This is a genomic window from Bradyrhizobium sp. S3.3.6 (assembly GCF_040546905.1).
GTDB lineage: Bacteria > Pseudomonadota > Alphaproteobacteria > Rhizobiales > Xanthobacteraceae > Bradyrhizobium > Bradyrhizobium cytisi.
The window spans coordinates 1-56,178 of the sequence record NZ_JBEPOT010000011.1; the positions used below are offsets into that span (position 1 = coordinate 1).

Genomic DNA, 56,178 nt, shown 5'->3' on the forward strand with positions numbered 1-56,178 from the left:
TCGCGTGCGCGTCCCCGTCGTCGGTCGGGGCGGGCCCCGCCGTCTCTGCCCACCCCCCCCCCCCCCCCCCCCCCCCGCCACGTTGGCACCCAGCGAAGCACCGCTGTAGCGCACCTGGGTGCGAAACAGCTCCGGCATGAATGCCGCCTTGGGTCCAAACAGCAGCGCATGCGTCAGCGTCATCGTGACCACGAGCGCGAGCGTGATCAGCACCGGCTCTTTGGTGTCGAGGAACCAGAACAGCGGAAACGCCAGCGCCACCGAGAACACGCCGCCGGCCAGATACAATGCCTTGCGGCCGAAGATATCGGACAGCCAGCCGGCGAGCGGCAGCGTCGCGAATTCAACGATCGCGGCATAGACCACCGCATTCAGGATCACCTGACGCGGCAGGCCGAGCTTGGTCGTGGCATAGACCACGGTGAAGACAGTGAGCAGATAAGCGAGCCCGACCTCCGACACTGTGATGCCGACCGCCAGCAGAAAGCTGCGCCAGTCGCGGCGAAGCACGTCCCACACCGGCTGCGCCAGCACCTCCTTGCGCTCGACCACCTCCTTGAAGTGCGGCGTCTCCGCGAGCTTGAGCCGCACGATGAAGCCGACCCCGACCAGCAAAATGCTGATCAGGAACGGCACGCGCCAGCCCCAGCTCAAGAAGTCCGCCTCGGGCAGTTGCGTCATCAGCCCGAAGATGCCGGTGGACGCGGCAACGCCAACGGGAAAACCGATCTGCACCAGGCTGCCATAGAAGCCGCGCCGGTTGCCGGCATGCTCGGCCACCATGACGACCGCGCCGCTCCACTCGCCGCCGAGACCGATGCCCTGGATGAAGCGGAGGATCACCAGGAAGATCGGCGCCCAGACGCCGATCTGGCTGTAGGTCGGCAGGCAGCCGATCAGGAACGTGCCGAGCCCCATCGCGATCATGGTCGCGACCAGCATTGTCTTGCGTCCGAGCCGGTCGCCATAGTGCCCGATGATGGCGCCGCCGATCGGCCGCGCCACGAAGCCGACCGCGTAGGTCGAGAACGCCGCGAGCGTGCCGACAAAGGGATCGAAGCTTGGGAAGAACAGCTTGTTGAGCACGAGGGCTGCGGCGGTGCCGTAGATCAGGAAGTCGTACCACTCGATTGCAGTGCCAAGCGCGCTTGCCCACACCACATGCGCCGTCGTCGACCTCTCCGCCGCGCCGGAGATCCCAGTTGCTGCCGTCATTGCCATCCGCCCCAAAAGATTCCGGATGCATCATGGCCAATCGCGGTGAGGCTTGCAACTTGGAGAAGCGTTGCCTTTGACCGATGTCGCAGCGCCAGGTTTTGCACGTCACTGCTTCAACGGCCGTCATTGCGAGGAGCTCGCGACAAAATTGCGCAGCAATTTTGCGCTGATGCGACGAAGCAATCCAGACTGTCTCCGCGGAAAGATTCTGGATTGCTTCGCTGCGCTCGCAATGACGGCTGTTGAGGCAGTTGCGCAGACGTCTCCGCAATCTCTCCCCGGCGACGTGGAACCCATCGACGGGCCAAGTTCGCCATTGACAAATTCGTTCGCCAATATCTAATTTATCGCCCTGGCCGCGCCAAGCGGCCCATAAAAGAGAGGGAACGACGATGAGAGGGCTTTTGGCCTGCGCCATGCTCGCGGCCATGACTTCGGCTGCGATGACTTCGGCGGCCACCGCGCAAGTCTCCGACGATGTGGTGCGGATCGGCGTGCTGACGGATCTGTCGAGCTGGGGCCGCGACAACAGCGGCCCGGGCTCGGTCGAGGCGGCCAAGATGGCGGTGGAGGAGTTCGGGCCGACCGTGCTCGGCAAGCCGATCGAGATCATCAGCGCCGACCACCAGATGAAGACCGACGTCGGCGTCAATATCGTGCGCGGCTGGTTCGACAACGGCAAGGTCGATGCCGTCGTCGACATTCCGAATTCCGGCATCGCGATCGCCGTGCACAACATGGTGCGCGAGCGCAACAAGATCGCCCTGCTCTCCGGTCCCGGCGCGAGCTCGCTCACCGACGAGCTGTGCAGCCCGAACACGGTGCACTTCACCTACGACACCTACGCGCTGTCGAAGGTGACGGCCTCCGCCGTGATCAAGGAAGGCGGCAAATCCTGGTACTTCATCACCGCGGACTATGCGTTCGGCCAGCAGCTCGAGAAGGACGCCACCCGCTTCATCAACGAGATGGGCGGCAAGGTGCTGGGCGGCGTCAAGCATCCGACCAACACGGCAGACTTCTCCTCCTTCGCGCTGCAGGCGCAGAGCTCGAAAGCCGACGTCGTCGCCTTCGCCAATGCCGGCCAGGACACCGATAACGCCATCAAGCAGTCCGGCGAGTTCGGCCTGGTCCAGGGCGGCCAGAAGCTGGTCGGCCTGTTGATGTTCGACACCGACGTGCACGCGATCGGGCTGAAGTCCGCGCAGGGCACCTACATGACGACGGCCTCCTACTGGAACATGGACGAGCAGACCCGCGCCTGGTCGAAAAAATTCTTCGCGCGCACCAATGTGATGCCGACCATGATCCACACCGGTGTCTACGGCTCGGTGCTGCACTACCTGAAAGGCATCAAGGCCGCCGGCAGCGACGATCCGGCCAAGGTGATGGCCAAGATGCGCGAGCTGCCGATCGAGGACACCTTCGTCCATGGCGGCAAGTTGCGCGAGGACGGCCGCGTCATCCGCGACATGTATCTGGCCAGGGTGAAGACGCCCGAGCAGTCCAGGGAGCCCTGGGATTATCTGGAGATCGTCAAGACCGTGAAGGGCGAGGACGCCTATCGCCCGGTCTCCGAATCCAAATGTCCGCTGCTGAAGAAGTGAGGTGAGACATGACCGGCAACGAGCGCAACGCCATTGAGATTTACGAGTGCGATGTGCTCGTGGCCGGATCGGGCTGCTCCGGCATGTCGGCGGCGATCACCGCGCGCTACCGCGGCCTCGACGTGCTGATCGTCGAAAAGGAGCCGCGCTTCGGCGGCACCACCGCCCGTTCCGGCGGCTGGCTATGGATCCCCGGCACCTCGCTGGCGAAGGCCTACGGCATAGAAGAGACGCCGGAGCAGGCCCGCACCTATCTGCGGCACGAGGCCGGCAACAATTTTGACGCCGCGCGTGTTGATGCATTTCTGAGCGCGGGCCCTGAAGCCGTCGACTTCTTCACCACCAGGACCGCGCTGCGCTTCGACATGCCGCTGGTGTTTCCGGACTACCATGCCGAAGCACCCGGCGGCACGCAGGGCGGCCGCTCCATGGTGACGCGCCCGTTCGACGGCCGCGAGCTCGGCGAGCAGATCAAGACGCTCGGCATGCCGCTGCCCGAGCTCACGGTGTTCGGCATGATGCTCGGAAGCGGCAAGGAGATCATCCATTTCATGCGCGCGACGAAGTCGCTGACTTCGGCGGTCTATGTCGCAAAACGCCTGTCGCGGCATTTGATGGACATGCTGCGCTACGGCCGCGGCATGACGCTGACCAACGGCAATGCCCTCGCCGGCCGCCTGGCAAGATCCGCGCAGGACCTCAAAATTCCGATGTGGCTGTCCTCGCCGGTGCGTGAGCTGACGGTCGAGAACGGCACCGTCACCGGTGCGATCGTTTCGCGCGAGGGACGCGAGATGCGCGTTCGCGCGCGACAAGGCGTCGTGCTCGCCTGCGGCGGCTTCCCGCACGACGTCGAACGGCGCAAGAAGATGTTTCCGCATGCGCCGACCGGCCATGAGCATTATTCGCCCGGCCCCACCGGCAATACCGGCGACGGCCTGCGTCTCGCCGAAAGCGCCGGCGGACATGTCGAGGACCGGCTGCCGAACGCGGCGGCCTGGGTGCCGGTCTCGCTCACCACGCGCAAGGACGGCTCGAAGGGTGTGATGCCGCACTTCATCGACCGCGCCAAGCCCGGCGTGATCGCGGTGATGCGCGACGGCAAGCGGTTTGCCAATGAAGGCAATTCCTACCACGACTTCGTCCAGGCCATGGCGAAGGCAGCAAAACCCGGCGAGGAGATCGCGGCGTTCCTCGTCTGCGATCATAAGACGCTGCGGAAGTACGGCCTCGGCTGTGTGCCACCCTTCCCGATGCCGCTCGGCCATCACCTCAACATCGGCTATCTCATGCGCGGCGATACACTCGAAGCGCTCGCGGCGAAGGCGGGCATCGACGCCAAGGCGTTCACCGAGACGGTCAGGCAGTTCAATGCGACCGCGCCGCAAGGCCACGATGCCGCCTTCGGCAAGGGCTCAAAAGCCTATAACCGCTACCAGGGCGACGCCATGCACGGCCCCAATCCCTGCATCGCGCCGATCGCGAACGGCCCGTTCTACGCCATCAAGATGGTGATCGGCGATCTCGGCACCTATGCCGGCATCGTCACCGACGAGAACGCGCGCGCGCTCGACGCCGAGGGTCGGGTGATTCCCGGGCTCTATGCCGCCGGCAACGACATGGCGAGCATCATGGGCGGCAATTATCCCGGCGCCGGCATCACGCTTGGGCCGGCGCTGACCTTCGGCTACATTGCCGGCCGTCATCTCGCCGACAGCGCCGCCAAGCGCGACGCGGCGTAACCAAAGCGCATCGGAGGCGCATGAAGAGAGAAAGCCGCGGCATCCAGTCGATCGAGGTCGGCGGAGAATTGCTCCGTGCGCTCGCGAGATGCGGCGAGCCGATGATGCTGCGCGATCTCGCGCGCGAGGCCGGCATGACGCCGGCCAAGGCGCATCCTTATCTGGCCAGCTTTTCGCGCATTGGCTTGATCGAGCAGGATGAAACCACCGGCCGCTACGAGATCGGCGCGCTCGCGCTCGAGCTCGGCCTGATCAGCCTGCGACGTCTGTCCGGTGTGCGCATCGCCCAGCCGAGAATCGCGGCGCTCGCGAGCCAGATCGGGCACGCGGTCTCGCTCGCGGTCTGGGGCACACACGGCCCGACCGTGGTTCAGCTGGAGGAGCCCGGCCAGCCCGTGCACATCGTGATGCGCGCTGGCTCGGTGATGGCGCTGCTGGAAACCGCCACGGGCCGGGCCTTCGCGGCCTACCTCCCGGAGAAGACGATCAACGCTGCGCTCGAAAGCGGGCTCGATCGCCAGGGCGTCGGCTACAATCCGAAGCGGCCCGTGAAAGGCGCCAAGCTCGCCGAGATGCTGACTGAAGTCCGCAAGCACGGGCTTGCCCGCGCCCTCGGCGATCCCCTCCCCGGCGTGAACGCGTTCTCCGCGCCTGTGTTCGACCATGCCGGCCATGTCGCGCTGGTGATCACCGCAATGGGGCCGGAAGGCACCTTCGATGCCCGCTGGGACAGCCCGATCGCCCATGCCCTGCGCGACTGCGCCGGCCACATCTCGAAGCGGCTCGGCTACGGCATGACGATCGCGGCGGAGTAAGGCCTCGCGTTGTCCACGCTGCTGCACACGACCACCGCTGTCATGCTCCGCGAAAGCGGGGCATCCAGTACGCCGCGGCGTTTCGGTTTGACCACAGGCGTCACGGAATACTGGATCGCCCGGTCAAGCCGGACGATGACACCGAGTATGAGGAGCGCACGTGCCACGGCATCGTCATTGCGAGCGCAGCGAGGCAATCCAGACTGCCTCAGCGGATCACTTCTCTTTCACCGGCACCGTGTAGTTCAGGACCAGTCGCCCGCCATCCGGATAGATCGTCTGCCCCGTGATGTAGGACGCATCGTCGCTGGCGAGGAACGCAACGACCGAGGCGACCTCGCTCGGCTCGCCGCCGCGGCCGGCCGGCGTGCGTGACATCACGGTCTTGCGCGCATCCTCTGATGTGTAGATGGAGGACGCCACCATGTCGGTCAGGATCGTACCGGGACCGACCGCGACGACGCGAATGTTATGCGGGGCGAGCGCGACGGCGGCGACCGAGGTCAGCTGCTTCATGCCGCCCTTGGACATCGCGTAGGTCGCAAGCGCCGGAATCGCCAGCAGCGCGTTCACCGAGGACATGTTGATGATGACCCCGCCGCCGCCTTGCGCGATCATCTGCTTCGCCGCGGCCTGCACGCCGAAGAACGCGCCCTTCAAATTGATGCCGATGATTTCGTCGAATTCTTCTTCGGTGATCTCCAGGATGTCCCGGCTGCGGGCGACGCCGGCATTGTTGACCATGATGTCGAGCCGGCCGAAATCTTTCACGGCGGTCGCGACGAGCTGATCGACGTCGGCGCGCCTGGCGACGTTGCCGACCACACTGCGCAAGGCGTCCGGCCGCCCGAGTTCGGCGGCCGTTGCAGCCAGACCGTCGGCATCGACATCCGAGATGACGACCTTGACGCCGTCATCGAGGAACCGCTTTGCGCAGGCCTTGCCGATGCCACGTGCCGCGCCGGTGATGGCGGCGACCTTGCCGGATAGTTTCATGGGTCTCACTCCAGAATAGCTGCTTACACAGCGAGCTATCCCGGAGAGGACTCCCGTTCAAGCCGCCGCGAAACCGAGATGAGCACGGAACCGGTTCTTGATAAAGACGGCATCGCGCGAGGGCAGCGAGCGCGGCGGATTTTCGGCCAAAACTTTGATGACGAAAAGCCGCGGGCCCTCGGCCGGCTCGGTGATTTGGGCCGCGAGGCGTTGCACCTCTTCGATCGTCCGCACGGTTCCGGTCGCTGTAAAGCCGCAGGCCGTGGCGATCGCGGTGAGATCGACGCCGCGCCCGGTGTGGCTCGCCTGCATTCCGGTCTCGCCGAAATGCTGGTTGTCGATCACGACGATGTCGAGATTGTGCGGGCGCGCGACCCCGATGGTGGCGATGCCGCCGAGGCCCATCAGCTGTTCGCCGTCGCCGGTCAAGGCGAGAACCCGCTTGCCCGGCTGCGCCAGCGCCAATCCAAGCGCGATGAGCGCGGCGCCGCCCATGGCGCCCCAGAGATAGAAATTGCCGTCGTGGTCGCCGACGGAATGCAGGTCATAGGTGGGCGAGCCAAGGCCGGACACAACCAGCGTGTCCTTGCGGCTGTTGAGAAGAGCCGCGACGGCGGCACGGCGATCGAGCTGAGAGCGAACGGACATCGACATCACCACTTCTTCTTGCCGATCAGGCGCTGCCCGATCAGAACCGCGATCTGCTGGTCGGCCTCGTAGGCCAGCGAAGCGGCCGACTCGACCGTCTCGACGAGATCCTCTGCCGTTTCCGCGCGCATCACCCTCAGCCCAATCGCCTCCAGCGAGGGCTGCGTCGCCCGGCTCATCGGCACCTGCCACGGATTGAACTCGGCCCATTCGCCGCGCATCGTCACCAGCATCAGCAGCGGAAAGCGGCCGATCGCGGACAGCGACAGCATGTTGATGCAATTGCCGACGCCGCTCGACTGCATCAGCAGCACGCTGCGCTGGCCGCCAAGCCAGGCGCCCGCGGCAATGGCGATGCCCTCCTCTTCCGTGGTCAGCACGTTGGTGGTGACGTCCGTGTCGGCCGAGAACAGGCGGATCAGCTGGCTGTGGCCGGCATCGGGGACGTAGGACATCTGCCTGACGTCGGCGGCTTTCAGGACGCGATAGAGCTCGGACGGCCAGTCGTCGCTGCTGTGCGAGTCGGGATTCGGTTGAGGGCTGTGCACCGCGTGTCTCCCTAGATTTCGAGCGGCATGCTAGCGATATTCGGGCGCGAAAGCTCTGACCGTCTGGCATGAGCAGGTATCGACGGATTGTATAGCTGGCGCTTCGTGTCCAACTTCTCCCACAAGGGGAGAAGGGAGGTCACCGTCACTGCGGCTCGAAAGCTAATTCGCCGCGGACCTTGCCGCGGCCGGCATGTAGATCTGCGCGTAGCCTTCCTTGATCGCCGACGTGATGCGATCCAATCGGCGGTCGATGTGCTTTTCCAGCACCGAGACGCAAGCCTCTTCGTCGCGCGCCTTCAACCCTTCGACGACCGCGCGGTGCTCGGCCTGGGTGTTGGAGCGGTTGATGCTGTCCATGTCGATCCAGCGCACGAAGCGGATGCGGGCGTTGACGTTGCGGAGCACGCGCAGCATCTCGGTATTGTTCGACATCGCCATCAGCCGCTCGTGAAAGGTCTCGTCGAGCTCGACGAGCTCCACCGAGGAGCGCTCCCCGGGATCGGGGCCGGTGGCCTCGAGAAATTTCAGCAGCGCGTCGATGTCCTCATCCCTGGCGCGCTTGATGGCGAGGCGGACCGAAGCAACCTCGATCGACTTGCGCAGCTCGTAGAGATCGAAGATCTCGTGGGCGTCGAGCTCGCGGCAGAAGAAGCCCTTGCCCGGCGTGAAGCGCAGGAAGCCCTCGGTGTTGAGACGGTTGAGCGCTTCGCGCAGCGGCGTGCGGCTGACCCCGAGGCGCTTGGCCAGCTCGCCTTCGTTGAGCCGTTCGCCCGGCTTGAACTCATAGCTCACGGCCATTGCCTTGAGCTGCTCATAGACGCGGTCGACGATGCTGTCGGAAGTGAGTTCCAGGTGCTTGTTCATGGGCAGCTTCTCGACCTTTAACCAAACCGACGTGGCCGCAGTCCAGCATGAAACCACGTAATCATGGAATAGATATCATAAACCGGCAACCCGACCTCGGCCTGCAACGCGGCAGCATAAGGCGGCATGTTGGTGCATTCGAGCACGATGGCGCCGACATCAGGATTTTTGGCGACCAGCTGCTGGCCGGCCTCGACCACATCACGCTCGGCTTGCGCCACGTCCATATCGTCCTTCTCGGCCTTGATCAGGACGCGGAAAAACTCCTTGCCGTGCTCGGTGCCGACCAGTGGCGTATCGAGCGGCACGCCGGCGCCTTCGAGATGGGCCGGCGTCAGGGTCGAGCCCGACACCGTGACGAGACCGACGCGCTTGCCGGGGGGCAAGGTCGCCTGCACCCACGGCACCTGCATCAGCGCCGAGGTCGCGACGGGAACGCCGACGGCGGCCGCGATCTCCTTCTGGAACAGCGAGAGAAAGCCGCAATTGGTGGTGATGGCCTCGGCTCCGAGCCGCACCAGATCCTTGGCCGCATCGATGAAGTCAGGCAACAGGCCGGCCGCGCCGTTCAGCACGACCTTTTCCGGCGAAGCGCCGCTCACCACGCGATAGAGCACGGGAAACGGCCAGGTCGTGCCGTTGCCCATGTCGCCGGCAATGCGGGGAAAGCGCGCCTCCAGCATCAGGATGCCGAGCGGCGCGCCGTAGATGGCCTTGCCGCCACGGGCAATACGAGAAGGCGAGCTGGCTGCAGTGGTCATGATGCGACCTCAGAGGAAGCGGGTGGGCGCGAACGGCGCGAGCGGAATTTCCGGCTGCTTGCCGCTCAGGAGCTGCGCGACGAGGCGGCCGGTGCGGGCCGAGCCGACCAGACCGATATGGCCGTGGCCGAAGGCATAGACGATGTCGCGCGACGCGCGCGAATAGCCGATGCAGGGAATGCCGTCCGGCATGCTCGGCCGATGCCCGAACCACGTCTTGATGCGCGAGGCCGGAATATCGTTCGGCAGCTTTGGGAACATGCCGAGGAGGTGGTTGCGCAAAATCTCGGCGCGCTTCCAGTTCGGCGCGGCCTCTAAGCCGGCGATCTCGACCGTGCCGGCGGCGCGCAGGCCCTTGTCGGTCCAGTTCACCACCATTTTTGCGTCCGACGCCATCATCGAGCTGCGCGGACCCGATTCCGGATTCTCGATCATGACGTGATAGCCGCGCTCGGTCTCGAGCGGCAGGGGATCGCCGACCGATGCCGTCAGTCGTTTTGAATGCGCGCCGGCCGCGACCACTGCGGCATCGCAGGGAATCTCGCCGGTCTCGGTGAGGACGGCGACGAGCTTGTTGCCGGAGAGCTTGAGGCCCGTCGCCTTCGCGCGGACGAGCTTGGCGCCGCTCGCCAGTGCATGCTGGGCGAGGGCTGCAACGTAGGCACCGGGATCGCGGCAGCGGCCGGCCTCCTCCACCACCACGCCAAAGGTGTAGCGCGGATGCAGATCCGGTTCGCGCTGACGCATCTCGTCGGCGTTCAGCTCCAGCCATTTGACGCCGACCTTCTTGCGCAGGCGCCAACCGAGATCGTTGTCAAAGTTACCGCGCGACGGGAACACGTGCATCACGCCGTTGCGCTCGACCAATTCAGGAACGCCCGCCTCTTCCGCGAGCTTCCTGTGCAGGAGCGGTGCGTCCTTCAGGAGGTCGCGCAGCGCAAAGGCGGTCTTCTCGACGCGCGCCTCGGTCCAGCCCGACAGCAGGTACTTGATCAGCCACGGCAGCGCCTTCGGCAGATATGACCAGCGAATCGCGAGCGGGCCGAGCGGATCCAGGAGATAGCCAGGCACCTTTTTCCAGACGCCGGGCTCCGCCGGCGGGATCACCGAATGCGAGGAGAGCCAGCCGGCATTGCCATAGCTCGCCGCCTGTTCGCCACCGGGCTCGCCCGGATCGATCAGCGTGACGCGATGGCCGTCGCGCAGCGCCTCAATGGCGCTGATCACACCGACCGCGCCGGCTCCGATGATGGTGACGTGGCGGGCTTGCGGCATCGCTTACGCCTTCACCGCCGGCGTAAAATCCTTGCCGACCGACATCGCGCGCGGATCGATGATGCAGTGGAGGATCGACGGCTTGCCCGAGGCAAGCGCCCGCTCGAACGCCGGCGCGAACTCCTCGGTGCGCTCGACCCGCTCGCCATGGCCGCCGAACGCCTTCGCGTACATCGCGAAGTCGGGGTTCTTGAGCTGGGTGCCGACGATGCGACCGGGATAGTCGCGCTCCTGGTGCATGCGGATGGTGCCGTATTGCGAATTGTCGACGACGATGACGATCAACGGCGCGTCGTACTGCACGGCGGTCGCGAACTCCTGGCCGTTCATCAGGAAGCAGCCGTCGCCGGCAAAGGCGACGACGACGCGGTCCGGAAACTGCCGTTTGGCGAGAACCGCCGCCGGCACGCCATAGCCCATCGAGCCCGAGGTCGGCGCGAGTTGCGACGCAAAGCTGTGGAAGCGGTGATGACGATGGATCCAGCCGGCATAATTGCCGGCGCCGTTGCAGACGATCGCGTCCTTCGGCAAGCGGTCGCGCAGCCAGGTCATGACCTGACCGTACTGGAACGTGCCCGGCAGCTCGCGCGCCTTGTCGGTCCAGGCGAGGTAATCGGCATGGGCCTTGGCGGCCTCGCCCTTCCAGGCAACTGAGCCTGCGGGCTTCAGCGTCTCGACGGCGGCAGCGAACGCGGCCGGCGTCGCCTGGATCGCAAGCTCCGGCTGATAGATGCGGCCGAGCTCCTCGGAGCCCGGATGCACGTGGATCAGCTTCTGCTGCGGCGTCGGAATGTCGAGCAGCGTGTAGGACGAGGACGGCATCTCCGACATGCGGCCGCCGATGAGCAGAACAACATCGGCGTTGTCGATGCGCGCCTTCAGGCCCGGGCTCGGTCCGATGCCGAGATCGCCGGCATAGTGAGAATGATCGGCGTCGATCAGCGACGCCCGGCGGAACGAGGTCGCGACCGGCAGGTCGAACCGTTCGGCAAAGCGCGCGATGCTTTTGGTGGCTTCATCGGTCCAGCGCGAGCCGCCGAGGATGACCAGCGGCGCCTTGGCGCTCGCAAGCATCGCACCGACCTGCTCGATGTCGGCGGGCGCGGGCCAGCTCACCGCCGGCTCGATGCGCATGGCATCGGCAACAGCGGCGGTCTCGGTCAGCATGTTCTCCGGCAGCGCGATCACCACCGGACCCGGACGGCCCTGCATGGCGACACGAAAGGCGCGCGCGACCAGCTCGGGAATGCGGTCGGGACGATCGATCTCGACCGCCCATTTCGCCATGGAGCCGAACACCGCCTTGTAATCGAGCTCCTGAAACGCCTCGCGCTCGCGCATGCCGGTGTCGACCTGGCCGACGAACAGGATCATCGGCGTCGAATCCTGCATCGCGATGTGGACGCCGTGGCTGGCGTTGGTCGCACCGGGGCCGCGGGTGACGAAGCAGACACCGGGCCGGCCGGTGAGCTTGCCATAGGCTTCCGCCATCATCGCGGCACCACCTTCGGCGCGGCAGATCACGACGTCGATCGGGCTGTCATGCAGCGCGTCGAGTGCCGCGAGGTAGCTCTCGCCCGGCACGCAGGTGACGCGATCGACGCCTTGGGCGACGAGCTGATCGATCAGGATCTGGCCCCCGGTGCGGGTGTTGCGAATGGTCATGACAGCTCCTCACGCAAGTTTTGTTCGAGGTGGCGTAGGACACGCGGACGGAGCGCGCAAGTTCGAAAGGCTGCTCGGACCCTGCGCAGGCATCATGCCCGTCCCTGATGTTTGCACTACCCGCCACTCGCGATGATGCGGCGGCAATGATCGAGCGCTGCGCCGATGAGATTGTCGCTCGCCTCGGGCGTGCGGAACGCCGAGTGCGCCGACAGCGTCACGTTCGGCAGTTTTGTCAGCGCATGACCCGATGGCAGCGGCTCGACGGTGAAAACGTCGAGGCCGGCATGCGCAATGTGGCCTGAGCGCAGCGCCTCTAACATCGCGTCCTCGTCGACCACGGCGCCGCGCGCGGTGTTGATCAGAATGCTGCCGGGACGCATCTGCGCGATGCGCTCGCGTGACAGAAAACCCTTGGTCTCGTCGTTGAGCAGGAGATGCAGCGAGATGACATGGCTCTCGGCGAGCAGCTTCTCCAGCGGCACGAACGCGACGCCCGGATGCGTCTTCGGCGTCCTGTTCCAGGCCATCACCTTCATGCCGCAGCCCGCCGCCATGCGCGCGGCTTCCGCGGCGATGCCGCCGAAGCCGATCAGGCCGAGCGTCTTGCCGGTGAGCTGCACCGCGTCGCGACGCAGCCAGTTGCCCTCGCGCATGCCGCGATCCATCTCGCCAAAACTCTTGGCGGACGCCCACATCAACGCGATCGCGCATTCGGCCACAGCAGTATCGCCATACCCCTTGATGGTGTGCACGGAGATGCCGTGCTGGCCAAGCTCTTCCGGGTTCATGTAGCTGCGCGCGCCGGTGCCGAGGAAGACGACATGCTTCAGCGCCTTGCACGTCGCGGCAATCGGCGTCGGCACCGCGGTGTGGTCGACGATCATGATCTCGGCATCGCCAAGCAGGCCGGGCAGATCGTCGGGCTTGATCGAAGGATTGCGGTTGATGGCAACCGGCAGCTTCTGCGAGGCCAGCAGCTTGTCGGTCACCGCCGCCAGGGTCTCGTTCGCATCAACGAAAACAGCACGCACTGACGTTCTCCCCTCAATCCCGACACCCGCGGACCGGCCCTCATCCAGCGCGGCACCACGAAGTTTTCTCTTGTTTTGCCAACGGATTAGACTCAGGTCTGCCTCATCGATCAAAACGCCGGCAGGGCTGCAATACCATATTGCATTATGCTCTGAATACAGAAATAGTCGACGGGCCGGAGTTGATGATCCCCATTCCCCAGGAGCACTGCCCATGAACCGCAGGGACGCACTCACCACCGTCGCGCTGGCGGGCGCCGCAATGGCCGCGACCGCTTCGGCCAAGGCGGACACGGCACCGACCTCCACGCTCGACCGCATCAAGAAGAGCGGCGTGCTGCGCATCGCGGTCATCGCCGGCCAGGATCCCTATTTCCACAAGGACCTCGCGACCAATCAGTGGTCGGGCGCCTGCATTGACATGGCGACCGACATCGCTGGCAAGTTAGGGGCCAAGGTCGAGATGCTGGAATCGACCTGGGGCAACCAGATCCTCGACCTGCAGGCCGACAAGGTCGACCTCGCCTTCGCCGTGAACCCGACGCCGGAGCGTTCGCTCGTCATCGACTTCTCGACCCCGATCCTGGTGCACTCCTTCACCGTCATCACCAAGAAGGGGTTTGCCAAGCCGCAGACCTGGGCCGATCTCAACAAGCCCGAGGTCAAGATCGCCGTCGACATCGGCTCGACGCACGAGACCATCGCGCGCCGCTACTGCCCGAAGGCGAACATTCTCGGCTTCAAGACGCGCGACGAGGCGATCCTCGCGGTATCGACCGGCCGCGCCGACTGCAACGTCTCGCTGGCGGTGCTATCGATCTTCACGCTGAAGAAGAATCCGACGCTTGGCGAGCTCGCGATCCCGCGGCCGATCCTGACGCTGCCGACCAATCTCGGCATCCGCGCCGAAGCCGATCGCCGCTACAAGGATTTCCTCAGCGCCTGGGCCGACTACAACCGTTCGCTTGGCCAGACCCGCGAATGGCTGCTGAAGGCCTATGAAACCGTCGGCCTCAGCGCTGACGACATTCCGGGCGAAGTGCAGTTCTGATCGATCATGATGCAAGGGACGTCTTCAGCCGCGCAGTGAACGCCTGAAGGGGTCTTGAGCCGGTTTCACGAGACACATTAACGGGGATGCCCTGAGCAAACCGGGACGCTGATATGCGCCCTGCCTTACGTGGCGCTTCCGGAGTTGACGCGGACCGATGCTGGTTTAAGTACAATAGATAAAGACTGCAGGGGTGGCGACGTTTGCCGGGCTGGTTCCCCTCGACGCCACCATTGCAGGACACATGACGACCTCGCCCCACGCGACCTCGCCAAGCACGACGTCGAACTCGGCTTCCGCACCCCCTCATCTCGCCATCGTCCTGTTCTCGCTCGCGATGGGCGGCTTTGCGATCGGGACCACCGAATTCGCATCGATGAGCCTGCTGCCGTTTTTCGCGGCTGACCTTCATATCGACGAGCCGACCGCCGGACACGCGATCAGCGCCTACGCGCTCGGCGTGGTGCTAGGTGCGCCGCTGATTGCCGTACTCGGCGCGCGGTTCGCCCGGCGCACGCAATTGCTGGCGCTGATGGCCGTGTTCGCGCTCGGCAACGCCCTCACCGCGCTTGCACCGGGCTTCGGCTGGATGGTCGCGGCCCGCTTTCTCTCAGGCCTGCCCCACGGCGCCTATTTCGGCGTCGCCGCGCTGGTTGCGGCCTCGCTCGTACCCCAACATCGCCGCTCGCGGGCGGTCGGCCAGGTGATGCTCGGCCTGACCGTCGCCACCATCATCGGCGTGCCCCTGGCCAACCTGATCGGCCAGGCAGTGGGCTGGCGCGCGAGCTTTGGCCTCGTGTCGGTGCTGGCGCTGCTCACGATGCTGCTCTGTGCACTGTTCGCGCCGCGCGACCGGGCTGGCCGGTCGAATCCGCTGCGCGAGCTCGGCGCGCTCAGAAGCGGCCGTGTCTGGATCACGCTGGCGATCAGCGCCATCGGCTTTGGCGGCATGTTCGCCGTCTACACCTATCTGGCGACGACCTTGATCGAGGTCACCAAGGTCAGCACCGAGGTCATTCCGTTCTTTCTCGCGATCTTCGGTATCGGCGCCACGCTCGGCAATCTGTTCGTGCCGCGCTTCGCCGACCGCGCGCTGATGCCCACCGCGGGCGTCATCCTGCTGTTCGCAGCCGTCGCGCTGCTGGCGTTTCCGCTCGCGGCCGGCAATCCCTGGCTGCTTGCGATCGACATTTTCGCGATCGGCGCCAGCGTCGCGCTCGGTGCGGTGCTGCAGACGCGACTGATGGACGTCGCGGGAGACGCACAGGCGCTCGCCGCCGCGCTCAACCATTCGGCGTTCAACACCGCCAATGCGCTCGGCCCATTCCTCGGCGGCCTCGCCATTCGCCAGGGGCTCGGCTGGACCTCCACCGGCCCCGTCGGCGCCGCGCTGGCGCTTCTCGGCTTTCTGATCTGGATCGTCGCGTATCGTGACAAGGGGCCCGCTCTCGTCGCGCATGGCAGTGGCGCTGCGCGCGACGATGCTCCCGTGAGGCCAGCACCGCCGCTGGCGCCGGATCTCCGCAGCCGCTCTGATGCTCCCAAGGACCCGGTGGCTTGACGGATCGCAACGCGCTCAGAACAGAGCCGCGTTGAAAGCCTGTCCGTAGATCATCGCCGCCACGAGCGAGACCAGCAGGCCCGCGCCCGAGAAGATCACCAGGATCTTCAGAGTCTCGACGTCAAGATTAGTTCCCGTCGCGCGGGATATTGCCTTTGCCAGTGCAGCCATCATCGCCAGCTCCGAAGCCGGCCCTGCGGTCGCGGGGCCTGAATTCATCTAGCGCAGATCGGCGCATCCGCCTGTGAAGCAGATTACAGGCGCGGCCCGGCTGTCAGCCCGCGCTAGTCGCGCGAGACTCGCGGCCCCGACGCTGGGTCAGGCGTCTCGAGTGGCTGTGGGAAGGTCAGCCATGTCGCCTAAAGATTCCCGACTTCGCGGCCGAGGTTCAGCTCAAAGTCGCCAGCGGTTCCAATGCCTCGCGCGCGCAGCTTAGCGATGCGCTCTGCCGCGCCTGGCCAGCCGAACGTCGTGAAGAAGGTGTCCTGCGTCGCCTGCAGCTGAGCGGGATCCGGCAGCCCGTGCTGGTTGATCGTCGCTTTGCAGGTGCTCAGCGCCTGTTTGTCGAACGACAGGATGCGCCGCACGAAATTCGCAACGAACTCATCAAGGTGGGCTTCGGGGATGGCGCGGTTGATCCAGCCGTATCGTTCGGCGGTCTCGGCATCGAAATCGTCGGCACCGAGGATGATCTCCATGGCGCGAGAGCGGCCCACCAGGATAGGCAGGCGTTGAAGCGCCCCGCCGCCTGGGATGAGGCCGCATCCGACCTCTGGTTGGCCAAAGATCGCCTTTTCCTTGCTGGCGAAGCGAATGTCGCAGGCCAGGGTACACTCGCTTCCACCGCCGCGCGCCCGGCCGCGGATCACTGCAATGCTGAGGACGTTACTATGAGCCAGCTTGGTGGCCGGTTCGATCCAGCGTGGCGCGCCGAACCGGCTGCGAGGCTCGGCCGTGCTGTAGTGAGCGATGAAGAAGTCGGGGTTGGCGCTCTCGAGGGTCACGACCTTCAGCGCATCGTCCGCGTCGATCTCCTCCACCAGGTCATAGAACTCGTCGTAGGTGCGATCGTCGATCGCGTTGATCGGCGGGTTGTTGAAAGTCACGCGCCAATACCCCGGCGTGGACTTGTCGATGCTGATCCTGGTGGGGGTGTCGCTCATGGTTGCCTCTGTTCCGTGGACTTGTTGAACGAGCCTGAGCCTTGCCTCAGGGAACGATGACGAGCTTCCCGCGCGTATGTCTGCCGGCTAGAATCTCGTAGGCGGCAGCGAGCTGATCGAGGCCATAGACCGCGCTCACGGAGGCGCGGATGGCGCCGGTGTCGATCAGGGCCGCGATCTCCGCCAGTTGAGCGCCGTCCGGCCGGGTGAGGGGGCCATGAAACTCCGCCTTGCGGGCGGCGGCGCGCTCGATGAACGGTCGAACGGCCGCCGAAGCTTGCTCGGCCACGGGAGGCGGGAAGCCGATTTCGCGATAGCTCTGGGCGTCGGCGGTGCGCACGAGGCCGACATAGCGGCCGCCTTCGCGCAGGGTGTCGATGCCACGCTCGGTCAGCGGACCGCACACACCGTCATAGACCACGTCGAACGGGCCGGCAGCCTCGAAGGATTCGGTTGTGTAGTCGATGGTGCGATCCGCTCCGAGCCCAGCCATGAACGTCTGGCTGTCCGGTCCGCCCGTCGCAACGACGTAGGCCCCCAGGTGCTTAGCGAGCTGGATGGCGAAGGCGCCGACGCCGCCTGCCCCTGCCTGGATCAAGATGCTTTCGCCGGCCTTGAGCCGCGCGCGCTCCACAAATGCCTGCCAGGTGGTCAAGGCGACGGTCGGTAGGCTCGCCGCCTCCTCGAAGGACAGGGTGCGCGGCTTGTGGGCCAGGAGATTGAGTGGAGCGGCTGCGCGCTCGGCATAGGCGCCGGGACGCCGGTTAGGCAGGCGGGCGTAAACCTCGTCACCTGCCTTGAACGCCCCGCCAGGGGGCGCGGAGACAACAACGCCCGCGACGTCGTAGCCCATCACCTGCGGAAACGTGAATGGAAAGGCGGCATGGAACAGACCCTGGCGCATGGCGACCTCGACGGGATTCGCACCGGCGGCCCGGACCTCGAGCAGCGCCTCGTCGGCGCCCGGGACGGGGTCGCCGACCTCCCCGTAGCTGACCACCGAATTGTCGCCATAGCCGGTGATATACGCTGCCCGCATTTCATTCTCCTCGCGCTAGGTCGTCCGACCAGTTAGTCTCATTATTGAACTTTTATGCGCATGAATGAATGTTGACAAGCCCCGTCACGGCGCCGGCGTGAACTAGAGGTTGTCGGCCCGAGCCTTCTGCTTGCCCGTGGCGCGCCGGCGCAAGCGAAAATCCGCAAGCTTGATCTCGCGCCCACGGGAGGAGCGGACCTTTATCGGCTCCAGTTCGCTGCCGTCGATGCCGTCAAGCATTCGAATAGGGGGCGGATCGGGCCGGAACAGCCATCGGTCGCCCCATTGGCGGAGTGCGATGATAGTCGCAAAGAGATCCTCGCCCATTTCGGTCAGAACGTACTCGTGCCGCCGCGCTTCCTCGGCGATCGGCCGGCGTTCGAGAATGCCGCAGACGACGAGTTTCTTCAGTCTCGCGGTCAGCAGGTTCCGCGAGATCTCCAGCTCCTTCTGGAAATCGTCGAATCGGGTCGTGCCCCCAAAGGCTTGGCGCAGGATCATCAAACTGCCCCAGTCGCCAATGACGTCAACGGAGCGGGCCATGGGGCACTCTTCCGAGGCCCAACTTTTCCGCTGCATGGACTGATCTCCTTCGCCGGTGTCGCCTGGGCAGGAATTAAAGCCCGATGCGATAACCGACAAGTTTGCCACAAACTCCTGCAGGCGTCTCTCCACAGGGAGGATGCCCGCGAAGATGTGGCGATCCGAATGCGAGGTCATCTGGTCAGGCCGGGGGTCCAGTTCAACGCCGATTGACAGTTTGAGTACGGCACCTAGTCCCGCGAGACCCGCGGCGTCGAGGGCGTGACGTTGGCGGGCGTGTGGAAATCGAGCCGCGCCCGGTTCTCCTCGCGCACACCGGTTTCGTCGCCGAACTCGACATAGCTCTGCGCGTCCTGCTTCCATTGCGGCCATGTCGTTGCCGGCGTCGCGGGATTGCCGGTTCGCGCGAAGGCGACAAGCGTGTCCATCATGCGTTCGGACAGCGCGCGGTCGAGCTCGGTCCAGTTGCGCGTGGTGCGGAATTTGTTGAAGGCGTCCTGCGTTCCGAACCAGTAAGGCACATCAGAGGTGTGATAGGCGCCGATCTTCTGCGGATTGTCGAAGAATTCGACGTTCGCCGCGAACGGATGCACCCGCGAGAACATGTACATGTAGAACGGCGCCTTTCCGGTCTTCGCCTGGGCTTCGGCCCAGTTGCGCGTGCCGATCTCGACCAGCCCCTCGCGCGCGGCGGTCAACCCCATGGCTTTCGCCTCCTCGTCGGTCTTCGCGGGATAGAGCGCAAGGAAACGATCGGCCTGGTCGCCATAGAGCTTTCGTGCCGCGGCGACATAGGCCTCCAACGTGCCGGCGGTGCGCAGATCGTTCGAACTCTCATCGCGCGTGAAGCCGGCGACGGTGGCGACATCGTTCTGCTTGCCCGCCGCAAAGATGTTCGGGACCGTGTCGGGCAGCACGTAGCCGTCGATATCGGGCGTGACGGAGATCGTGCCGGCGCAGCCGAGCTGGCAGTCCTTCTGAATTGCAAGAATCTTTTCGGCCTGGATCTGCCGCATCTCGGCGAGCGAGGACGCACCGAGCGCCGATTGCACCTCGAGGCCGATCTTCTCGGCGGCGGGGAGCGCCGGAAATTTGAAGCGGTTGTCGAACATGCTCAGGCTCATCGCGAAACCGCGATTGAACAGGCCCTTCGCGAGCGGGCTCGCGTCCAGCGCCGACACCGACATCGCGCCGGCCGACTGCCCGGTGATGGTGACGTTATCAGGGTCGCCGCCGAATTGCGCGATGTTGCGCTTGACCCATTGCAGCGCCGCAACCTGGTCCATCAGGCCGTAATTGCCGGAGGCGTGATTTTGCGATTCCGCGGTCAGCTCGGGATGGGCGAGATTGCCCAGAATGCCGACGCGGTAGTTGAAGCTGACGAAGATCGTGCCTTTCTTCGCGACGTTCTCGCCGTCATACATCGCCATGCCGCTGGAGCCGAGCGTGAAGCCGCCGCCATAGATCCAGACCACGACCGGCAGCTTCGCGCCCGGCTTGGCATCGGCGCTCGCCCAGATGTTCAGATAGAGGCAGTTCTCGCTGGTCGCCTCCTCGCCGAAATAATGATTGAGATTGTGCCGCCGCAGCACCTGGATGCATTCGGGCGCCAGCCGGTCGGCGTGATAAACGCCCTTCCATGCTTCGACCTTTTGCGGCGCGCGCCAACGGAGATCACCGAGCGGCGGCGCGGCAAAGGGAATGCCGAAATAGGCTCTCACGTTCGACGGCAGGACCTTGCCGGAGACGGCGCCGCTATCGATGCTGACGGGGTCTCCGGGAACAGGCGTCGCGACGATCTGCGCCGATGCGGACGAAGCCGCCTGCAGCACAAGGAGCACAGCGATCCGCATCGCGGGCCACGTAGCATTCCTGTTCAAGATGCTCATACGGCCTCCCTCATGTCGTTTTTGTCGTTGGTGCCATTGCTCAGCTCCGCCCAGAGGCGGGAGCGCGCGCTTTCGTTGAGAGGCACAATATGAAACGGCTGGCCGAAGATTGCGAGTGGCTCCTTGGCCGGCTCGAACCGCGGCCAGGCTTCCACAACATCGGGCGCGCCTGACGTCACGAAGCGCAGCAGGCTCATCTGAAACCGCGCCGCGACGTCGATATCGGCCGGGGTCATCGGGCCGCCCTTTCGCTGCAGGATCGGGCGATCGATGAAGGCAGGCAGATGCGCCCAGAGGCAGGCATTGTCGGCGCCGTGGGTCGGTCCTTGCGACAAGAACGGTTGCAGCGCCGGACGATGATCGAACCGGCTCAGCCACACTGCGCCCCCTGCGGCTGCGTGCTGCCGCGCGAGATCAGTCATCGGGCGATGCCAGAACGCATCCGACAGCAGCGCCTCGTACGGATCCTCATCGAGGCGCGCCGAGCCGCGATAACAGGCCAGCAGGCGCTCCCAGCCGGCATCGCCGAAAGCAACGCGGACATTGCGCTCGGTGCTGCGGATCATCGCGGCCGGCGGCGTGCTCTTCAAAAACATCACCATCTCGTCGCGGCAGGAGCCGAGCCAGAGCGGAATGTCGCGCAAGCCTCCCTCGGCGAAGACCTCACGCGGCTCGCGCGGGATCACGGTGCCGTCGAGCACCGGGCCGAACACGGTGCCTGAGGTGGTTTCGTCGGCGATCCTGCGGCCGACGCGTTCCACCGCGGCGAAGAGTTTTGGCAGCGGCACGGAGGCAATCGCGGCAGGATCGCTCGCAAGCTCGAGCTCTTCGATGACGCGGCGTGCGACCTGATCGGCATGGTCGGCGCTCATGATGTTGCGCCCCGGCGCACTCAGCGCGAGCGCGCGGGCAAACTTGCCCTTTGCCTGCGGTAGCGTTGCAAGCGCAATCACCATCGACGCGCCGGCCGACTGGCCCGACAGCGTCAGCCGGTTCGGATCGCCGCCGAAATTGGCGATATTGGCATGGACCCAGTCGAGTGCTGTGAGGGAATCCGAGATCGCGAGATTGTTGGCTTCGCCCAATCCGTGGCGATGCAGCTGCAGGAAGCCGAGCGGGCCGAGCCGATAGTTGATGGTGACGATGACGGCCGGGCCATGCGCAGCGAGGAATGCGCCGTCATAATCGGCGCCGCCGCCGGTGACGAAGGCGCCGCCATGGATGAAGAACAGCACCGGCAGCGGGCGATCGATCCCTGTCGGCGTCCAGATATTCAGGCTGAGACAGGACTCCTCCGCCTGATCGAGATGCCCGGGCTGCGGCGCGTAAGGGCCGTAATCCGTGCAGTTTCGCGGCTCCATCCACGCAAGCGGTGGCCTCGCTTTGGTGAAGCGCCGTGCAGTCGCGAACGGCACGCCCTTGAAGGCGCGGACGGCGCCCTGCTCGGCCCCGATGATCGGGCCGAGCGTGGTCGGAACTGTGTTGGTCAGCATACGATCGTGTCCCTGTTTTCGCTTACGCGCGCCGCTTGCCGAGATCGGCGATGTCGACCTTATGGGTTTCGCGCGCGGTCGATGCGGCCGCGGCCGAGGCGACGCAGCAACCGGCGACGAAGAGCGCAACCGGAATCCAGCCGTTCGGTCCTTCGCCGACGAGGCTCGCGCTCACCAGCGGCGTGAAGCCGGCGGCGAGGAAGCCGAGCTGGGTGCCGATCGCGGTGCCCGAATAGCGCACGCGCGCCTCGAACATCTCCGCATAAAACGACGGCCAGATCGCGTTGGGCGCGGAGTAGACGATGTACAGGCCAATCGCGGCGGCGAAGATCGCGGGCGTGCTGCCCGACGTCACCAGCATGAAATAGGGGAACAGCAGCACGGCGCAGCCAAGCACGCCGCCGATGAACACCGGCTTGCGGCCGATCTTGTCGGCGAGCAAGGCCCAGAGCGGCTGGGCGAACAGCGCCACGACGTTGCCGAGCACGCCGGCCCACAGCATGGTCGGACGCGCGACGCCGAACTTGCTGGTGGCATAGCCGAGCGCAAACACCGCGGTCATGGTGCTGACCGTCGCGATCAGCGCGCAGGCGATGACGCGCAGCACGTCCGGCCAGTAGTCACGCAGCAGCGCGACCACGGGAAAGCGCGCCACTTGCGCCTTGTCCTTGATGTCCTCGAACACGGGCGTTTCCGGCATGGTCCGCCGCACGAGGTAGGCGACAAGCAGCACCAGCGCGGAGAGCAGGAACGGAATGCGCCAGCCCCAGCTCAGCAGCTGCTCTTCCGGCATGCTGGCTATGGGAATGAACACCAGCGTCGCCAGGATCGCGCCGGCCTGGGTGCCGCTCAGGGTCCAGCTCGTGAAGAAGGCGCGGTTGGAATTGGCGGAATGCTCCAGCGTCAGCGAGTTCGCCCCGCTCTGCTCGCCGGCCGCCGACAGGCCCTGCAGCAGGCGCAGCAGCGTCAGGATGATGGGTGCGGCGCTGCCGATCGTCTTGGCATCCGGCAACAGGCCGATCGCCAACGTTGAGCAACCCATCACCACCAGCGTGAACAGCAGCACCGTCTTGCGGCCGATGCGGTCGCCGAAATGGCCGAGGATGACAGCGCCGACGGGACGCGCGATATAACCGATGCCGAACGACAGCAGCGCGAGCAGCGTCCCGGTCGCGGGATCGACATTGGCGAAGAACACTTTTGGAAAGATCAGCGCCGCCGCGGTGCCGTAGATGAAGAAGTCGTAGTATTCGAGCATGCTGCCGACGAAGCTGACGAGCGCGGCGCGCTTCGGCAGCTTGTTTTGCGTGGTTGCCGCGCCGGACGGCGCGTGCAGCGATGCGATTGAGGTCGAGCTCATCAAAATTCCTCCCCGTGTGCGATGGCGGTCGCGGCTCGCGTCATGCCCGTCCCGGCGGTGCGCGAGTTTTTGCTTTTGGTTGCCGCAATCTTGGTTTCCATCCATAATGTACGAACTAGTACGTTTGTGCAAGTTCCGCCACGAAAGACGTCGGATTGGGCGAAATTTGCCTTCACCTTCAAGGTGATCCATAGAAACGGTCGGGAGAAACAGTGATGCTCGAGCGCATGCCACCCCCATCGAAGCGCACCAACGACCCCGAGCGCACCAAGCGCGACATCCTCGAAGTGGCGATGGCCGAATTCGCCTCCGAGGGCTATTCCGGCGCCCGCGTCGACGCCATCGCGGCGCGAACCCGCACCTCGAAGCGGATGATCTATTATTATTTCGGCGGCAAGGAGCAGCTCTATCTCGCTGTGCTCGAGGAAGCCTATCGCAGCATCCGCGCGCTGGAGGACCAGCTCGACATCGCCAGCTGCGACGCGCGCGAGGGCTTGCGCCGGCTGATCGAGGCCACCTTCGACCACGACGAGCGCAATCCGAACTTCATCCGCCTCGTCTCAATCGAGAACATCCACCACGGCAAGCACCTGAAGCAGAATCAGCAACTGCGCCAGCTCAACGCCAGCGTGATCGCAACGCTGGACGGCATCCTCAAGCGCGGCCGTACCGAGGGCGCGTTCCGCGACGACGTCGACGCCATCGATTTGCATCTGGCCATCTCCTCCTACTGCTTCTTCCGCGTCGCCAACCGCCACACCTTTGGCGCGCTGTTCGACCGCGACCTCAGCGAGCCCAGGGTGCTGGCGAAGAGCAGGACCCAGATCGTGGAGATGATCCTGGCCTGGCTGGCGGCAGGGGCTTAGCGACCGCCCTCACCCGCTCCGCTTCTGCCGCGTGCTCGCCAATAGCAACAGCATGAACGACGCCGCCGTCATCAGCGTCGAGATCGCTGCGATGGTCGGATCGATCTCATCGCGGAGCGCGGTGAACATGCGCTTGGTCAGCGGCTGATACTGGCCGCCGGAGATGAACAGCGCGACGATGGTCTCGTCCATCGCCGAGATGAAAGCGAAGATGCCGCCAGCGACCACGCTGGACTTGATCTGCGGCAGCGTCACCGCAAAGAAGCTGCGCAGGCGGTTCATGCCGAGGCTGCGGGCCACCATCTCCTGCGCGGGGTCGAAGCTTTGCAAGCCTGCGAGCACCGAGATAACGACGTAAGGCAGGCCGAGCATCACATTCGCCAGCACGAGGCCCGGCAAGGTCGCCACCAGGCCGACCTTGGCATAGACGAAGAAGATGCCGACCGCGGTGATGATGATCGGCACCACCAGCGGCAGCAGCAGCGTCATGTGGATGACGCGCATGATGCGCAGCTTCGACTGGCTGATGGCATAGGCGGCGGCGACGCCACACGGCGTTGCGATCACCACCGTGAGCAGCGCAACCGTCAGCGTCACCCGCGTCGCCTGCATCCAGGCCGGATTGGCGAAATATTGCTGATACCAACGCAGCGAGAACGATGGCGGCGGGAAGGTCAGGAAGCGCGCGCTGGAGAACGAGATCGGTGCGATGATCAGGACCGGCAGGATCAGATAGACCAGCACCAGCGTGCTGATCACGTAGAGGGCGATCCGTGCGGGCGAGATGCGCGTCATTTCTGCCCCAGCACGCGATCGAGCGAAATGAACCGGCTGACGACGAAGAAAATCAGGAGCACGCTGAGCAGCAGCACCACGGCGACCGCGCTGGCCGCACCAAACTGGTTATAGAGCTCGACATTGCGGCTCACCAGCATCGACACCATCACCGTGCGGCCGCCGCCGAGCAATTCCGGCGTGATGTAGAAGCCGAGGCAGAGCACGAACACCATGGTGCAGCCGGCGAGCACGCCGGGCAGCGACAGCGGCAGGAACACGCGGACAAAACTCAGCGACGGGCTCGCACCGAGGCTGGCGCCGGCCTGCATCAGATCGCCGGGAATTTTTTGCATGGTGGCGTAGAGCGGCAGCACCATGAAGGGCAGCAGGATGTGCACGGTAGCGACCACCGTGCCGAACGTATTGTGCGCCAGCGCCAGCGGCTCGGAGATGACGTCGAGATAACGCAACAACTGGTTGATCACGCCGGTGCGCTGGAGCAGCGCAAGCCAGGCATAGGCGCGCACCAGCACGGACGTCCAGAACGGCAGCACCACCAGCGACAGGATCAGGATGCTCCATCCCTTCGGCACGGAATTGGCGAGATAGGCCACGGGATAGCCGAGCAGCAGCGCGATGATGGTGACTGCGAGGCTGATCTCGAAGGTCAGCGCGAAGCTCCGCCAGTAGATGTCTTCGGTGAAGACGCGGCGATAATTCTCCAGCGTGAAGCCGTCATGGTAGATCGACTGCCAGGCGAGCCAGCCGACCGGCAGCACGATCAGCAACAGAATCACCAGCAGCGCCGGCGACACCAGCGCCAGCATCAGGCCGTGCTCACGGCGCTGATGCTTTTGCGATGGATCTGGCACAGATGTCACCAAGGCTGCCTCACTTCTGCATGAAGGATGCCCAGCGCTTCTCGGCGGCTTCGCCGGCCGGCGAGGACCACCAGGCGTAGGACATCAGCGCCTGCTTGGCCGCATTGGCCGGCTCGCTCGGCAATTGCGCGGCGCGCTCCGGCTTGATCACGCTGGTCTCGAACGCCTTGGGATTGCCCGGGCCGTAATCGATGTTGAGCGGCAGATCGGCCTGGTGCACGGGATCGACCGCTTCATTGAGGAACTTCACGGCGGTGTCGAGGTTCGGCGCGCCCTTGAGGATGCAGAGCGAGGTGCTCTGCAGGATGCCCTGGTTGTAGGTGAAGGCGACCCTGGCGCCCTCCTTCGCGACCGCGCTGACGCGGCCGTTCCAGGCCATCTCCATGTCGACCTCGCCGTCATTGAGGAGCTGCGCCGACTGCGCGCCTGACGTCCACCACACCGTAATGTTCGGCTTGATCTCCTCGAGCTTCTTGAAGGCGCGATCGACGTCGAGCGGATAAAGCTTGTCAGGCGCGACACCGTCGGCCATCAGCGCCGCTTCCAGCGTGGCGATCGGATGGTTGCGCAGCGCGCGCCGGCCGGGGAATTTCTTGACGTCCCAGAAATCGGCCCAGCTGTTCGGCGCATCCTTCGGGAACGTCTTCTGGCTAAAGGCCAGCACGCTGGAATAGAACTCGTAGGACACCGAATAAGGGCTGCGATAGGCCTCAGGCATCGCCGCCGCGTTCGGGATTTTCGAGAAGTCGAGCTTCTCGATCAGCCCCTGCTCGCCGCCGCGCAGGCAATAGCCGGTGGGCGTGTCCACCACGTCCCAGATCGGCTTGCCGCTGCCGACCTGGGTCTTGATCGCGGGCCAGGCATCGGGAATGGAATCCTGGTTGATGGTGATGCCGAGCTTCTTGGCGGAGGGATCGAGGATCGCCACCGTCTGCGCCTGCTGATAGGCGCCGCCCTGCGAGACGAAGGTGATCTGCTCGGCGGCATCAGCCGCGGTAGTCAATCCCATCGCGCCCAGCAGCGCGCAGCCCAATCCCAAATTCCGTTTCGTGTTCATCCTCGCCTCCTCCATCGCCAAAAAAATCTCACCGACCGATCGCATCGAGAAACTGGTACCAGCCGGCGACCATGCGCACGGCGGGCTCGCGCAGCGGATAGAACGGAATGGCCTTCATGCGGCTGACGTCGAGCAGCCCGACATCGGGCGTCTCGCCGCGCACGAAGGCGGCGAGATAGCGGCCCATCAGGCTCGACATGGCGACGCCCGCACCGTTGTAGCCCATCGAGACTAGCGTGCGGTCGTCGATCCGGCCGATATGCGGTACCGAGTCCAGGGTCATGCCGACCAGGCCCGACCATTTGTAGGCAAGCGGGACGTCGGCCAGATCGGGGAAGATGCCGACCATCGCCTTGCGCAGCGCGTCAAAAGCAGCTTGCGAGTCCTGCTTGCCGAAGGCGCCGCGGCCGCCGAAGATCACGCGGTTGTCGACCATGCGGAACCAGCGCATCATGCGCTTGGTCTCGGTGTAGGTGCGCCCCGTCGGCATCAGCCGCCCCGCGAGATTGCGCGGCAGTTGTTCGGTCGCGATGATCGCGCTGCGGAACGGGATCAGCGTGCGCTGCATGCGCGCGGTCGCGCCGGTCACGTCGGAATAGCTGTTGGTGGCGATGATCGCCTGCCTGGCGCGCACCGCGCCCTGCGGCGTCTCGGCGACGATGCCGCCGTTCTCGCGCCGGAGTTTGATCACCGGCGATTGCTGGAAGATCGGAACGCCTTGGCGCGCCACGCCATCGGCGAGACCGCGCAGATAGTTCAGCGGATGGATGCCGCCCGAGCCGGGATTGAGCACGCCGCCGACAAAGATGTCGGAGCCGGTCTCGTCGTGCACTTGCCGCTTGTCGAGGATGCGGACCTCGGCCGAGCCCATCTCGCGCGTCATCCAGTTGGCTTCGTCGATCGCGGCCTTCAGCGTGGTCTCGTTATGCGCGGCCTTGACCTGACCGGTGCGGGTCAGGTTTGCGCTGGTGATACCGAATTCGGAGACCAGCTCCTCGACGATGTCAGTGGATTCATGCGCGATCTCATACATGCGCTTTGCCATGGCGCGGCCATGGCTGGCGTCGATCTCGCGGAACGAGAGCCGAAACTTTGCGGTGATCACGCCGCCATTGCGCCCGCTCGCGCCCCAACCGGGACGATTGGCTTCCAGCACAACCGGCGCGAGACCACTCTTGGCGACGTGGTGCGCGGCGGACAGGCCGGTATAGCCCGCACCGATGATCACCACATCCGCCTGTTGCTCCCCCGACAGGACCGGAAACGCGCGCGCCGGCTCCGCCGTGGCTTCCCACAGCGAATTGGCCGATGGCAGCGCGTTCCAGTCCCGTGTCATGCCGCCGGCCCGATCGCGGCATCCGCGAGCGCCTTCAGCGTCGGGAAATGAAAGTCCGGCTTGGTCAGCGTCTCCACGGCCGGCGTGCCGCCAAAACCGGCGATGCCCTGGCGGCGCTCGATCCAGCACACCTTGTAGCCGAGTTTCCGCGCGATCCCGATGTCGTGGTACTGACTCTGCGCGACATGCAGGATATCGGACTGCTTGTAGCCGAACGCGGACTGACGCCCCTTGTTGTAGGCGAAGAATTCCGGATTGGGTTTTGCAACGCCGGTCTCGTCGGCGCAGACGGTGTCGTCGAAGGGATTGCCGAGCGAGTGCGCGTAACAGGACAGCGCGACGCGGTCGGCATTGGTCATCGCGACCAGCCGGAATTTCGTGCGCAGGCGCTTCAGAGCCTCGACCGAGTCCGGGAAGGGCCCCCAGCGCAGCACCGAAAGCTGGAACATGTCGCAGGACGCGTCGTCAGACGACAGCCCGAGCTCCTTGGCGAGATAGCGATAGACGTGGAACATCACCTCGCTGGAGCGCTCGTAATGCTTGTCGCGGCCGCGCTTGTAGGATTCGAAGATCTTGTCGTCGCTGAGCTCGGCCGGCGTCTTGCCCGAGATCCTGCGCACCGCGGCGAGCACGCCGGTCTCGAAATCGATCAAGGTGCCGACGACGTCGAAGGTGAGGACCTTGAAATTGCTGAACGCGGCTTGGGTCGACATATCGGTTTCTTCTCTCGGTTGGACAAGGCTGAAGTTCAGTCCGCTCTGGGCACGACGATGGTGTCCTCGGGGTGAAGGGTGACGGTGAGGCTGCCGCCGAGCGGTGGGATGCGGCCGTAGGCCTGGTGGTAGCTCGGCTGGCGCAGGCTGAGCGCGATGCCGTCGGTGAGCGAAAGAAAAATGCGCAGGCTCTCGCCCTGGTAGACGATGTCGGTGACCGTCCCGGTCAGGCGGTTGCAGGCGGCGTCCTGCGCGCCGTCATCGATCAGGAGCTTTTCGCTGTGCACGGCGAGCATCAAGGCGTCGCCGTCGGGAATGGCGCGGGCGCTGCGCAAAAGCGCATTGCCGAGCGCGACGCTGGAGCCATCGACACGGCGGACCGGCAGCATGGTCGCCTCGCCGATAAAGCTGGCAACAAAGGAATCGGCGGGATGATCATGCAGCCGCGCAGGTTCGTCGATCTGGATCAAGCGGCCGTCCTTCATCACGGCGACGCGGTCGCTCATGGTCAGCGCCTCGCGCTGGTCGTGGGTAACATAGATGATGGTGGCGCCGATACGCCGGTGCAGCGCGCGCAGCTCGATCTGCATGGATTCGCGGAGCTGCTTGTCGAGCGCGGAGAGCGGCTCGTCCATCAGGATCAGACGCGGCTCGAAGATCATGGCGCGTGCGAGCGCGACGCGCTGGCGCTGGCCGCCGGAAAGCTGCGCAATGCCGCGCTCGTCGTAGCCGGCAAGGCCCACCATCGATAGCGCCGCGCGTACCTTGTCGGGCCAGCTCGCTTTCGGCAGGCGCCGCGCGCGCAGCGGAAAGGCGACGTTCTCGCCGACGCTCATATGCGGGAACAGCGCGTAGTTCTGGAACACGACGCCGATGTCGCGCTTGTGCGGCGGCATCCAGGTGACGTCGCGGCCGCCGAAGAGAACTGTGCCTGATGTCGGCAGGATGAAGCCGCCCAGAATTCCGAGCAGCGTGGTCTTGCCGGAGCCGGAGGGACCGAGCAGCGAGACGAACTCGCCGGCGCCGACATTGAGGGAAACGTCGTCGAGGGCGCGAACGGCACCGTACGCCTTGCTGGCGGACCTGATCTCGACGCTTTCCGCTCGTTTGTTCAACGATCGACCTCGCCTCGTTCCCTGCGATGGCGTGCCTCACTGCGCGCCATAAGCCTGCATTATAGACAGCGTTTTGGAGCATTCGCGGATGCAGCCGTGCGCCGCACCAAAGCTTGTTCCGAACACCCTGTCTTTAGGCTGCGGTGCCAATGACACCAGACTTGGCAAAACTCGGCAATTGCCAAATTCTCACCGCGCTCATAACATGACGTTATGCCCGAACTGCGCCGGATGCTGCCCTCCAGTAACGCCCTGTTCGTCTTCGACGCAGCGGCACGCAACGGCAGCTTCACGGCGGCCGCCGCCGAATTGAATGTCACGCAGCCCGCGGTGAGCCGCATGCTCGGCCAGCTCGAGGAGCATCTCGGCGTCCGCCTGTTCGACCGCAAGGCGGGCCGCGCGGTGCTCACCGAGGAAGGCGAGCTGTTGTATCGCCGCGTGCTCGAAGGCTTTCGCAGCATCGAGACGGGTCTCACCGAGATCGAGCGGCGCCGCAAGGGCACCGAGACGGTGACGCTGTCGGTCTCCTCCGCCTTCACCACGCATTGGCTGATGCCGCGCATCGACAAGCTGCAGCGGCAGTTTCCCCAGGCCGATCTGCGCTTCCAGCTGATCTCCGGCGCGCTGCGCGGGCCGGTCGAGAATGTCGATCTCGGCATGCGTTTCCGCGATCGCGAGGAGCCGTCGTCCGGCGGCACGCTGGTAATGAAGGAAGTGATGCTGCCGATGTGCAGCCCCGGCTATCTCGGCGAGACCGATCCCACTGAGGGCAACACCATCATCCGCCTCGCCGAGACGCCGGGCGACTGGGCCGCGGATTATTCGTCGCTGCTCACCGGCCGGCGTGGCGCCGCCAAGGGGCTGAGCTTCACCGATTATGCCGTCGTGATGCAGGCGGCCCTGCTCGGCCAGGGCATCGCGCTCGGCTGGCTGACGGTCGCCTCGCACTGGTTGCTGACCGGCGCGCTGGTACCGGCTTCCGACCGGCTCACCACCACGCGCCGCATCTGCGAATTCCTGCCGCCGCGCAACCGGCTGATGCGCCCCATCGCTGCGGAGATCCGCGACTGGATCCTCGCCCAGATGCAAAGCGAGATCGCCGCGATCGACAAGCTCTATCCCCAGCTCGGCGCGATGGCCGCCTGCTACTGAGTGGCCAGCGAACATTCGCGGGAGGTCGTCATGCCCGGGCTTGTCCCGGGCATCCACGTTCTTTGTGCCGCGGGGCAAAACGTGGATGGCTGGGACAAGGCCCGGCCATGACGCTGTGGAAGCTTCGGCGCCTCTCTCGCTCCACGTCATTGCGGGCGCAGCGAAGCAATCCAGAGTCTTTCCACGGAGGGATTCTGGATTGCTTCGCTGCGCTCGCAATGTCGGTTCTTCAACGATGCTCGATCGCGCGGATCGCGCCGCGGAGTTCGGCGAGGCCGCGGAGGCGGCCGATGGCAGTATAGCCGGGATTGGTGCGCTTGGTCGCGGCGAGATCATCGAGCATGCGGTGGCCGTGGTCAGGGCGGAATACGATTTGCTTGTCCGGTGACCGCCGCGCGTTCTCCTTCAACAGCGCCTTGAGCACCGCGACCATGTCGACGTCGCCGTCGAGATGATCGGACTCGTGGAACGTCAGACCATCGGCCTCGCGCTTGGTCGCGCGCAGATGGGCAAAGGCGATACGCGGGCCGAAGCGTTCCGCCATCGCAGGCAGATTGTTCTCGGCGCGCACGCCGAGCGAGCCGGTGCACAGGCAGATGCCGTTGGCCTTGGACGGCACGGCGTCGAACAGCGCTTGATAATCCTCTGCCGTGGACGCAACGCGCGGCAGGCCGAACAGCGGGCGCGGCGGATCATCCGGGTGCAGCGTCAGCGACACGCCAAGCTGCGCGGCGACCGGCGCTACACGCGCGAGGAATTCGGCGAGATGCTGCCGCAGGATCTTCGGCGTGATGTCACGATAGGTCTCCAGCCGGTCGCGGAATTGCGGGATCGTCATCGGCTCGGTGGTCGAGCCCGGCAACGCGCTGGCGATTGCCATGATGAGATAGTCGATGTCGGCCCGGCTCATCTTGTCGAACAGCGCTTTCGCGCGCGCCTGCTGCTCCGGTGAATATTCCTGCGCGGCCGCAGGGCGCTTGAGGATATGCAGCTCGAACGCCGCAAAGCGGTCCTGGTCGAAGCGCATGGCGCGGGCGCCGTTTGGCAGCTCCCATTCCAGATCGGTCCGGCACCAGTCGACGACGGGCATGAAATTGTAGCAGATGATCTTGATGCCGGACGCCGCCACCGCCTCCAGGCTCGCGATCCACGCCTCGATCGACTTCGTCGCCTTGGCCCCGAGGCGCTTGACGTCGTCGGGGATCGGAATCGATTCCACCACCGACCAGGTCAATCGCGAGCGGCCCGGCTGGCCGTTCTCGATGAAATTCTTGCGCTCCTCGACCGCCTTGCGTGTCCAGGCCTCGCCAATCGGCACCTGATGCAGCGCCGAGACGATATCGCTCGCCCCGGCCTGCCTGACATCGTCCAAGGACACGGGATCATCGGGCCCGTACCAGCGCCATCCCTCGAGCATCATGCGTTCTCTCCGATCAATTGGCGGTCAGCACGACCTTGACGCTCTGCGAGCGGTCGAGCGCCAATCGCAATGCGTCGGGCGCGGTCGAGAGCGGCCGCTCGGCGGTGACCAGCGACAGCACGTCGACGCTGCCTGCACCGATCAATTCCACCGCCGTCATGAATTCAAGCCCGAAGCGGAACGAGCCGCGCAGGTCGATCTCTTTTGCCATCACGGCATTCGACGGTGTCGGAATCTGGCCGCCCGGCAGATTGCCGATCTGCACCACGACGCCACCACGCCTGACGGTGCCGATGGCGCTGGCAAGGCCGGCGGCCGTGCCCGAGACCTCGAATGCAACATCGTAGGGACGCGAGGCGGCCTGCGCCTTGAGGCCCTCGTCACCATTTGCGACGTTCTCGACATGCGATGCGCCGAGCCGGGTCGCGAAGGCGAGCGGGGCCGGCGCGATGTCGGCCACGGTGATGTCAGCCATGCCGGCGCGGTGTGCGGCGAGCATGGTCAGAAGCCCGATCGGGCCGGCGCCAAAAATAATGCCACGCTTGCCCTGGATGTTGCCGGCGCGCGCGACCGCGTGCAGGCAGACCGCGAGCGGCTCGGCCAGCGCCGCGGCCTGATAGGACACATGATCCGGGATCTTGACGCACTGCGCCGGGATCGCATCGAAATAATTGGCAAAGCCGCCCTGCATGTGCGGTGTCTTCGACGCAGAGCCCATGAAGTAGATATTTTCGCAGAGGTTTTGGCGACCCTCGCGGCAGGCGCCGCAATGGCCGCACCAGCGCGACGGGTTGACGGCGACGCGGTCGCCGACCCTCAGGTTGGCTGCGGAGCCCGCGATCTCGACGACCTGGCCCGAGATCTCGTGACCGAGCACCAGCGGCGATTTCACCACGAAATCGCCGGTCCGGGCGTGGCGGAAGTAATGCATGTCCGAGCCGCAGATGCCGCCGGCCCCGAAACGGATGCGCACCATGCCGTCGGCCAGCTTGTCGAGCGGATGCTCGATCATGCGCAGGTCTTCGGGGCCGAACAGGGTTGCGGCGAGAGAGGTCGATGTCATTTGGAAAGTCCCATGTATTTCGGCAGCCAGAGGGTTAGTTCGGGAATGTAGGTGATCGCGATCAGTGCAAGCATCAGCGGCACCAACCAGGGCAGGATCGCGACCGTCGTGCGCTCGACCGAGAGCTTCGCCACGCGGGCAAGCACGAACAGCACCATGCCGAGCGGCGGATGCAACAGGCCGATCATCAGGTTCAGCGTCATGATCAGGCCGAAATGGATCGGATCGATGCCGAGCTTGAGCACGATCGGCAGCAGGATCGGCACCAGAATGGTGATCGCCGCCGTGGTGTCGATGAAGCAGCCGACGAACAGGATCAACACGTTGGCGAGCGCCAGGAACACCCATTTGTTGTGGGTGATGCTGAGCATCCAGTCCGAGAGCAATTGGGCAGCCTGCGACACCGTCAGCAGCCAGGCGAAGATCGAGGCGGCGGTGACGATGAACAGCACCGAGGCCGTGGTCTCGATGGTGTCGAAGGTCGCCTTCGCCACAGTCTTCAAGGTCATGGTGCGGTAGCGCACGAGGCCAAGGAACAGCGACCAGATTACCGCCGCAACAGCGGCTTCAGTCGGCGTGAACCAGCCGAGGGTCATGCCGCCGATCAGGATGACGGGCGCCATCAGCGCCATCACCGCGGAGAAGTCGAAATACCAGTCGATCGCGAGCAGCACACCGAGCCCGATCACGACGGCCAGATTGATCGACATGCCGGCGAGCGTCATCAGCCAGATCGCGAGCGGGAACGCGAGCACGATGGCGATCTCGAGGCCGGCCGAGCCGAGCTGCGGCCAGGAGAACGGCGTGTCGCTGCCCCATTTATTCCTGTGCGCGAAGTAGGTGACCGTGGCCATCATCAGCAGCGTCAGGACGACGCCCGGAATGACGCCGCCCAGAAACAGCGCGCCGATCGAGACGTTGGCCATCATGCCGTAGATCACGAAGGGCAGCGACGGCGGAATGATCGGGCCGAGCGTGGCCGAGGCCGCAGTGACGCCAACCGAGAACTCGGTGGTGTAGCCATGGTCCTTCATCGCCTTGATCTCGATGGTGCCGAGGCCAGCGGCATCCGCGATCGCGGTACCGGACATGCCGGAGAAGATCACCGAGCCGATGATGTTGACGTGGCCGAGGCCGCCGCGCATCCAGCCGACCAGCGCGACCGCGAATTTGTAGATGCGCCCGGTGACACCGGCGATGTTCATGAGATTACCGGCCAGGATGAAGAAGGGCACGGCAAGCAGCGGAAAGCTCTCGACGCCGGCGATCATGCGCTGGGCCAGCGTGACATCGGGTGTCACGCCGCTGACCAGGATGTAGAGCAGCGACGACGCGGCCATGGCAATCGCCACGGGAACACCGAGCAGCATCAGGACGAGAAAGCCTCCAAGCAATAGCAGCATCAGATTACCCTTCAAAACCGTCGTAGGCGCCAGGGCGTTCGAGGATCGAATAGCCCTGTCGCAGATGTTGCAGCGCGACCTGCAGCGAGCGCGCGAACATCAGCACGAAGCCGAGCAGCACGGCGTAATAGACGTAGTTCTTGGGGAAGTTGATCGTGGTCATGGACTCGTCGCCGATGATCTGGATGTAAACCCAGACCAGCTTGACGGCGTAGCCGAAGAAGGCGATCCGGATCAGGTCGATCACTGTCGACAGCGCACGCGCCACGACATGCGGCAGATAGCGGTAGATCAGGTCGACCTGGATATGCCGCGACAGCCGCACGCACATCGAGGCGCCGATGAAGACCACGCCAATCAGGCAATAGGTCGCGATCTCCTCGGTCCAGGCGTAGCTGTCGTTGAGGACATAGCGGGTGAAGAACTGCAGGAAGACGGCAAGCGCCATCACCCAAAAGATCGCCAGCGCGATCCAGTCCTCGAACGCGTAGATGCCGAGATCGACCTTCGGCGTAGCCTCTTCCTCGAAGGTATGGGCGATCTCGTCCCCGGTAATCTGCCGGTGCACTTCGGCGGTCGACATGTGGTTACTCCTTGGAGAACGTGAACGTCATTCCGGGTCGGCGCGTGAGCGTCGAACCCACTCTTCTCCTCATCCTGAGGAGCGCGGAACGCGCATCTCGAAGGATGGCCCCGGGCGACACCGGGGCCTCCATGGTTCGAGACGCGCGTTCCGCGCTCCTCACCATGAGGGTCTTAGAACGCAAGCGTCCGTTATTTCACCGCCTGGATCCGTTCCCAATCGGCCTTGCGATACCCAAAGGTCTCGAACGGAACGTTCTTCAGCACGATGTCGCGGAACTCATTCTTGTCGACCTCGGTCACGGTCAGGCCCTTCTCCTTGAAGAAGGCGACCAGCTTGGCCTCGTTCTGCTTGATCTCTTCGGTGGCCTTGGCGGCGGCTTCCTGCGCGACGTCGGTGAATATCTTCTTGTCCTCGTCGCTGAGCTTCTTCCAGAGCGCGCCGGCCACCACGGTGTTGAGGTGGTCGACGATGTGGCCGGTCAGCACGATGTGCTTCTGCACCTCGTAGAACTTCTTGGCCTCGATCGTGGTCAGCGGGTTCTCCTGCGCCTCGACGGTGCCGTTCTGGAGCGCGAGATAGACTTCGGCGAACGCGATCGGCGCGGTATTGGCGCCGCAGGCGCGCGGCATTGCGAGATAGGCGGGCACATCGGGCACGCGCATCTTCAGGCCCTTCAGGTCCGCGCAGGTCTTGATCGGCTTGTTCGAGGAGGTCTGGCGCACGCCATAATAGGTCACCGCGATGATGTGGTGACCGCTCTTGTCTTCGTAACCCTTGGCGAGTTCCTTGAAGATGTCGCTCTTGGTGTAGGCGAGCAGGTGATCGGCGTCGCGGAACGTATAGGGATAATAGGTCACGCCGATCGGCGGGAAGCTCTTGGCCGCGAAGCTCGAGCCGGAGATGATGATGTCGACCGAACCGAGGGAGAGGCCCTGGTTGATGTCGGCTTCCTTGCCGAGCTGGGACGCCGGATAGACGTCGATCTGGTAGCGCCCGTTGGTGCGCTTGCCGATCTCCTGTGCGGCCCAGACCGAAGCGGTGTGGAACGGCTCCGAGGTCTCGTAGACATGGGCCCATTTCAGCTTGGTTTGCGCCATGCCGGCATTCGTCGCCCCGAGCATTGCGGCGGCCGAGACCGCCAGCATCATCGTCATCTTCTTCAACACTGAATATCCTCCACTTAAGTCTGCTTCTTGTTCACCCGCCTCAAAATCGAGGCGAGCCGCCCAATCTCATCGCCGTCGCGCGCTGCCGCTTTTGGCGGGCTTCTTCGACGGTCGTTTTGGCTTCATCGGAGCTGCACCGGATCGCGCGGTCCGTTTCCGCGTCGCCGGCGGTCCCGCGGCGGTCTCGGCGCCAAAGTTCTGCGCAAAACGCTCCTGCGAATGCGCGAGATGATCGCGCATCGCGTCACGGGCCGCCGTTGGCTGACGCGTCGCAATGGCATCGCGCACGGCCCGATGCTCGCCGAGCGCGGTGCGCCAGGTGCCGGGATTCTCAAAATAATGCGCAAGCTGCGCGAAATAGGGATTGAGCCGCTGGTCGAACAGCTCGCCGACCACGCGCACCAGCACGGCGTTGCCGAGGCATCCGGCGATCGCGATGTGGAAGGCGCGGTCATGGACCATCGAGGCTTCGCCGGGGTGCGCGACGTTCTCCATCGCGACGAGGGCGGCATCGATGCGTGCGATATCGTCGCTGGTCGCCACGCGCGCGGCCTGCTCGGCGATGGCGCTTTCGAGGAATTCGCGGGCGCGCAACAGCTCGAATGGCCCCTCTATCACGGCGGACGGCGTTGGCGTGGCGTCCGAAGGGTCGATCACATAGATGCCGGACCCGACGCGAATGCGGACGCGTCCTTCCACTTCGAGCGCGATCAGGGCTTCGCGCACCGTCGGCCGCGATACCCTGAGCTGATCGGCGAGCTCGCGCTCGGTCGGCAGGCGACTGCCGACGGCGTATTCACCGCTATCGATCAGGCTTCGCAATTGATCGGCGATTTGGCGATAGAGCCGTCTCGCCTCCACGGCTTCCAGCGGCACGCTGGCCTCCCCTATAGATCTCGCCGGTCGATCCGGCGGCCCGCCAATTTTGGATAATTGGCCTTACCAATTGACCGAAGCATTGACCGAGGACGGCCGCCATGTCAAGCAGCCGCCAAACACAGGGAGAGACACCATGCGGCTTAGTTCAACGCGCCTTGGCCGCGCCAATCTCGACCGGCTGCCGCCAGCCATCCGCCGCCCGGCCTATGACCGGTCGCGCATTACGCCCGGTATCGTGCATCTCGGTCTCGGCGCCTTTCATCGCGCCCATCAGGCCGTCGTCATCGACGACTGTCTTGCCGCAGGCGCCAATGCCTGGGGCATCATCGGCGCGAGCCTGCGCAGTCCGGACACGCGCGACGCCCTCGCCCCGCAGGATCATCTCTACACGGTCGCCGTGCGCGCCGCCGAAGGCACCGAGCATCGCGTCATCGGCGCGTTGCTCGACAGCGTCGTCGCGCGCGAAAAGCCGGGCGCGCTGGTCGAGCGGATGGCCAATCCCGCCATTCGCATCGTCTCGCTCACCGTGACCGAAAAGGGCTATTGCCACACGCCGCAGACCGGCGATCTCGACGAGCGGCATCCTGATGTCGTGCACGATCTCAACAATTTTGACGCGCCGCGCTCGGCGCCCGGCTTCATCGTGGCCGCGCTGGCGCGGCGACGGGCGCGGGGACTTTCGCCGTTCACGGTGCTGTGCTGCGACAACCTCGCCACCAACGGCCGCACCGTGCAGCGGATCGTGACGCAGTTCGCGGCACTGCGGTCGAAGGACCTCGGCAAATGGATCGCGGATAACGTTGCCTTCCCCTGCACCATGGTCGATCGCATCGTGCCGGAGACAACGGATGCCGACCGCGACGCGGTCGCGGCGGCACTCGGGATGCGTGACGCCTGGCCTGTGATGACCGAGCCGTTCACGCAATGGGTGATCGAGGATCGCTTCGCCGCGGGCAGGCCCGATCTCGCTGCCGCGGGCGTCGAGCTCGTCACCGACGTCAAGCCGTTCGAGTTGATGAAGCTGCGGCTGCTCAACGCCAGCCACTCCGCGCTCGCCTATCTCGGCTATCTCGCCGGCTACGAGACCATCGCCGATACCATGCGGGATCCCTATTTCGCGCGCCTCGCCGCGCAGGTGATGGAAGAGGCCGCGGTGACGCTGACGATGCCTGCGGGCACCGATCTCGCCGCCTATCGCGCCTCGCTGCTCAAGCGTTTCGCCAATCCGGCGCTGCATCACCGCACTTGGCAGATCGCCATGGACGGCTCGCAAAAGCTGCCACAGCGGCTGCTCGGCGCGATGCAGGATCGCCTCGCCAAAAACCTGCCGATCGCGACGCACGCGCTCGCGGTGGCGGGCTGGATGCGCTACGTCACCGCACTTGACGAGCAGGGCCGCGCCATCGACGTGCGCGATCCCCTCGCCGCCGAGCTCGCGGGCCTGGCGCGCGAGGCCGGTCCCGTCGCGGAACGGCTGGCGCCCACATTGCTCGGCGTGGAAAAAGTGTTTGGACCGCTCGGTGCCGAGCCGCGCCTGCGCGAGGCCGTGACCGCGGCGCTCGGCCGTCTCTACAAGGAAGGTGCGCGGCGCGCGGTGGAGACGCACGTTTCGGCATGATCAGAAAGTGGGCAATAATGCTGCACTGCGTCCAAAGTCGGACTGAAGTCGCGCTTGATTTTTGCCTGCCGTTGCCGCACCCGAGAGGCATGGCAAAGGACAACAAGGTCATCGCCGCGAACGCGGCTTTTTACGCCGCCTTCGCGACCGGCGATTTCGACGAAATGAAGCGGATGTGGGCGGATGACGACGCCATTTCCTGCATTCATCCCGGCTGGCCCGCGATCGTCGGCCACGCCACCGTGATCGGAAGCTGGCGCGACATCCTGCAAAATCCAGAACGTCCGCAGATCGTCTGCGCCGAGCCGCAGGCGATCGTCGACGGTGACAGTGCGCGCGTGCTCTGCATCGAGATCGTCGACGGCACCGCGCTCGCCGCCGCCAACCATTTTCGGCGCGTCGGCGACGGCTGGCTTCTGGTGCATCACCAATCGAGCCCGATTGCGCAGATTGTCGAGCAGGCTGAGGACGATAGAGCCAGCCACCGGGTGCACTGACCGCGGCAGCGTTCTACTGTGCATGGGGTTGTTTTGCGGTTTTTTATTTGACGGCGAGTTCCGACAGATCGTCCAGCACCACGCGAGCCGCGCTGAAATCATCATCCTGGAAAAACATGCTGCGCGTGATGAGCACGGGAATGTCGGCCCGCGAGGCCGCAATCAGCCCATTGGCAGAATCCTCGATCGCGACGCATTTGGACGGCGCCAGCTTCAGCCGCGCCAGGACATCGAGATAGACATCCGGCGCCGGCTTCTTGTGCCTCACATCATCGCCGGCAACGATCGCATCAAAATCCGCGGCCCAGCGCGCCCCCAGCGCCCGCGACAGCAGCGCATCGATGTTGCCGTGCGAGGTCGTGGTCGCAATCGCGAGCCGCTGGCCACGCGCCTTGGCAGCGGTGAGCAGATCCGTCACACCGGGCCGCAAGGGGCAGCAACCGGTCTCGACCAGCTCGGCATAATGGGCGGTCTTGATGCGGTGGAGCTCGGCGATATCGGCATCCGACAGGGGCGGCGCGACCCACTGCCTGGTGTGGAAGGCGCGGATGCGTTCCTTGCCGCCGGTCACGCGCAGCAGATCCTTGTAGCTGGCCCGGTCCCAATGCCAGTCGAGACCGTGACGGGCAAAGGCGTGGTTGAAGGCCCGCCGGTGCAGCTCCTCCGTCTCGGCCAGCGTCCCGTCGACGTCGAGGATCAGCGCGGCCGCGCTCCGGACCAGATCCGCCGCGCCGGATCGCGCTATGATGGCCACGTCCGCCTGCATGGTCGACGCCTCCCTGTCACGAGCGAGCATCGCCCGAGGCAGCCGGCGAGTAAAATCGCAATATCTTTTGCCCGACCCAAAAATCTCTTATGAGCGAACGACGCGCGGCTGGCGCGAACGGGAACTCCGACCTGCACGGGAGACGCATGCGGCTCTTCATCTTCGGCCTCGGCTACAGCGCCCGGCATTTCGTCCGCAAATTCGGCGGCAGCTTCTCGCATGTCGCCGGCACGGTCCGCGATCCCGCCGCGCAGGTCGACCTTGCCGGGATCGAAGTGCATGGCTTTTCCGGCAGCCGCCCGGCTGACGCGACGGTCGACAGTATCGGCGATGCCGATGTCCTTCTGATCTCGATCCCGCCGGGCGACACCGGAGATCCCGCAATCACGGCGCTCGGCGACTTGCTCGCGGCGGGCCGCCACAAGGTCGTCTATCTCTCCACCATCGGCGTCTACGGCGATCACGCCGGCGGATGGATGGATGAGAGCACGCCGCCGCAGTCCACCCTCGACCGCGCACGGATGCGGATCGCGGCGGAGCAGGCCTGGACGAAGACGGCACGCCGCGACGTCGCGATCCTGCGGCTAGCCGGCATCTACGGCCCCGGCCGCAACGCGCTGGTGACGCTGCGCAGCGGCACGGCACGCCGCATCATCAAGCCCGGCCAGGTCTTCAACCGCATTCATGTCGACGATATCGCCAGCGCCATCATGGCCGCGATCAACCACAACAGCGGCGGCACCTGGAACGTCTGCGACGACGAGCCCGCACCGCCCCAGGACGTGATCGCCTACGCCGCGCAGCTGATGGGCATCGCTCCGCCGGACGAAGAAGCGTTCGCGACAGCCGAGATGTCGGCGATGGCGCGCAGCTTCTATGCCAGCAGCGCTCGCGTCTCCAACGCGCGGCTGAAGCAAGAGCTCGGCGTCGCGCTGGCCTATCCGACCTATCGGCACGGCCTCGATGCGCTGTGGCGAGCGGGCGACGGACGCGCTTAAAAGGGGCGGCCGATCGGCCGCCCCTTTGATATTCAGCGTCAGCTCAACACGCCGTATTTCTTGAACCAGGCCTGCGCCTGCTTCCAGGCATCCTCCGCAGCATCCTTGCGGTAGCTGCCGCGATAGTCGGCATGGAAGCCGTGCGGCGCTTCCGGATAGATCTTGAATTCGGCCGTCTTCTTGTTCTGCTCGAGCGCCGCCTTGAGCTGCTCGACCTGGGCGACGGGAATGCCGGTGTCGGCGCCGCCATAGAGGCCGAGCACCGGCGCCTTCATCTCAGGCGCGAGCTGCAGCGGGCTCTTCGGCCACAGCGGATTGGGCGCATCGACCGGCGGACCGTAGAAGGCAACGCCGGCCTTGAGCGTGCCGTTATGGGCGGCATATTCCCAGACCGTGCGGCCGCCGCGGCAGAAGCCGATGATGCCGAGCTTCGCGGTGTCGCCGCCTTGCGATCCCGCCCAGGCCACCGTCGCGTCGAGATCGGAGAGCAGCTCGGCGTCCGGCTTGGCGTTGACGACCGGCAAGAGGTCCTTGATGTCGGTGATCTTGGTGAGGTCCGTGCCCTTGCGGAAGTAATAGTCGGGCGCAACCGCGAAGGCGCCGAGCTTGGCGAGGCGCCGCGTCACGTCCTTGATGTATTCGTGCAGACCAAAGATCTCCATCGCGACGATGATCACCGGAGCCTTGGTGTTACCGGCGGGGCGGGCGAAATAGGCCGGCATTTCCTCGGAACCGACCTTGATCTTGGCATCTCCAGCCTGGAGGCCGCCGGTGTCGGTCGTGATCACCTCGGCGCGGACCGGCCCTGCCGCAAGCGTGTAGCCCGCAGCAACGGCCGCCGTGGCGCTCATGAAGCCGCGGCGCGACACCGGGGGCGGCTCAATCAGCCCTATAACGTCAGACGTGATGATGGTTTCGATACTCATCGGTTGGTCCTTCCTGATGCCTTGCCCCAGTGTCTGAACCTTCAGGCGAGGCATTCGCCAATAATTGCCGGCGAAACGCAAATCACCAGCCTGCGAGCGCCGGGCCTTTCAGATCCGGCGATCACGCCGCTTCACCGGCGCCGTCTCCGGCATCAGGCTCATCGCGACAGTCCGACGGCCAAGCACGATGCCGCGGCCGCCTCACGAAGCCGGCGCCGATGGTCGCAAGCGACAGCATCAGACTGCCAAACTCACTTCCGGCGGCCAGTGCCGCGCGTTTGACGTTGAACGGCTCTGCTTGGAGAGGCTGAACTTAAAAAGGCTTTGCTCGCTTCCCGACGACACTCTCGAATTCCCAAGTGAATGTGTGCCCGATTTAACCGCGTGACCGCATTGCGTCGCAACATCCATTAACCGAAAAAGGGGTTCTCCCGCTGCCAGCGGTGCCATCACGCGTTGCAGATTGTGTGCGGTTTCGCGCAATTCGAAACGTCTCGCCGCAACTATCGGGCCCGATCGTGGCCGCAACGACACATGATGTTGCCCGGGCACAGCACACCGCCCGACATTTGGGTGAGAGACCGCACCATTTGACTGAAGTTTTCAGATCAGTTGAGCCGTCATATTTACTCGAACTTTCTTCGTGACGCTCTAGTTCCACTCCCGAATGTTCCATCTCCAGAACGGAGAAGCGTCTTCCAAGCCGGCAATTGTTTCCGCTTCGAGCGAAGCTCGACAGCCTCATTCTGACCCGCAGCGATTGCGCTACCGACGGCTCAATTGAATAAAGCTTTATCTGATCTGGCATCGATATGAATTTGGCTCGCGAAGCAATTGAATTATTGGGACAGGTGGCGCGAATCCTGTGGTTCGAAGGCACCAAAAACGGCATGCGCGATCGCGAGTGGATGGCGCTGCGCTTTCTCTCCCGTGCCAACCGATTCTCAAGGACACCTTCGGCGCTGGCAAGCTATGTCGGCACCACGCGCGGCACCGCCTCATTCATCATCGGCGAGCTCGAGCGGCTCGGCTATGTGGAGCGGAAGCGCTCCGCCACAGACAAGCGCTCGGTGATGCTGAGCGTGACGCAGCAGGGCAAGAAATTTCTGGCTCGCGACCCCGTCAATGGCCTCGTCGAGGCCATCGCCGTCCTCGATGACGACAGCAAGATCCGCTTTCGCGACACCTTGCGACACGTGCTCGATCAGGCGGACGCCGTCGAACAGCGGCACCACACCGACGTCTGCAAGCGATGCATTTTCCTCCGGGAGGATCGCACTTCTTCCGAGAACAAGACGACGGTCGAATTCACCTGCCGGCTGTTTCGCGCGCCGATCGCCGAACCCGAAATCGACCTGCTATGCACCAGCTTCGAGCATCACCGACAATAGAATTGTCCGCCGCTCATTTGCGCGCCGAGTAGACAACGCCGCCACTGGTTTCCACCACCAGACGGCCGTTCTCGTTCCTGATCTCCTCGATGCGACCGAGATTGGGGACCTGCTGGCCGAGCATGGCCTCGACGACACCGCTCGGCCCCTGCAGGATCGCAATGCCTTCATAAGCCTGGCGAACCGACCAGCCCTTGACCGCCTTTCGCGGTACCGAGCTGCGTTCTGCCGGAGACACCGAGCCCGTGGTCTCGGGTGCCGCGACCGAGGCCATCATCGGCATCGCCGGCGACGGCTGCGCACCAACGGGAGGCGGCGGCTGGACCTGGACCTGGGCGAGCCTGTCGAGCTTCGCGGTCGAGGACGAGCTCACACGCTCGATGCGATCCAGATTCTCGGCGAACCGGCCGAAACGGTCGCTGGTTGCCTTGCTCGACTGATCGACGGCGGTTCGCAGGCCGTCGAGATTCTCGGACACGCCGGACAATTGCTTGCGCAGCTGCGCGACCGTATCGCGCAGGTTCCTGATCTCGGCACTGGCCGCGGCATTTGTCTGGCTCGGCTGCGTGGTGAGATAGGCAATGACGCCGGTACAGGCGCAGACCACCAGGATGGCGGCAACCGCCAATGTCGCGAGCGGCGCGACCCATGTCGGACGCGGCGGCGGCGGCTTGGCCACGATCACCGCCGGCTTGATCACGACCGGCGCAGGCTTTGGTATCGCCATCTTGTCGAGGCGCGCCTTGGCGCGAATACGCTTCAATCCCTCGAGCGCTGCTTTGGCTGCAACTTCGTCACTCGCTGCCGATACGGGCTTCACGCCTGCCGCGGGCTTGGCCGCGCGCGGCGCATTATTGCTCTTCGTGTCGCGCGCTTCCGGAGCCGGCTTCGCCGCTGCGGTCAAATCCGCAGTTTCGGCAGGACGCGTTTTTCCATCGGACAACATTTGAAAATGCTCCGTTCGTTTTCGATCTGTTGAACGAAGCTAGTCGGCGAAGCTTGCCTGAGACGTGCGCATCAAAAAATCTTTTCGTCACAAACAATGCGGCGTTGAATGAGTCCAACGCGTCATGCACGAGGCGAAAGTGCGACTCGAAAGACACACACTCGCCAAGATTTCGCCAAGCTGGAGTCCCACCGCCATACATGAGTCGAATTGTCGCAGGCGGGTGTGCGGCCAGGAGAGTCAATCCGGGATTGAAAACCCCTCCCTCCGGCGGCTCTGCGCCCCTACCCAAAACAGCTATGTTTCTACGGGTATATGGAACCTTATAACTGTCACGGTGCAAAAGTAGTTCGGCATCCAAATCAACTAATGAGCTTTGACATACAAAGAAACAACCGGAAACAAACCAACAGCATCAAGCACACGTAGCAAACGCTTTGTTTCGCACGCTTGATCGGGAATCGGCAATTGTTACGGTCCTACACAAGTGATTCTCGCCAGTTGGCGAGGAGATCGACTGAGTTCAGTAGCGTTCGGACGCAATCGGCAACGTACGCAACTGCTCTAGGTCGCTGTCTCACCGCTCCGCGGGGTGATCCGTAAAACACCCGCCGGGCCTCACGCAGTAAGCGTTCAGTATCGAGTCGAAGTAACAGGCCTGCTCACGCAGGCACTGAATGCGTAGGGCTGCCCGCGAACATCGAAACCATAACAACGGTTCGCGGGAGGGAAATATCGTCAAACAGCATGGCGTCGCGCCGGGGCATCACACCACCTCCCGGCCGCTGCAAGTGCGAAACAGGGGCGACAGACTGATGTATATAATCGTTGATGATCGCGAGAGCGTCACGAACAGCTACGTAGGAGGGCTCGTTCGCGAGGGCGTCTCGTCGATCGGATTCTCCTCCGGAGAATTCTGGGACTGGCTGCAATCCGCGAACGAATCGGACCTGGCAGCGGTCGATGCCTTCCTTCTGGGGGATTGCGATGCCCGCGGAAGCCTGCCAAGGGCGATGCGCAAGCGGTCCACGGCTCCGATCATCGCCATGAGCGGCCAGAAGATGCTCAAGAATACGCTGGAGCTGTTTGAATCCGGCGTGGACGACGTGGTTCACGTGCCGATTCACCTGCGTGAGATCCTCGCCCGAACGGCCGCGATCGCGCGCCGCCGGGTGGGCGAGCTGCCGAGGCCCTGCGAGACCAGGATCCAGGTCTTCTTCAACGGACGTGACCCCGAGATTGCGGGCCACGCCCTCACCCTGCCCCGCCGCGAGCTGCGCATTCTCGAGTATATGGTCAGCAATCACGGCAAGTGGATCACCAAGACGCAGATCTTCAACGCGGTCTACGGCATCTTCGAATCCACGTTCGATGAGAGCGTGATCGAAAGCCACGTCAGCAAGTTGCGCAAGAAGCTGCGAGACCGACTCGGTTTCGACGCGATCGTGGCACGGCGCTACGTCGGATACCGGCTCAATATCCCCGCCAACGAGGCCATCGACGAGCCGATGCAGGAGCTCGACGAAGTCGGCATCCTCCTGAACCGGGCACATGCCGCCCCGGCGGCCTACCCGGCTGGCAACTGACGCGCCCGAGCCGCGGCTCACAAACGACCATCGGCCTCTGCGGGGACACCCGCAGAGGCCGATTTGTTTTCAACGGCAGAAACGTCGTTACGCCGGTGCAGTCTCGCGCCCGGCGCCTTACGGCTTCTGCTGGAATTCTTCCTTGGAGACGTAGTTGAAGTCCTCGACCAGCACGTCCTGGACGATGTCGGCCTGCATCCGCTCGTTGACGCGCTGCTTGATCCCTGCGGTGAGGACAGAGAGGTCGTAGCGGGCGAGCTTCCTGAAATCGAGCTTGTCGTCGGCATAGATCCTGCGGAAGGCCTCGTCCACGACGAACGGCTCGGGCGGAACGGTAAGCTGGTGCATGGTCCGGGCCTCCACCGTATAGACGAAGCGCGCGACGATGTAGCCCTGCACCGCGCCGCTCTCTACCATGGGTATGCTCAGCGCCCGAGTCTTCTGGTATTGCAGCCCGTCGAGATATTCGTCCTTCGGCAGCAGAGTGCCGTTTTCCTTCCAATAGGCCACGCCATAGCTCGTGCCCGCGGTGAGGATGCATACCCAGAGCCCGGCCAGCACCAGCTTGATCATTTTTCGTCCCGCGCTGCGCGACCGGTGTAGGTGCCGTCCGACTCTGCGTCCTTGATCGCCCTAACGATGATGGCCGCGACCTCACGCACGGCGTCGTAGTGCATCTCGAGGAGCGAACGGTTTCGCTCGAGCTTTTCGCGCAGCCGCTGGATCTCGCCCGTGATCTCGGTTTCGCCGCCGAGATGCATCCGCGCCCGCATCAGGCGGACGAATTCCAGCATGCTCCGGCTCTTGCGCATGCTGAAATCATCGAAATCGACCTTCTGCCCGGTCGCGAGCGCGACGGTTTCTTCCTCGACGATGTTCTCGAGCCGGCGAATCGCGGATAGCAGGCCGCTGATCTCCTCGGACCGAGTCGCCTCCAATCTTGCCGCTTCGGCGTCGTCGGACGGCATGTCGCCGCCGACATTCGGCAGGAGCACCGGCAACAGAGCATCGCCCGATGCGGCCGCCGTCATCACCTCGGAGTCCAAGACCTGGGAGTCCAAGACCTGGGAGTTCAAGACCTGGGAGTTCAAGATCTGCCGTTCAACGACCGGTTGCTCCATCACCGGAAGCGTTGCGCCTTGTTCTACCTGCATAGCAAATTCACCCTTCAACTTTCCTCACCCATGTCCCAGATCCATCAGCCCGACTTGCCCGTCACATCCGGACCAGCCGGATGCGCGGACGCGAGCTGCTTGGCAATTCCGATCCCCTTGCCCTTCGCAAGCTGGGCGCCAAGCTGCTCGGCCAGCATCGATTTCCAGACGCCGCCGGCGGTGCCCTTGCCGAACACCTCCTCCGACTCCTTCGGCAGCATCGTCTCGACGAAGGTCTGGAGGATGAACGCCTCGAATTTGCGATAGACATCGTCCGGACCGGGCTTCTTGATCACCTGCACCGGCGGCCCGTTCACCACCCCCGACTGCGCTTCCGTTACCTTTGCGGCGGATTGATCGGCCGCTGCCGCGGTCGCCTTGCCCGCCTCGGCGTCCATCGTCGCGGCAAAATCGGCGCCCGACGATTTCAGCGCGTCGAGCTTCGCAGTCGCGGCGCGCTGCGCCACCGGATCGGCGGCGTCGAGGACGTCGAGGACGAGGTCGGGTGTAGCTGTCACGATCATGTCTTGCTCCGGCTGGCTGGCCACGGCGTCAAATCGTGCATGACGGCATGTGTCTCCGTAATTTCCTCGAGCGAACGCTGCTCGGCATCGCGCAGCTTTTCGGCGAGCGCCACCTTGGCGACCTCCTCGAGCTGCTTTACCCGCCGGCTCTCCGAGCGGACCCTGTCGAGCTGCATCGCAGAGCGCTCCTGTACGGCGCGCGCGCCGACGGTCGTCCTGTTGAGGCGCCTCGCAATCGACTCGCTCGACGATCCGGCCGGCGGTTTTCCCTCGTTCAGAGCCCCGACCAGCCACGCCTGCTCATCCTGCATGGTCTGCTCCTGCTGCCGCAATTGCGCGAGCTGCCATTCGGACAGACGGAGCTGAAGCTTCACCAGCGAGACGATCCGACCGAGCTTGTCCGCGCGCGAGGTCATGGCCCGTCATCCCGCCAGCCATGACGACATGCCGAGCATGAATTGCGTCAGCAACTCGTCGCTGATGAGGTAGAGCAGCAGGAGACCGCCGACCAAGACGAACGGCACCGAGACGAAATAGACCGCAATCGACGGCGTCAGCTTGTTGATGAGGCCGACGGAAAAATTGACGATGACGGAATAGACGATGAAGGGGCTGGTGATCCGCAGCGTCAGCACGAACGCGTCCGTAAGCCGGGTCGCGAGCTGGTTCAGCGCCATCTCGCCGCTCAGTTTCTCACCGGGATGCCAGACATCGTAGGAGTTCATCAATCCGCGCAGGACCTGCCAATGCTGGTCGGTCAGGAAGAACAAGGTGGTGACCGCGGCCATGACCAGCGGCACCGAGGCCGGCGTCGGATCGTTGTCGCCGATCGGCACGCCCGGGATGTTGCTGAGCCCGATCGCGCTCGCCATGACGGTGGACATGGTCTGGAGCGCGAGGAAGAACACGCGCCCGCCGAGGCCGATGACGCTGCCGACCAGGAGCTCGGTTCCGATCAGCAGCGCGAGCGTCAACGGCGGCGCATCGTCCACGAGCGGCTTCAGGACCGAAACCAGAATCGGCGACAGCGCGAACGTCGTGACGAGCGCGACGAACAGGCGGATCTGCGGCGGAATGTTGGTGCTGGAATAGCCCGGCACCAGCATCAGGCAGGAGCCGATACGGCAGAACACGATGAACGTAGCGAGCACGTTGTCGGCGAGGCCGCTGATCACGAGATGGCTCCGAGCGCCCGGATCTCGGCGCTGCGAGCGACCTCGACATGCGACAGGATCGGCAACGTCGGGAACACCCGTTCCAGAATCATGCGGACATAGGGGCGGGCTTCCGGGGTCACCGCCAGCACTACGCTGGTGCCGTCCTCGGTGAATTTCCGGATCGCAGCACTGGCTTCGGTCGCGAACTGTTCGATCAGGCGCGGGTCGGCGTCGAACTCGACGACGTCGCCCTTGCCATCGCGCTTCAGGTTCTGGTGAAAGGCGAGATCCCAGCGGTTGCCGAGGCGAAGGACGTTGAGCACGCCATTGTCGGAGAGATCGCCGCAAATCTGCTGAGCCAGGCGCATGCGCACGTGCTCGGCCACCTGCTCGGACCGCCGCACATGGGGCGCGATCTCGGCGATCGCCTCGAGGATCAGATGAAGGTTCCGGATCGACACCCGCTCGCCCAGCAGGATCTTCAAGATCGCCAGTAGGCCCGAATAGGAGATCTGCGACGGACAGAGATCGTCGATCAGGCGCTTGTACTCCGGCTCGAGCCGGTCAAGCAGTCCGCGCATGTCCTTGTAGGACAGGAGCTGAGGAAGATTCGCCCTGAGCACCTCGCTCAGATGCGTGAGCAGCACCGACAGATTGTCGACCGGCTTGCAGCCCTGCCGCCTGACCTCATCGGTGAAGGCCTCGGTCACCCACAGCGCCTTCATGCCGAACGCAGGCTCGATCACCTCGTCGCCGGGTACGTCGGGTTTGCCGTCCTTGTCCACCAGCACCATCACCTCGCCGATCCTGAGCTCGCCATGAGCGACGCGGGTATCGTGGATCCGGATCTGGTAGCCCTTCGGGTCGATCGATAGACTGTCCGACAGCTTGATCTCGGGAACGACGAAACCATACTGCTTGGCAAACTTCTTGCGGATCTTGCTGACGCGGTGGGCAAGCTCGTTGCGCGAGCCGAGCAAATGGACCGACAGATGGCTGCCGAGCGACAGCTCGATCTCGGCGGTCTTGAGCGATTCCTTGACGGACTCCTTGGCATCGCTCTGCGCACGCTCTTCCGACTTGCGCGCCGCCTCCTTCTGCTGCGCGGCCGCCTGCCGTCTCGGCAGCGAGTAGCCGACAAAGGCCATGACGCCGCCCAGCAGCACGAATGGCGCCATCGGCAGCCCCGGCATCAAGGCGAGCACGAACATCATAAGCGACGCCGCCGACACCGCGCGCGGGTAGCCGCCGAGCTGCCGCAGCACCGCCTGCTCCGCCGACCCCCTGGTGCCGCCCTTGGAGACCAGGAGGCCCGCCGAAAGCGACACGATCAGTGCCGGCATCTGCGTGACCAGACCGTCGCCGACGGAGAGTTTTGTGTAGACGTCGGCAGCGCGCGACAGCGTCAGACCGTGATGGGTGACGCCGATGATGATGCCGCCGAAGATGTTGATCGCGGTGATGATCAGGCCGGCGATGGCATCGCCGCGGACGAATTTCGAGGCACCGTCCATCGCGCCGAAGAAGGAGCTTTCCTCTTCGAGCTCGCGGCGCCGGCGCTGCGCTTCCTTGTCATCGATCAGGCCCGCCGACAGGTCTGCGTCGATCGCCATCTGCTTGCCCGGGATGGCGTCCAGGGTGAAGCGTGCGCCGACTTCGGCGATGCGCGTCGCGCCCTTGGTGATCACGACAAAATTCACCGTGACCAGGATCGCGAAGATGATCAGGCCGATGACGAAGTCGCCGCCCATGACGAACTTCGAGAAGCCGGCAACGACATGGCCCGCAGCCTGTTCGCCCTCCCCTCCGCGGGACAGGATCAGTCGGGTCGTCGCGACGTTGAGCGCCAGCCGCAGGATCGTCGCGATCAGCAGCACGGTCGGGAAGGCGGAGAAATCGAGCGGACGCTGGATCCACAGCGCGACCATCAGGATCAGGGCCGACAGCGCGATCGAGAAGGCAAGGCCAAGGTCGATCAGGAACGGAGGTATCGGCAGGAACAGGATCGTGAGCATGGCCACGATACCGCCCGCGAAGAAGGCATCCGCGCCGAAACGTCGCGGGTTCGGCAGGCTAGCAACTAAAGTATCGGCCATGGGTCACCGGCAGCAGGGTCCGCCCTGCAATTTGCCCCGCAAAGCTTACGCGGGGGTGGTGGCCGGAGCGTTCCGCGGATCAGAAGCCGTGCTCGATCCGCGAATAGACCATCTCGGTGAAGGTGGAGATATGTGCGCCGATGAAGGAGCCGGAGACGGCCACGACCACGAGGATGACGACGATCTTCGGAACGAAGGTCAGCGTCGCCTCCTGGATCTGGGTCAGGGCCTGGATCAGCGCGATACCGACACCGACCAGCATCCCGGCGCCGACGGCGGGTCCGCAGGCAACGAGGATGGTCCAGATCGCCGCCTGGATGATGTCGAGGGCGTCCCGCTCGTTCATGGCTAGCTGATCGTGAGGCCGGGGCCGACCGCGACCTTGGTGCCGTCATCGAGGGTTGCAACGGAGCCATTGCTGTTGATCGAGATCGAGGCGACTTTGCCGGTGAAGGTCGCTCCGGTCGAGTCGGTGAAGCTGACGTTTTTCCCGATCAGCCCGTCCGCCTGCGACAGCGCCTGCGAGGACAGCAGCGAATCCAGCTTCGTATTGGTCTGCATCGCCTGCTCGACCGACGACAGCTGGGCGAATTGGCTCATATATTGCGACGTATCCATCGGATTGGTCGGATCCTGATTCTTCATCTCGGCGATCAGGAGTTGCAGGAATGTGTTGTAATCGACGGTGTTGCTCGACGTGGCCGTAGGGGACGAGGTCGAGTTCGTCGAATTGGTGCTTGTGGTATCGGTCGCGCTGGGGACGTTCATGTGCCTCTCCGCTGTCAGGCAGCTTCGACTGGGGATTCGGTGGTGGCGCCGGCGAGGATCGCCTGCTCCAGGGGAAACAGCGCCCGGATCCGCTTGAGTGCCTCGAAGTAGCGGGTTCCGCCGACCATCTCGTCGATCGCGGCGAGCCCGTGCAGCATCTCGTGGTTCTCGCACACAGCGAGCAGGGCCGCGTGGTGCTGCCCATAGAGCGAGGCGGCGGCACCGATATCCGTCGGGTTCATCAGCATGAGCTGGACGATGAAATAGAGCTGGCGCATCGCCGTGATGGCGTCGGAGGCCTGCATGACCTGCCCTTCGAGCAGGAACATCACGTCGTTGACGAGCTCGAGCGAGACCTTGCGGTCCACGCGCAGCACCGCGCCGTTGATGTAGACCCGTTCGCCCGCCCGCAAGGAAATCTTCATTAAAGCGCGTCTCGGATCATGCGGTTGATTTCGACGAGCTGCATCACGTCGTTCGATCGTTCTTCACGAAGGCGATCGGCTTCCTTGACGACCCACAGGCCGATCGAGATGATATCGGCGCGCAGCTGTTCGGGCAGTCCGTTCTCCGGATGCGCGAGATCCTCGATGAAGATGGTCCACAGCCGCCGGACGTAGAGCAGGCTCTGGACCTGATCCTCCCTGCTGTGGTGCTCCTTCTGGAGCCGCTCCAGCCGGTCGATGCCGAGGCTGAGCGCCTGCCGCTCGCGCCCGCGCGCCTCGTAGCCGCTGTCTTCAACGACCGTTTCGTAGGCTTCAAAAGTCATCCGGACAACTCTGCGCAGAAAATTGCAAGAAACTAAAAGCGAACGCGACCGCCGCGCTGGCTCAGAGATAGTTGATGAGGCTGATCTTCTGGAGCTGCGAGGTGAGCGCGAGCGCCGTCTGGATCTGGGTCTGCAGCGCATTGACGCGTACCGATGCTTCCGTCGGATCGACCTGCTCCATGCCGACGATCTGATTGTTCAGAATGTCCTTCTGGGTCTTGAGCTTGTCGGTCGCGGTGGTTAGCCGCTGCTGGACCGTGCCGACGCTGCCGCCGAGCGCAGCAAGGTCTGTGATGGCGCTGCCGACGAGGCCGATGGCCTTGTCCACGACGACCTGGAACGTCGGCTGGTTCAGGTTCGCATTCCCGAGATCAGCCATCATGGTGTAGGCCTCGGCGAGCTTGCGGAAGCCGATCTGGTTGGCGCTGACGGAGGTGTCGGCGATCTCGGTCGTGGAGATCCGGCTTTGCATGACCTGGTCGGTGGCCGAAGACCATTTGGCGTTCCAGGCCGGGCTTGCGAACTCGGCGTCGAAGGTGGTGTTGAGGAAGGTCTGCATCTGAGCAGGCGTAATGCTGCTCACGCTGGGCGAGGATTGCGGGAAGCCGAAGCCCGCCGGTGGCGCTGCCGCGAAATCCGCATCGACCTGGTTCTTGCTGGCCGAGCCGGCGGTGTAAGGCGTGATCGGCTGGTTCTGCGTGTTGATGCCCGAGAACAGATACGAGCCGTTATAGGAGATGTTCAGCGCGCCGATCAGGTCCTGCAGGTTGGAGGACGCCGGCGGCAGGATGATCCGCCCGCCGCCGTCGGTGCTGCGGGCCGCGATCAGGTCCTTGAGGAAGTCCGTTGCGGTCGAGCTGAGCTGGGTGATGCGATCCTGGGTCACGTCCAGGCGCCCCGCGACGAGCCCGTTGGTATCGACGAGCTGGTCGGCGAAGCTCATGTCCGCCCGCAGGGTGACGTCGCCTCCCGTCGTGGCACCGAGCTCGAGGCCGACATCGGCGAAGCGGCCGGTGGTCGCCTCCGTCGAGGCCTTGCTCAGCGCAGCCTGGTTGTTCGTGATCGAGTACCTCAACGACGAGGACAACATCAGGGTGGAAATGTAGTTGGCGCTCATCATGACTAATTCCCCACGGCGGCTAGCAAGGCTTGCAACATCTGGTCGACGGTCGAAATGATCTTCGACGAAGCCGAATAGGTACGCTCGACCTGAAGCATCAACGACATCTCGTCGTCCATGTTGACGCCGTTGACGTTCGACAGCGCCGTCGTGCTGCGGTCGAGCAGCGTGCTCTGGTACTGGGAGCTGTCGTTGGCGGTCTTGCGCTGGTTTTCGATCCAGCTCGTCGACGACGACGCGTAGTCGATCAGGCTGCCGTTCGGCTTGCCCTGCGTGGTCGCATCGAACGGCTGCGACGCATCCATGTTGCTGATGAGCTGCTGCAGCCGGGTCGAATAGCCGCCGCTGCCGGCGGTGTTATATTGATAGGCGACGTTGCCGCTGATCGCGCCGTCGCGCAGCAGATTGGGGTTGCCGCCCTGAGCCGGATCGACCGATGCGGCAACCGAGATCGTGCCGGCGAGGCCCACCGAGACGGTGGCGCTCGCGGGCATCGTCGGCGCGAGGGGATAGGTGAACAGGCCAGGCCTGTCGGCCAGCGTCGGGACGGTCGACTGATCGCTTTCCTTGAAATCATTGATCAGGCCGCGGGCGATTTCGTCGAGCTGGCTCTGATAGGTGACCGTGTCGTTGTCGCGCAATTGGGCGAGACCGGCGAGCTTGCCGGACTTGATCGGCATCACCGAATTGGCACCGGTCACGGGCACGCCGTCGATAAAGACCGCATTGCCCGTGATGCTCGCCGAATAGGAGGTGGTCGGGGCGAAGCTCACCGACCGCGCCGTCTTGTCGAACAGCACCACGCCGCTGTCGGTGTAGAGCGCGGCATCGCCGTTGGTGCGGATCGACATCGTGACGCCGACCTCCTGCGACAGCTTCGAGACGATGCTGTCGCGCTGGTCGAGATAATCGGTCACGTCGTCGCCGGCGATCGTCCCCTTCACGATCGCCGTATTGACGGTCTGGAACTGGGAGAGCAGCTGGTTGATGTTCTGGACCGAAATGTTCATGTCGGCATCCGCGCCCTCGCGGACCGACTGCACGGTCTGGGTTGCCTGGTTGAGCGCGGTCGCCATGTCCTTGGCGGACGTGACGGCGGCCTGGGCCAGCGTGGTATTGTCCGGGGCGTTGGCATATTGCTGAAGCGCCTGCTTCAGCGCATTGAGTTGCGCGGTCGGCGACTGGTCGAGTTGCGGATCGTCCACCGTGGCAGATGCGATCTTCTGGAGACCGTCATAGATCGCGCTCTGCGTGGCGGCCGCGGAGGTCGCGGTCAGAACGTTGCTGTACAGACCTGAACTGGCGGCGCGCTGGATCGCCGCCACGTAGACGCCGGCGCCGGGAAGATTGTCCAGCACCGTGATCTTGCGCGAATAGCCGGTCGAGCTGGCGCCGGCGATGTTGCGCGAGACGGTCGACGACTGGATGCCCGACGCCATGAGCGAATTGCGGGCGGAGTCGAGGGCTGAGGTGAGGGACATGGCGTGCTCTTGAAAGTTCTCTTGCCCGGAATCGGCGCCGAGGGACTCAGCGCTTCAGGTTGACGACGACGTCGAGCAGATCAGCGCCGGTCTGGAACGACTTCGAGTTCGCGGTGAAGCCACGCTGCGCCGAGATCATGTCGGTCAGCTCGCTGGCAAGATCGACGTTGGAGTCTTCCAGCGCGCCGGACTGGATGGTTCCGAGACCGCCCTGGCCGGCCAGGCCGACCTGTACGTTTCCGGAGTCCAGGTTCGGCGAATAGACGTTGCCGACCTCGGGCGTCAGATGGTCCGGGCTCGGCACGGTGGCGAGCGCGATCTGGAAGCTCGGCAGCTGGGTGCCGTTCTTGAGCACTGCGGTGACCACGCCCTTGGAGTCGATGTCGACCTTCTCCACTGCGGACGGTGCATTGCCGTCGACGGTCGCCTTGAAGTCGAAGCTGGAGGCGACCTGGGTCATGGCCGAGAGATCCATGGTGAAGGGATAGGTCGAACCGCCGGCGCTGGGAACGTTGAACGAAAGCGACTTGGTGCTCGCGGCAGCCAGCGCCCCCTTGCCGGCCGCCGTCGTGTCAAAGGTGAACGTTGTGCTGGGGCCGGTCGGCGCGAGCAGCGACCCCGCCTGGTAGACTTGGACATCCCAGGTATCTGTGTTGGTCTGGGCAAGATAGACGTCAAGCGTTACCGCATTG

At 64.5% G+C, this 56,178-nt stretch carries 56 protein-coding genes (1 of these 56 only partly in view); 12 read left to right on the forward strand and 44 right to left on the reverse strand.

What is annotated here, in order from left to right:
- A partial coding sequence (locus ABID59_RS26995) for an MFS transporter (protein WP_354085410.1) occupies positions 1-1,215 on the reverse strand: 1,215 nt, incomplete at its 3' end.
- A 395-nt stretch (positions 1,216-1,610) separates the two neighbouring features.
- Between ABID59_RS26995 and ABID59_RS27000 the strand changes: the two genes are divergently transcribed.
- Genes ABID59_RS27000 through ABID59_RS27010 form a run of 3 tightly spaced genes read left to right on the forward strand, consistent with a single transcriptional unit; the run spans position 1,611 to position 5,382 of the window.
- Positions 1,611-2,825 carry an ABC transporter substrate-binding protein gene (locus ABID59_RS27000; protein ID WP_354033063.1) on the forward strand — a complete coding sequence of 405 codons (1,215 nt, stop codon included), beginning with the start codon at positions 1,611-1,613 and terminating at the stop codon, positions 2,823-2,825.
- Between the two features lie 8 nt (positions 2,826-2,833).
- Positions 2,834-4,567 carry an FAD-dependent oxidoreductase gene (locus ABID59_RS27005; RefSeq protein ID WP_354085411.1) on the forward strand — a complete coding sequence of 578 codons (1,734 nt, stop codon included), beginning with the start codon at positions 2,834-2,836 and terminating at the stop codon, positions 4,565-4,567.
- 20 nt (positions 4,568-4,587) lie between these two features.
- Complete coding sequence (locus ABID59_RS27010) at positions 4,588-5,382, forward strand: IclR family transcriptional regulator (protein WP_354085412.1); 795 nt, start codon at positions 4,588-4,590, stop codon at positions 5,380-5,382.
- Positions 5,383-5,598: 216 nt separating this feature from the next.
- Here ABID59_RS27010 and ABID59_RS27015 read toward each other — a convergent pair whose 3' ends face one another.
- The 8 genes from ABID59_RS27015 to ABID59_RS27050 form a co-directional block, all read right to left on the reverse strand.
- On the reverse strand, positions 5,599-6,378 hold the full coding sequence (locus ABID59_RS27015) for an SDR family NAD(P)-dependent oxidoreductase (RefSeq protein WP_354085413.1): 780 nt from the start codon (positions 6,376-6,378) through the stop codon (positions 5,599-5,601).
- Between the two features lie 57 nt (positions 6,379-6,435).
- Positions 6,436-7,026 carry a thiamine pyrophosphate-dependent enzyme gene (locus ABID59_RS27020; RefSeq protein ID WP_354085414.1) on the reverse strand — a complete coding sequence of 197 codons (591 nt, stop codon included), beginning with the start codon at positions 7,024-7,026 and terminating at the stop codon, positions 6,436-6,438.
- Between the two features lie 5 nt (positions 7,027-7,031).
- Positions 7,032-7,574 (reverse strand): thiamine pyrophosphate-binding protein, encoded by a 543-nt coding sequence (locus tag ABID59_RS27025; RefSeq protein WP_354085415.1) that lies wholly within the window; start codon positions 7,572-7,574, stop codon positions 7,032-7,034.
- Positions 7,575-7,736: 162 nt separating this feature from the next.
- Positions 7,737-8,441, reverse strand: a complete 705-nt coding sequence (locus ABID59_RS27030) for a GntR family transcriptional regulator (RefSeq protein ID WP_354085416.1) — start codon at positions 8,439-8,441, stop codon at positions 7,737-7,739.
- Positions 8,442-8,458: 17 nt separating this feature from the next.
- Complete coding sequence (locus ABID59_RS27035; protein ID WP_354085417.1) at positions 8,459-9,202, reverse strand: aspartate/glutamate racemase family protein; 744 nt, start codon at positions 9,200-9,202, stop codon at positions 8,459-8,461.
- Positions 9,203-9,211: 9 nt separating this feature from the next.
- Positions 9,212-10,477 (reverse strand): NAD(P)/FAD-dependent oxidoreductase, encoded by a 1,266-nt coding sequence (locus ABID59_RS27040; protein ID WP_354085418.1) that lies wholly within the window; start codon positions 10,475-10,477, stop codon positions 9,212-9,214.
- A 3-nt stretch (positions 10,478-10,480) separates the two neighbouring features.
- Positions 10,481-12,142, reverse strand: a complete 1,662-nt coding sequence (locus ABID59_RS27045; protein WP_354033071.1) for a thiamine pyrophosphate-binding protein — start codon at positions 12,140-12,142, stop codon at positions 10,481-10,483.
- Between the two features lie 116 nt (positions 12,143-12,258).
- Positions 12,259-13,176 (reverse strand): NAD(P)-dependent oxidoreductase, encoded by a 918-nt coding sequence (locus ABID59_RS27050; RefSeq protein ID WP_354085419.1) that lies wholly within the window; start codon positions 13,174-13,176, stop codon positions 12,259-12,261.
- A 214-nt stretch (positions 13,177-13,390) separates the two neighbouring features.
- Here ABID59_RS27050 and ABID59_RS27055 point away from each other — a divergent pair, with 214 nt between their 5' ends.
- Positions 13,391-14,227 carry a transporter substrate-binding domain-containing protein gene (locus ABID59_RS27055; RefSeq protein WP_148749493.1) on the forward strand — a complete coding sequence of 279 codons (837 nt, stop codon included), beginning with the start codon at positions 13,391-13,393 and terminating at the stop codon, positions 14,225-14,227.
- Positions 14,228-14,471: 244 nt separating this feature from the next.
- Positions 14,472-15,788: an MFS transporter gene (locus ABID59_RS27060; RefSeq protein ID WP_187434667.1), complete on the forward strand. Its 1,317-nt coding sequence runs from the start codon at positions 14,472-14,474 to the stop codon at positions 15,786-15,788.
- A 15-nt stretch (positions 15,789-15,803) separates the two neighbouring features.
- On the opposite strand, the gene ABID59_RS27065 is transcribed toward ABID59_RS27060, so the two are convergent.
- From ABID59_RS27065 to ABID59_RS27095, 7 genes are all read right to left on the reverse strand, one after another.
- Positions 15,804-15,962 (reverse strand): hypothetical protein, encoded by a 159-nt coding sequence (locus ABID59_RS27065; protein WP_187434648.1) that lies wholly within the window; start codon positions 15,960-15,962, stop codon positions 15,804-15,806.
- A gap of 185 nt (positions 15,963-16,147) precedes the next feature.
- A complete protein-coding gene (locus ABID59_RS27070; RefSeq protein ID WP_354085420.1) occupies positions 16,148-16,951 on the reverse strand; it encodes an enoyl-CoA hydratase/isomerase family protein in 804 nt (267 codons plus the stop codon).
- A 46-nt stretch (positions 16,952-16,997) separates the two neighbouring features.
- Positions 16,998-17,990, reverse strand: a complete 993-nt coding sequence (locus ABID59_RS27075; RefSeq protein ID WP_354085421.1) for an NADP-dependent oxidoreductase — start codon at positions 17,988-17,990, stop codon at positions 16,998-17,000.
- Positions 17,991-18,092: 102 nt separating this feature from the next.
- Complete coding sequence (locus ABID59_RS27080; protein WP_210250859.1) at positions 18,093-18,710, reverse strand: winged helix-turn-helix transcriptional regulator; 618 nt, start codon at positions 18,708-18,710, stop codon at positions 18,093-18,095.
- Between the two features lie 53 nt (positions 18,711-18,763).
- Positions 18,764-20,422: a carboxylesterase/lipase family protein gene (locus tag ABID59_RS27085; RefSeq protein WP_354085422.1), complete on the reverse strand. Its 1,659-nt coding sequence runs from the start codon at positions 20,420-20,422 to the stop codon at positions 18,764-18,766.
- A complete protein-coding gene (locus ABID59_RS27090) occupies positions 20,419-21,915 on the reverse strand; it encodes a carboxylesterase/lipase family protein (RefSeq protein ID WP_354085423.1) in 1,497 nt (498 codons plus the stop codon). The genes ABID59_RS27085 and ABID59_RS27090 overlap by 4 nt, the downstream gene beginning before the upstream one ends.
- A gap of 22 nt (positions 21,916-21,937) precedes the next feature.
- Positions 21,938-23,275 (reverse strand): MFS transporter, encoded by a 1,338-nt coding sequence (locus tag ABID59_RS27095; RefSeq protein ID WP_354085424.1) that lies wholly within the window; start codon positions 23,273-23,275, stop codon positions 21,938-21,940.
- Positions 23,276-23,490: 215 nt separating this feature from the next.
- On the opposite strand from ABID59_RS27095, the gene ABID59_RS27100 reads away from it, so the two are divergent.
- Positions 23,491-24,141, forward strand: a complete 651-nt coding sequence (locus tag ABID59_RS27100) for a TetR/AcrR family transcriptional regulator (protein ID WP_148749500.1) — start codon at positions 23,491-23,493, stop codon at positions 24,139-24,141.
- Positions 24,142-24,150: 9 nt separating this feature from the next.
- On the opposite strand, the gene ABID59_RS27105 is transcribed toward ABID59_RS27100, so the two are convergent.
- From ABID59_RS27105 to ABID59_RS27130, 6 genes are all read right to left on the reverse strand, one after another.
- Entirely contained in the window at positions 24,151-24,936 is a 786-nt protein-coding gene (locus ABID59_RS27105) for an ABC transporter permease (RefSeq protein WP_354033080.1), read from the reverse strand.
- Positions 24,933-25,745 carry an ABC transporter permease gene (locus ABID59_RS27110; RefSeq protein WP_354085548.1) on the reverse strand — a complete coding sequence of 271 codons (813 nt, stop codon included), beginning with the start codon at positions 25,743-25,745 and terminating at the stop codon, positions 24,933-24,935. Before ABID59_RS27110 ends, ABID59_RS27105 begins: the two co-directional genes overlap by 4 nt.
- Positions 25,746-25,809: 64 nt before the next feature.
- The gene (locus ABID59_RS27115; protein ID WP_354085425.1) at positions 25,810-26,856 is read right to left on the reverse strand and encodes an ABC transporter substrate-binding protein; all 1,047 of its coding nucleotides are present in this window, start codon (positions 26,854-26,856) and stop codon (positions 25,810-25,812) included.
- A gap of 28 nt (positions 26,857-26,884) precedes the next feature.
- Positions 26,885-28,192 carry an NAD(P)/FAD-dependent oxidoreductase gene (locus tag ABID59_RS27120; protein WP_354085426.1) on the reverse strand — a complete coding sequence of 436 codons (1,308 nt, stop codon included), beginning with the start codon at positions 28,190-28,192 and terminating at the stop codon, positions 26,885-26,887.
- The gene (locus ABID59_RS27125; RefSeq protein ID WP_148749503.1) at positions 28,189-28,905 is read right to left on the reverse strand and encodes an HAD family hydrolase; all 717 of its coding nucleotides are present in this window, start codon (positions 28,903-28,905) and stop codon (positions 28,189-28,191) included. The genes ABID59_RS27120 and ABID59_RS27125 overlap by 4 nt, the downstream gene beginning before the upstream one ends.
- Before the next feature lie 35 nt (positions 28,906-28,940).
- Positions 28,941-30,020, reverse strand: coding sequence for an ABC transporter ATP-binding protein (locus ABID59_RS27130; RefSeq protein WP_354085427.1), 1,080 nt, complete (start codon positions 30,018-30,020; stop codon positions 28,941-28,943).
- A gap of 213 nt (positions 30,021-30,233) precedes the next feature.
- Here ABID59_RS27130 and ABID59_RS27135 point away from each other — a divergent pair, with 213 nt between their 5' ends.
- Positions 30,234-31,172 (forward strand): LysR family transcriptional regulator, encoded by a 939-nt coding sequence (locus tag ABID59_RS27135; protein WP_354085428.1) that lies wholly within the window; start codon positions 30,234-30,236, stop codon positions 31,170-31,172.
- Positions 31,173-31,401: 229 nt separating this feature from the next.
- Here ABID59_RS27135 and uxuA read toward each other — a convergent pair whose 3' ends face one another.
- The 6 genes from uxuA to ABID59_RS27165 form a co-directional block, all read right to left on the reverse strand.
- Positions 31,402-32,592, reverse strand: a complete 1,191-nt coding sequence (uxuA, locus tag ABID59_RS27140; protein ID WP_354085429.1) for a mannonate dehydratase — start codon at positions 32,590-32,592, stop codon at positions 31,402-31,404.
- Between the two features lie 13 nt (positions 32,593-32,605).
- Complete coding sequence (locus ABID59_RS27145; protein ID WP_354085430.1) at positions 32,606-33,655, reverse strand: L-idonate 5-dehydrogenase; 1,050 nt, start codon at positions 33,653-33,655, stop codon at positions 32,606-32,608.
- Positions 33,652-35,058: a TRAP transporter large permease gene (locus ABID59_RS27150; RefSeq protein WP_148749508.1), complete on the reverse strand. Its 1,407-nt coding sequence runs from the start codon at positions 35,056-35,058 to the stop codon at positions 33,652-33,654. Before ABID59_RS27150 ends, ABID59_RS27145 begins: the two co-directional genes overlap by 4 nt.
- Before the next feature lie 4 nt (positions 35,059-35,062).
- Positions 35,063-35,641 (reverse strand): TRAP transporter small permease, encoded by a 579-nt coding sequence (locus ABID59_RS27155; protein ID WP_354085431.1) that lies wholly within the window; start codon positions 35,639-35,641, stop codon positions 35,063-35,065.
- Positions 35,642-35,832: 191 nt separating this feature from the next.
- Entirely contained in the window at positions 35,833-36,792 is a 960-nt protein-coding gene (locus ABID59_RS27160; protein ID WP_354085549.1) for a sialic acid TRAP transporter substrate-binding protein SiaP, read from the reverse strand.
- A gap of 84 nt (positions 36,793-36,876) precedes the next feature.
- Positions 36,877-37,686 (reverse strand): FadR/GntR family transcriptional regulator, encoded by an 810-nt coding sequence (locus ABID59_RS27165; RefSeq protein ID WP_354085432.1) that lies wholly within the window; start codon positions 37,684-37,686, stop codon positions 36,877-36,879.
- A gap of 136 nt (positions 37,687-37,822) precedes the next feature.
- Here ABID59_RS27165 and ABID59_RS27170 point away from each other — a divergent pair, with 136 nt between their 5' ends.
- Both ABID59_RS27170 and ABID59_RS27175 read left to right on the forward strand, forming a co-directional pair.
- Positions 37,823-39,307 (forward strand): mannitol dehydrogenase family protein, encoded by a 1,485-nt coding sequence (locus ABID59_RS27170; RefSeq protein WP_354085433.1) that lies wholly within the window; start codon positions 37,823-37,825, stop codon positions 39,305-39,307.
- Between the two features lie 89 nt (positions 39,308-39,396).
- The gene (locus ABID59_RS27175; protein WP_148749512.1) at positions 39,397-39,804 is read left to right on the forward strand and encodes a nuclear transport factor 2 family protein; all 408 of its coding nucleotides are present in this window, start codon (positions 39,397-39,399) and stop codon (positions 39,802-39,804) included.
- Positions 39,805-39,847: 43 nt separating this feature from the next.
- On the opposite strand, the gene ABID59_RS27180 is transcribed toward ABID59_RS27175, so the two are convergent.
- Entirely contained in the window at positions 39,848-40,570 is a 723-nt protein-coding gene (locus ABID59_RS27180) for an HAD family hydrolase (RefSeq protein WP_354085434.1), read from the reverse strand.
- A 146-nt stretch (positions 40,571-40,716) separates the two neighbouring features.
- Here ABID59_RS27180 and ABID59_RS27185 point away from each other — a divergent pair, with 146 nt between their 5' ends.
- Positions 40,717-41,568 carry an SDR family oxidoreductase gene (locus ABID59_RS27185; protein ID WP_354085435.1) on the forward strand — a complete coding sequence of 284 codons (852 nt, stop codon included), beginning with the start codon at positions 40,717-40,719 and terminating at the stop codon, positions 41,566-41,568.
- Positions 41,569-41,606: 38 nt separating this feature from the next.
- Here the strand turns inward: ABID59_RS27185 and ABID59_RS27190 are convergent, their stop codons facing one another.
- Positions 41,607-42,494, reverse strand: a complete 888-nt coding sequence (locus tag ABID59_RS27190) for a dienelactone hydrolase family protein (RefSeq protein WP_148749515.1) — start codon at positions 42,492-42,494, stop codon at positions 41,607-41,609.
- Positions 42,495-43,306: 812 nt separating this feature from the next.
- Between ABID59_RS27190 and ABID59_RS27195 the strand changes: the two genes are divergently transcribed.
- Complete coding sequence (locus tag ABID59_RS27195) at positions 43,307-43,885, forward strand: MarR family winged helix-turn-helix transcriptional regulator (RefSeq protein ID WP_354085436.1); 579 nt, start codon at positions 43,307-43,309, stop codon at positions 43,883-43,885.
- 13 nt (positions 43,886-43,898) lie between these two features.
- Here the strand turns inward: ABID59_RS27195 and ABID59_RS27200 are convergent, their stop codons facing one another.
- A complete protein-coding gene (locus tag ABID59_RS27200; protein WP_354085437.1) occupies positions 43,899-44,831 on the reverse strand; it encodes a hypothetical protein in 933 nt (310 codons plus the stop codon).
- Between the two features lie 815 nt (positions 44,832-45,646).
- Here ABID59_RS27200 and ABID59_RS27205 point away from each other — a divergent pair.
- Positions 45,647-46,417 (forward strand): response regulator transcription factor, encoded by a 771-nt coding sequence (locus ABID59_RS27205; protein ID WP_187434668.1) that lies wholly within the window; start codon positions 45,647-45,649, stop codon positions 46,415-46,417.
- Positions 46,418-46,534: 117 nt separating this feature from the next.
- Here the strand turns inward: ABID59_RS27205 and ABID59_RS27210 are convergent, their stop codons facing one another.
- The 13 genes from ABID59_RS27210 to ABID59_RS27270 form a co-directional block, all read right to left on the reverse strand.
- On the reverse strand, positions 46,535-46,990 hold the full coding sequence (locus tag ABID59_RS27210; RefSeq protein WP_148749519.1) for a hypothetical protein: 456 nt from the start codon (positions 46,988-46,990) through the stop codon (positions 46,535-46,537).
- Positions 46,987-47,571: a flagellar biosynthesis protein FlgN gene (locus tag ABID59_RS27215; RefSeq protein WP_354085438.1), complete on the reverse strand. Its 585-nt coding sequence runs from the start codon at positions 47,569-47,571 to the stop codon at positions 46,987-46,989. The genes ABID59_RS27210 and ABID59_RS27215 overlap by 4 nt, the downstream gene beginning before the upstream one ends.
- A 44-nt stretch (positions 47,572-47,615) precedes the next feature.
- On the reverse strand, positions 47,616-48,095 hold the full coding sequence (locus tag ABID59_RS27220; RefSeq protein ID WP_354033098.1) for a rod-binding protein: 480 nt from the start codon (positions 48,093-48,095) through the stop codon (positions 47,616-47,618).
- A complete protein-coding gene (locus ABID59_RS27225; RefSeq protein WP_354085439.1) occupies positions 48,092-48,511 on the reverse strand; it encodes a hypothetical protein in 420 nt (139 codons plus the stop codon). Before ABID59_RS27225 ends, ABID59_RS27220 begins: the two co-directional genes overlap by 4 nt.
- Positions 48,512-48,517: 6 nt before the next feature.
- Positions 48,518-49,270 carry a flagellar biosynthesis protein FliR gene (fliR, locus tag ABID59_RS27230; protein WP_354085440.1) on the reverse strand — a complete coding sequence of 251 codons (753 nt, stop codon included), beginning with the start codon at positions 49,268-49,270 and terminating at the stop codon, positions 48,518-48,520.
- Positions 49,267-51,348 (reverse strand): flagellar biosynthesis protein FlhA, encoded by a 2,082-nt coding sequence (gene flhA, locus ABID59_RS27235; RefSeq protein WP_354085441.1) that lies wholly within the window; start codon positions 51,346-51,348, stop codon positions 49,267-49,269. The genes fliR and flhA overlap by 4 nt, the downstream gene beginning before the upstream one ends.
- Before the next feature lie 79 nt (positions 51,349-51,427).
- Positions 51,428-51,694 (reverse strand): flagellar biosynthesis protein FliQ, encoded by a 267-nt coding sequence (gene fliQ / locus ABID59_RS27240; RefSeq protein ID WP_148749524.1) that lies wholly within the window; start codon positions 51,692-51,694, stop codon positions 51,428-51,430.
- Positions 51,695-51,696: 2 nt separating this feature from the next.
- Complete coding sequence (gene flgD / locus ABID59_RS27245) at positions 51,697-52,116, reverse strand: flagellar hook assembly protein FlgD (protein ID WP_148749525.1); 420 nt, start codon at positions 52,114-52,116, stop codon at positions 51,697-51,699.
- 14 nt (positions 52,117-52,130) lie between these two features.
- Positions 52,131-52,541: a flagellar biosynthesis repressor FlbT gene (gene flbT / locus ABID59_RS27250; RefSeq protein WP_354085442.1), complete on the reverse strand. Its 411-nt coding sequence runs from the start codon at positions 52,539-52,541 to the stop codon at positions 52,131-52,133.
- Positions 52,541-52,885, reverse strand: coding sequence for a flagellar biosynthesis regulator FlaF (gene flaF / locus ABID59_RS27255; RefSeq protein WP_354085443.1), 345 nt, complete (start codon positions 52,883-52,885; stop codon positions 52,541-52,543). The genes flbT and flaF overlap by 1 nt, the downstream gene beginning before the upstream one ends.
- A 61-nt stretch (positions 52,886-52,946) precedes the next feature.
- Entirely contained in the window at positions 52,947-54,005 is a 1,059-nt protein-coding gene (locus ABID59_RS27260) for a flagellar hook-associated family protein (RefSeq protein WP_354085444.1), read from the reverse strand.
- A gap of 2 nt (positions 54,006-54,007) precedes the next feature.
- Positions 54,008-55,486 (reverse strand): flagellar hook-associated protein FlgK, encoded by a 1,479-nt coding sequence (gene flgK, locus ABID59_RS27265; protein ID WP_354085445.1) that lies wholly within the window; start codon positions 55,484-55,486, stop codon positions 54,008-54,010.
- A 46-nt stretch (positions 55,487-55,532) separates the two neighbouring features.
- Positions 55,533-56,178: the 3' portion of a flagellar hook protein FlgE gene (locus tag ABID59_RS27270; RefSeq protein WP_354085446.1), read on the reverse strand. Its footprint extends 593 nt past the window's final position; 646 of the gene's 1,239 nt are visible here — the last part of the coding sequence; the start codon falls outside the window, past its right edge; the stop codon is at positions 55,533-55,535.

Bases quoted from the DNA above. Each gene is read 5' to 3' on its own strand.
- ABID59_RS27100 (WP_148749500.1), top strand. From the start codon at position 23,491: ATGCTCGAGCGCATGCCACCCCCATCGAAGCGCACCAACGACCCCGAG.
- ABID59_RS27175 (WP_148749512.1), top strand. From the start codon at position 39,397: ATGGCAAAGGACAACAAGGTCATCGCCGCGAACGCGGCTTTTTACGCC.
- ABID59_RS27150 (WP_148749508.1), bottom strand. From the start codon at position 35,058: ATGCTGCTATTGCTTGGAGGCTTTCTCGTCCTGATGCTGCTCGGTGTT.
- flgK (WP_354085445.1), bottom strand. From the start codon at position 55,486: ATGTCCCTCACCTCAGCCCTCGACTCCGCCCGCAATTCGCTCATGGCG.
- ABID59_RS27220 (WP_354033098.1), bottom strand. From the start codon at position 48,095: ATGATCGTGACAGCTACACCCGACCTCGTCCTCGACGTCCTCGACGCC.
- ABID59_RS27000 (WP_354033063.1), top strand. From the start codon at position 1,611: ATGAGAGGGCTTTTGGCCTGCGCCATGCTCGCGGCCATGACTTCGGCT.
- flgD (WP_148749525.1), bottom strand. From the start codon at position 52,116: ATGAACGTCCCCAGCGCGACCGATACCACAAGCACCAATTCGACGAAC.
- ABID59_RS27190 (WP_148749515.1), bottom strand. From the start codon at position 42,494: ATGAGTATCGAAACCATCATCACGTCTGACGTTATAGGGCTGATTGAG.
- ABID59_RS27215 (WP_354085438.1), bottom strand. From the start codon at position 47,571: ATGCAGGTAGAACAAGGCGCAACGCTTCCGGTGATGGAGCAACCGGTC.
- ABID59_RS27005 (WP_354085411.1), top strand. From the start codon at position 2,834: ATGACCGGCAACGAGCGCAACGCCATTGAGATTTACGAGTGCGATGTG.
- ABID59_RS27030 (WP_354085416.1), bottom strand. From the start codon at position 8,441: ATGAACAAGCACCTGGAACTCACTTCCGACAGCATCGTCGACCGCGTC.
- ABID59_RS27185 (WP_354085435.1), top strand. From the start codon at position 40,717: ATGCGGCTCTTCATCTTCGGCCTCGGCTACAGCGCCCGGCATTTCGTC.
- flaF (WP_354085443.1), bottom strand. From the start codon at position 52,885: ATGACTTTTGAAGCCTACGAAACGGTCGTTGAAGACAGCGGCTACGAG.
- ABID59_RS27090 (WP_354085423.1), bottom strand. From the start codon at position 21,915: ATGCTGACCAACACAGTTCCGACCACGCTCGGCCCGATCATCGGGGCC.
- ABID59_RS27120 (WP_354085426.1), bottom strand. From the start codon at position 28,192: ATGACACGGGACTGGAACGCGCTGCCATCGGCCAATTCGCTGTGGGAA.
- ABID59_RS27145 (WP_354085430.1), bottom strand. From the start codon at position 33,655: ATGACATCGACCTCTCTCGCCGCAACCCTGTTCGGCCCCGAAGACCTG.
- ABID59_RS27065 (WP_187434648.1), bottom strand. From the start codon at position 15,962: ATGATGGCTGCACTGGCAAAGGCAATATCCCGCGCGACGGGAACTAAT.
- ABID59_RS27010 (WP_354085412.1), top strand. From the start codon at position 4,588: ATGAAGAGAGAAAGCCGCGGCATCCAGTCGATCGAGGTCGGCGGAGAA.
- ABID59_RS27205 (WP_187434668.1), top strand. From the start codon at position 45,647: ATGTATATAATCGTTGATGATCGCGAGAGCGTCACGAACAGCTACGTA.
- ABID59_RS27015 (WP_354085413.1), bottom strand. From the start codon at position 6,378: ATGAAACTATCCGGCAAGGTCGCCGCCATCACCGGCGCGGCACGTGGC.
- ABID59_RS27195 (WP_354085436.1), top strand. From the start codon at position 43,307: ATGAATTTGGCTCGCGAAGCAATTGAATTATTGGGACAGGTGGCGCGA.
- ABID59_RS27080 (WP_210250859.1), bottom strand. From the start codon at position 18,710: ATGACCTCGCATTCGGATCGCCACATCTTCGCGGGCATCCTCCCTGTG.
- ABID59_RS27060 (WP_187434667.1), top strand. From the start codon at position 14,472: ATGACGACCTCGCCCCACGCGACCTCGCCAAGCACGACGTCGAACTCG.
- ABID59_RS27070 (WP_354085420.1), bottom strand. From the start codon at position 16,951: ATGAGCGACACCCCCACCAGGATCAGCATCGACAAGTCCACGCCGGGG.
- uxuA (WP_354085429.1), bottom strand. From the start codon at position 32,592: ATGATGCTCGAGGGATGGCGCTGGTACGGGCCCGATGATCCCGTGTCC.
- flbT (WP_354085442.1), bottom strand. From the start codon at position 52,541: ATGAAGATTTCCTTGCGGGCGGGCGAACGGGTCTACATCAACGGCGCG.
- ABID59_RS27075 (WP_354085421.1), bottom strand. From the start codon at position 17,990: ATGCGGGCAGCGTATATCACCGGCTATGGCGACAATTCGGTGGTCAGC.
- ABID59_RS27110 (WP_354085548.1), bottom strand. From the start codon at position 25,745: ATGCTGGCGCTGGTGTCGCCGGCGCTGCTGGTGATTCTGTTGCTGATC.
- ABID59_RS27135 (WP_354085428.1), top strand. From the start codon at position 30,234: ATGCCCGAACTGCGCCGGATGCTGCCCTCCAGTAACGCCCTGTTCGTC.
- ABID59_RS27200 (WP_354085437.1), bottom strand. From the start codon at position 44,831: ATGTTGTCCGATGGAAAAACGCGTCCTGCCGAAACTGCGGATTTGACC.
- ABID59_RS27035 (WP_354085417.1), bottom strand. From the start codon at position 9,202: ATGACCACTGCAGCCAGCTCGCCTTCTCGTATTGCCCGTGGCGGCAAG.
- ABID59_RS27260 (WP_354085444.1), bottom strand. From the start codon at position 54,005: ATGATGAGCGCCAACTACATTTCCACCCTGATGTTGTCCTCGTCGTTG.
- ABID59_RS27105 (WP_354033080.1), bottom strand. From the start codon at position 24,936: ATGACGCGCATCTCGCCCGCACGGATCGCCCTCTACGTGATCAGCACG.
- ABID59_RS27115 (WP_354085425.1), bottom strand. From the start codon at position 26,856: ATGAACACGAAACGGAATTTGGGATTGGGCTGCGCGCTGCTGGGCGCG.
- ABID59_RS27020 (WP_354085414.1), bottom strand. From the start codon at position 7,026: ATGTCCGTTCGCTCTCAGCTCGATCGCCGTGCCGCCGTCGCGGCTCTT.
- ABID59_RS27055 (WP_148749493.1), top strand. From the start codon at position 13,391: ATGAACCGCAGGGACGCACTCACCACCGTCGCGCTGGCGGGCGCCGCA.
- ABID59_RS27085 (WP_354085422.1), bottom strand. From the start codon at position 20,422: ATGAGCATCTTGAACAGGAATGCTACGTGGCCCGCGATGCGGATCGCT.
- ABID59_RS27225 (WP_354085439.1), bottom strand. From the start codon at position 48,511: ATGACCTCGCGCGCGGACAAGCTCGGTCGGATCGTCTCGCTGGTGAAG.
- ABID59_RS27160 (WP_354085549.1), bottom strand. From the start codon at position 36,792: ATGATGCTGGCGGTCTCGGCCGCCGCAATGCTCGGGGCGACGAATGCC.
- ABID59_RS27155 (WP_354085431.1), bottom strand. From the start codon at position 35,641: ATGTCGACCGCCGAAGTGCACCGGCAGATTACCGGGGACGAGATCGCC.
- ABID59_RS27045 (WP_354033071.1), bottom strand. From the start codon at position 12,142: ATGACCATTCGCAACACCCGCACCGGGGGCCAGATCCTGATCGATCAG.
- ABID59_RS27125 (WP_148749503.1), bottom strand. From the start codon at position 28,905: ATGTCGACCCAAGCCGCGTTCAGCAATTTCAAGGTCCTCACCTTCGAC.
- fliQ (WP_148749524.1), bottom strand. From the start codon at position 51,694: ATGAACGAGCGGGACGCCCTCGACATCATCCAGGCGGCGATCTGGACC.
- ABID59_RS27170 (WP_354085433.1), top strand. From the start codon at position 37,823: ATGCGGCTTAGTTCAACGCGCCTTGGCCGCGCCAATCTCGACCGGCTG.
- ABID59_RS27180 (WP_354085434.1), bottom strand. From the start codon at position 40,570: ATGCAGGCGGACGTGGCCATCATAGCGCGATCCGGCGCGGCGGATCTG.
- ABID59_RS27095 (WP_354085424.1), bottom strand. From the start codon at position 23,275: ATGAGCTCGACCTCAATCGCATCGCTGCACGCGCCGTCCGGCGCGGCA.
- ABID59_RS27040 (WP_354085418.1), bottom strand. From the start codon at position 10,477: ATGCCGCAAGCCCGCCACGTCACCATCATCGGAGCCGGCGCGGTCGGT.
- flhA (WP_354085441.1), bottom strand. From the start codon at position 51,348: ATGGCCGATACTTTAGTTGCTAGCCTGCCGAACCCGCGACGTTTCGGC.
- ABID59_RS27210 (WP_148749519.1), bottom strand. From the start codon at position 46,990: ATGATCAAGCTGGTGCTGGCCGGGCTCTGGGTATGCATCCTCACCGCG.